Origin of the sequence: Effusibacillus pohliae DSM 22757 (genome assembly GCF_000376225.1) — a bacterium.
In the GTDB taxonomy this organism is placed as follows: domain Bacteria; phylum Bacillota; class Bacilli; order Tumebacillales; family Effusibacillaceae; genus Effusibacillus; species Effusibacillus pohliae.
In genome coordinates, this window is record NZ_AQXL01000131.1 from 57,445 (window position 1) to 112,648 (window position 55,204).

Sequence of the window (55,204 nt, forward strand, 5' to 3'; positions counted from 1 at the left end):
CCGAAAACATACGATGCACCATCCAAACGGCTGCCGTTTCGGGAGACCCGAATCGTTCGCCAACCGGACGCTCTAGCAGGAATCGAAAGTGTATACCAGTCTTCCTACATACTGATATACACTTTCTCGTTCACCACGTCTACCTGGAACGTCGTGACACATCCGTTGTCGGGGGCCTGCACATTCCCGTCTCGCAAACAGATTTTCCAGTCGTGCAGCGGGCAGAATACGTACTCCCCGCAGACGATTCCTTCCGCCAGCGGCCCGCCTTTATGCGGACAGCGGTTTTCCACCGCCCGCACCTCGCCTGTGCTCAGGCGAAACAATGCGATTTCGCGTCCGTCCACTTTCACCACCCTGCCCGTTTGCACGGTCAGTTCCTGTAATGTGGCCACTTGCAGCCTGACCGCCTGTACTCCTTTCATCGCAATCCCTCCTCGCGAGACTTGTGCATTTTGGGCCTCAATTCCGCCTGGCTGCCGCTCCCACGGGGTCGCCAAAACAGCTGTCACCCAACCGCGGAGAAGCGGGAAGCACCACCATCTATTGTCTGTCCCCCGCCAGCACCGACAGCTCCTCAAACAGCGAACGAGACTGTTGGTTGCGGACGATCTCCTGCCACGGATCTTTCAAGACCGACAGCGCCACGTCGATCCGTTCGTTCAACTGGCGGCGGGTTTCCGGATCGTCCAGCACCTGCCGGATCGCGTCCACGCCGACCCGTTCCACCCAATAGGACGTGCGTTCCCCGTAGTTGGCGTTTTCCCGGTAGTACTGCAGGAACGCGCCGATCCATTCCATCACTTCCGCTTCCGTCTTCACCTTGCACAGCAGATCGCCGGCCCGCACATGCACGCCGCCGTTGCCGCCGACGTAGAGTTCCCAGCCGCCGTCGATTCCCACGACGCCCACATCTTTGATTCCCGATTCCGCACAGTTGCGGGGACATCCGGACACCGCCATCTTCACCTTCGCCGGCGTGTTCAGCCGTTCAAATTTTTTCTCGATGTCGATACCCATCTGGATCGAATTTTGCGTTCCAAACCGGCAAAAATCGCTTCCGACGCACGTTTTGACGGTACGGATCGCCTTGCCGTAAGCAAATCCGGACGGCATGTCGAGTTCTTCCCAGATCTTCGGCAAATCTTCCTTTTTCACACCCAACAGATCGAGCCGCTGGCCGCCGGTGATTTTCACCATCGGCACCCGGTATTTCTCGGCCACTTCGGCAATCCGTTTCAGTTCTGCAGGCGAGGTGACGCCCCCATAGATGCGGGGGACCACCGAATAGGTGCCGTCCTTTTGGATGTTGGCGTGCATCCGTTCGTTGACGAAGCGGGACTCCGGCTCGTCCGCATGTGCGTCCGGCCAGAGCAGGTTGAGATAATAATTGAGCGCCGGCCTGCATTTGGAACATCCTTCCGGCTCATGCCATTCCAGCACGTGCATCACTTCCCGCACGCTCGTCAGACCCTTTTCCCTGATTTCCGCCAGCACTTCTTCCCGGCTCAGCGATGTGCAGGAACAAATCGGCTCTTTCTGCGCCGCCGCAACCGCGTCGCCCAGGACGTGCTCCAACAGTTGGGCCACCAGCGGTTTGCAGCCGCCGCAAGAGCGTGACGCCCCGGTGCAGCCCTTGATCTCTTCCACCGAGCACAGCCCTTTTTCGCGGATCGCTCGCACGATTCTGCCCTTCGACACCCCGTTGCAGCCGCACACGATCTCGTCGTCCGCCATCGCCGCAACGGCAGATGCGCCGCCCGCCCCCCTGGCTGCTCCGCCTGCCGTCGCAGCCGGATTTTCCAAAATCGACACGCGCCGAATCTGCATCACATCGGTACCGTTTCGCATCATCTGCAAAATGCGGGAACTGTCGCTTGTATCCCCGAACAGCACAGCGCCGACCACTTTGTTGTCGCGCACCAGAATTTTTTTGTAGATGCCGGCGAACTCGTCGTGCACGCGGATCGCTCGCGTGTCGGGACTGTCCAGAAACTCGCCGGCGGAAAATACATCCACCCCCGACACCTTCAGCTTCGTATAGACGATCGAACCTTCGTACGGCGCGGTTTCCACTCCGCAGAGCCGTTTGGCCAGGACCTGCCCCTGCTCAAACAAAGGCGCCACCAGTCCGTAGACCACCCCGCGGTGCTCCGCGCATTCCCCCACCGCGTACACATGCGGCACGTTCGTTTCCAGATAGTCGTTGACCACGATGCCGCGGTTGACCTCGATGCCGCTGTCCTTCGCCAGACTTACGTTCGGCTTGATGCCGACCGCCATCACGATCAGATCGGCTGCCTCCTCCGTGCCGTCCGCAAACCGCAGCCCGGTCGCCCGCTTGCCGCCGAGGATTTCGGCCGACTGCTTTTCCAGCAGGAACCGCATCCCCTGCTTTTCCAGCTCCCGCTGCAAGAGCTTCGACGCAACCGGGTCCAGCTGCCGCTCCATCAGATTGTCGAAAATGTGAACGACACTGACCTCCATCGACAGGTTGAGCAGCCCGCGCGCCGCTTCCAGCCCGAGCAATCCGCCGCCGATAACGATCGCTTTTTTGTATTTCTTCGAGGCTTCGATCATCGTCTCACAGTCCTTGATGTCCCGGAACGGATCACCCCTTCCTTGTCGGTGCCGGGAATCGGCAGCATGAACGGCAGCGAGCCGGTGGCGAGAATCAGATCGTCATACGGTTCCACGATCCCGCCATCGGTGTAGACCAAACGCTTCTCCGTATCGATTTTCGTCACCGTCTGACCGGCGTGCAGCATGATTCCGTTTTGCTCATACCAATCCCAGTCATTCAGCACGATGTCCCGGATGTCCGCATCGCCTGCCAGCACGGATGACAACAAAATCCGGTTGTAGTTCGGATGCGGCTCTTTGCCAAAAATGGTGATCGCAAACCGGTCCGGCGCCAGCTGCAGAATCTCCTCGACGCACCGGACGCCGGCCATTCCGTTACCGACCAGCACCAATTTTTGCTTGTTCATGTTCTTTCTCCCTTTCGCTTCCGGTTCTGATTTTCCTAAACGAGACGGCGCACAATTTAAACTCCGGCATCCGCGACTCCGGGTCCAGTTCCGGGCTGGTCAGCCGGTTGACGGACCGTTCCTCCTCCCAGTGCATCGGCACAAACAGGGTGTCCGGCCGGATGGATGGGGTGATTTTCACCCGGTATTGCACGGTTCCCCGGCGGCTCGCCAGTTCCACCCAATCGCCATCTTCGATCCCGTTGGCCGCCGCCGTCTCCGGATGCATCTCGACATACGGTTCGGGGCACCTCGCGTTCAATGACACCGTCCGCCGGGTCTGCACCCCCGTCAAATAGTGGTTGATCAGGCGGCCGGTCGTCAGCCGATAGGGATAGTCGCCGTCAGGCAGTTCGCCCGCTTCCCTGCATTCAACCGGATGAAACATCGCCTTGCCGTGCGGATGGGCAAACCGCTCGGCAAACAGCCGCTCCGTGCCCGGATGCTCCTCTGCCGGGCAGGGCCAAAAAACGCCCTTTTGCCGCTCGATCTTTTCGTAACTGATGCCGGAATAATCCGCCTTGCCGCCTTTGCTCGCCAACCGCAGCTCTTCGAAAATCGCTTGCGGCGAGTCGTACGCGAAAAACCGTCCTTTGCCCAGACGTTCCGCCAGATCGCACAAAATCCGCCAGTCCGCCCGCGCCTGCCCGGGCGGCCGCTGCGCCGCCCGGCGCAGAATCACGCGGCCTTCCAGATTCGTCATGGTTCCCTCGTCTTCCGTCCAGGCGGAACCGGGCAGCACGATATCGGCCATTTTCGCCGTTTCGCTTAAAAAGAGATCGACCACCACCAACGTATCCAGCGCCGCCACCGCCCGTTTCACCAGGTTGCTGTTCGGGCTGGAAGTGACCGGATTGGACGCGAGCACGAACAAGCCTTTGATTTCGCCGGCCGCCATCGCTTCAAACAGCTCATAGGCCGATTTTCCCTTGCCCGGCAGTTCCCGTTCGTCGATCCCCCAAACGGAAGCGATGTACCGGCGGTGTTCCGGATGCTCGATCGAACGGTAGCCGGGCAGCTGATCCGCTTTCTGGCCGTGTTCCCGCCCGCCCTGGCCGTTGGCCTGACCGGTCACCGCCCCGTAGCCGCAGCCAGGCCGGCCGATTTTGCCGGATGCCAGCACCAGATTGAGACAGCTCAGCACATTGTCGACACCGCGTGCGTGCTGCTCGATACCGCGCGCCGTGTACAGAATCGCCGTCTCCGCCTGCCCGTACCAACGCGCAATCTGGCGGATGTGTTCCACCGGCACGTCGGTGATCTGCGCCACCCTTTCCGGCGTATAAGAACGGACCGTCCGTTTCACCTGCTCGAATCCGATCGTGCGGTTCTCGATAAAATCGGAGTCGATCCAGTTCTCTTCGATCATCACGTGCAGAATGCCGTTCATCAGCGCCAGATCGGTTCCCGGCCGAATCGGGACGTGCAGATCGGCCAGCTTCGCCGTGCCGGTTGCCCGCGGATCGACAACCACGATCTTCGCCCCGTTTTTCTTCGCCTGCAGCAGGTAGGGAAGGATGGTCGGCTGGCAGTCGGCCAGATTCGCGCCGACGATCAAAATGAACCGGGCGAGCGGGATGTCATGCAACGGAACCGTCATTCCCCTGTCGATCCCGAACGCCTTGTTCATGGCGGCCGCCGCCGAGGACATGCAGTAACGCCCGTTGTAGTCGATGTTGCGGGTGCCAAGCGCCACCCGGGCGAATTTTCCGAGCAGATACGCCTTTTCGTTGGTCAACGACCCGCCGCCGTAAACGGCCACCGCGTCACGCCCGTGCCGCTTCTGGATCGAGGCGAATCGCTCTGCGATCTCATCGATCGCTTCCTCCCATGTGGCGAGTGAGAATTGCCCGTTTTTCCGGATCAGGGGCACCGTCAGCCGTTCCCGGTGGCGGACATGTTCATGCGCGGCGATTCCTTTCAGGCAGGCTCTGCCGGATGCGACCGGAAATTCTCTCACCGGCTGCACGCCCGTTATTTTGGATTGAACCGGATCGACGCGCAGTTCAAGCGCACACTGCATGCTGCAAAAGCAGCAGTGGCTGGCGACGCCGACTTCAGGTGCCGTCTGGTCGACCTTGGTTTGAAACGTATGCAGCAAGTTCTGCATGTGGACCGGACCTCCTTTGCATTTGCCAGTGGCTGCCTCGCCCGAGTACCGGCCCCGTTGCCCGCAACCGCATAAAGCGAAATAATCGAAGCCCTGACACGAACCTGTTGCCCGTCCGGGAGGACACTACGTCCCGGCGGACCGCACGCAGGTTGCTGCAGGGCTTCATTGCCGCAACACGATTTTGACAACATTGTCAAAACACGGTCTCTTGATATGTGTTATTTTTTCTAACATGTACCTTCATTATATACAGGAGGAGGGCGGTTAGCAAGAGGTTTGTGTTAGATTTTCTGACATACAATGATTAATCAGGGTTGAGGGATCAGGAGCTTGTTAGTCAGCAAATCACAAAACGGAAAACATCGGAGCAGGTTATCTGAAAATAGCCAACTGTTTGGAAGCAGGCAAACAGGAGGGTGCCAACAAGCAGATGGCGGCGTTTGAAAGACAGTTGGAAACGAACCAACAGCGAACCGGCCGCATAGACTAGATCGGGGTCGCCTCTCCGGCATCGTTCAGGGGATACAGCTCATGATGTCCGGGGAGGGGCCCCGCCTTCTTCTGCGGCGATTTCCTGCAGCCACCGGCGATCCTGCTCCGTCAGTTCCGCCCGCTCAAGCAGATCGGGACGCCGCAGGTAGGTGCGACGCAGGGATTCTCGCCGGCGCCACTGCTCGATTTTTTCATGATGGCCCGACAGCAGCACATCCGGCACTTTCCAGCCGCGAAACTCGTATGGGCGCGTGTAATGGGGATGTTCCAGCAGGCCGTTGCGGAACGAATCAAGTTCAGCCGACGCATCGTTCCCCAGCACCCCCGGCAGCAGGCGGACCACCGAGTCGATGATCGCCATCGCCGGGATCTCGCCGCCGGTCAGCACATAATCGCCGATCGAGATCTCATCGGTGATCAGATGCTGGCGAATCCGTTCATCGTACCCTTCATAATGGCCGCAAATCAAGATCAGATGCTGTTCCCGCGCCAACTCCAGCGCCCGTTCCTGCGTATACGGAACTCCCTGCGGGCAGGTGAGAATAATCCGCGGTTTGGTGTCAGATTGTTCGAGCAGCGATTCGACCGCCGCAAAAATCGGCTCCGGCTTCAGCACCATGCCGCCTCCGCCGCCATACGGAGTATCGTCCACCGTCTGGTGCTTGTTCGTCGAGAACTTGCGAAAATCGGTCACGCCGATCTGCACAGCGCCAGACGTCCGGGCACGGCCGATGATGCTTGCGGACAAAACGCCCTCGAACATCTCAGGAAACAAAGTCACAATGTCGATCTTCATCAATCGATCAAACCTTCCAGCAAATGGACGCGAACCAGTTTGTTTTCCACATCGACGTGTTTGATGCAGTCGGGAATTGCCGGCAACAGGATGTCCTTGCCTTTCGGCGGCCTGACGACATATACGTCATTGGCGCCCGGCTGCAGCACCTCGACCAATTCCCCCAACTCTTCGCCATCCTCCGTGATCACGCGGCAGCCGACCAATTCGAAAATGTAATTGCTGCCCTCCGGCAGCGGCTGCAAGTCCGATTCGCGGATCATCAGTTCGCCGCCCTTGTATTTTTCCACGTCGTTGATCGAAGGATGTCCCGCAAACTTCAACAAATAGAATTTTTTATGTACGCGCGCCGATTCGACGACCAGTTCGACCGGCTCCGGAAAATCGGGGTGCACCAACAGCAATCTGGACCCTTTTATAAACCGCTTGTCCGGAAAATCGGTATGGCTGATGACGCGCACTTCCCCCCGGATGCCTTGCGTATTGACAAGTGAACCGACACGGATCAGCCGTTCCTGCACAGCGATCACCCCCTTATCTCCAGCATGCCCTGTTCCGGTTGCTCCTACATAGGTTGGGCTTCATCGGGTTCCCAACAGAGCAAGCGGAATCCACTTCGGAGCTTCGCGTCACTTGGCTGGGAACAGTTCAGGGTCGAAAACCCTGAGATTTCCGACCCTGTTACAGGATATCCACGGTCGCCCGCTTGTCTTCCTGCAAGGCGGCCGCGGCCACGACGGTGCGGATCGCTTTCGCGATCCGTCCCTGTTTTCCGATAATCTTGCCGGCATCCCCCGGCGCCACGCTCAATTGATACACCACCGAATCGCCGTTCGCCGTTTCCGTGACCCGAACCTGATCGGGATGATCCACAAGCGCCTTGGCAATCAGTTCAACAAGTTGTTTCATCGCCAAGCCCTCCCGACATTGGAGTGGACTTACTTCATCTCGTGAACTTTCTTCAGGATGCCCGTCTTGCTGAACAGGTTGCGAACCGTATCGGACGGTTGCGCACCGGTTTTCAGCCACTTGATCGCTTTCTCTTCATCGATGTTGATCTGAGCCGGCTGCGTAACCGGATTGTAAGTACCGATCTCCTCGATGAAACGGCCGTCTCTCGGCGAACGCGAGTCGGCCACCACCACGCGGTAGAACGGAGCTTTTTTGGCCCCCATGCGCTTCAAACGGATTTTCACTGCCATCGTTTTCACCCCCTAGCTAAAGTCAGCTTGACTATTATATCAATTCACTCCCGGTAAGGGAATGAAAAATTGGCTAAAACGGAAAGCGGAAACCGCCGAATCCTTTTTTGCCTTTTTTCTTGCCCATTCGTTTGGCCAGTCCAGGCAGTTGCTTCATCATCTTCTGCATCTCGGCAAACTGGTTCAGCAAGCGGTTGACCTCCTGCACGGAAGTGCCGCTGCCCGCCGCGATCCGCCGCCGCCGGCTGGCGTTGATCAGCTTCGGCTGGCGCCGCTCTTCCGGCGTCATCGAGCGGATGATCGCTTCGATCCGGCCGATTTGCTTATCGTCAATGTTGACGTTTTTCAGTGCCTTGTGGTTGCCCAGTCCCGGTAGCATGGCGAGCAGATCCTGCAGCGGTCCCATTTTCTTGATTTGCTGCATCTGCTCAAGGAAATCTTCCAGCGTGAACTCGCCGCTGACCAGTTTCTTGCTCGCTTCCTCCGCCTTCGCCTGGTCAACGGTCGCCTGCGCTTTCTCGATGAGGGTCAGCACGTCCCCCATGCCGAGAATGCGGGAGGCCATCCGGTCCGGATGGAACGGTTCTAGTGCGTCCAGTTTCTCGCCCAGCGCCGCAAACTTGATCGGCGTGCCGGTCACCGAGCGAATCGACAGGGCCGCACCGCCCCGCGTGTCGCCGTCCAGTTTGGTGAGAATGGTGCCTGTGATGCCAAGTTCCCGGTGAAAATGCTCGGCCACGTTGACCGCATCCTGCCCGGTCATCGCGTCGACCACCAGCAGGATCTCATCCGGCTCGACCGCTTCTTTCATCCGCTTCAGTTCGTCCATCAACGCCTCGTCGATATGCAGGCGGCCGGCGGTGTCGATCAGCACGTAATCGAAACCGTGCAATTTTGCATGTTCGATCGCCTGTTTCGCGATTTCCACCGGGCTCACCTGATCGCCCAGCGAGAACACCTGGGTTTTCACCTGTTCCCCCAGCACCTGCAGCTGTTTGATCGCCGCCGGGCGGTAAATGTCGCACGCCACCAAGAGCGGGTAGCGGTGTTGCTTTTTCAGCAGATTGGCAAGTTTGCCGGCGGTCGTCGTTTTCCCCGCCCCTTGCAGGCCGACTATCATCACCACCGTCGGCGGCTTGGCCGCCTGTGCGATCCGGCTTTGGCTGCCGCCCATCAGCTCGGTCAGTTCCTCGTTGACGATCTTGATCACCTGCTGGCCGGGCGTCAAACTCTGCAGCACTTCATGCCCGACAGCCCGTTCACGGACTTTTTCCACAAACTCTTTCACGACTTTAAAATTGACGTCCGCTTCCAAGAGCGCCAAGCGAACCTCGCGCATCGCTTCCTTAACGTCGTCTTCCGTCAGCTTCCCCTTGCCGCGCAGACGCTGGAACGTCTCCTGCAATTTGCTTGACAGCCCTTCAAAAATCGTAGCCATACACAACCTCCTTTCCCTGGCGCAGGCGGACTCGCCTGCCCGTTTTCTCCCGTCACATTGTTGCGAGGGTTACGTCATCTCGCTCTCCCCGTCGTGCCGCAGCAGGCGAACCATCCGGAGCAAATCCTGTTTTTCTGCGTCGGTGATCGGCAAACGGCCGATCCTGTCCAGCAGTTCGCCGCACAAACGGACCCGCTGTTCGTGCCGCTCCAACAGCCTGAGCGTCTGTTCGTATTCTTCCAGTTGCGTTTCCGAGCGGCGGATGTTGTCGTGCACCGCCTGCCGGGAAACGTGATATTGTTCCGCGATCTCCGCAAGCGACAGATCGTCGTGATAATAGAGTTCCATAAAAAGGCGCTGCTTCTCTGTCAGCAACGCACCGTAAAAATCGTACAACAGGTTCATGCGTGTCGTTTTTTCCAGCATCGAGTACCACGCCTTCGTCCTGTCAAGATCAAAACCTTTACAGCACAACACTCATCTTACTGGAACCGGCGGAGGCTGTCAAGTGCCCGCGTTCCGCTGACGTTGTCCGCCCGCCTCCTCTGAACAAGATTTTGCGGGGCCCCGCCTGGCCCGACCTGGCACTTTTTTAGTGCGAAAGCGCGACTTGCGCCGGAAAGCGAGCGAACCGTCACTTTTGAGGAGCGTCAGTAAACAGGGCCGTCACAAACTGCTGCGGGTCGAACGCCTGCAGGTCGTCGATTTTTTCACCGAGGCCGACGAACTTGACCGGGATCTCCAGCTGATCGCGGATCGCGATCACGATGCCGCCTTTCGCCGTGCCGTCCAGCTTCGTCAGCACCAGCCCGGTGACGCCGGTCGCTTCACCGAAAATTTTCGCCTGCTGCAACGCATTCTGGCCGGTGGTCGCGTCCAGCACCAGCAGCACTTCGTGCGGCGCATCGGGAACTTCCCGTTTCAACACCCGGTAGACTTTGTTCAACTCGTCCATCAGGTTGGTCTTGTTGTGCAATCGGCCCGCCGTATCGACGATCAGCGCATCCGCCTTGCGCGCCTTCGCCGCTTGCACGCCGTCGAATACGACAGCAGCCGGATCGGCCCCCTGCTGGTGCTTGATCACATCGACACCGACGCGCTGTCCCCAGACTTCAAGCTGTTCGATCGCGGCCGCCCGGAACGTGTCGCCGGCAGCCAGAATCACTTTTTTTCCTTCCTGTTTCAGCTTGTGCGCCAGCTTGCCGATCGTCGTGGTTTTGCCGACACCGTTGACGCCGACAATCATGATCACCGTCAAGCCGGCGGGATTCAGGTTCAGCCCGACCGTCTCAGTGCCCATCAGCTCCACCAGTTTTTCCTGCAAAACGGGCTTTAACTCCGCTGCATCCTCGAGCTTGCGCCGCTTCGCTTCCACCCGCAGCTGCTCCATCAGCTTGATCGCCGTATTGACGCCGACGTCCGCCATGATCAACTGTTCTTCCAGTTCCTCGTAGAACTCCTCGTCGATCTTGCGGCGGCTGAAGACGGCCGTCATTTTGTCGAGAAACGAATCCCGCGTCTTGCTCAGCCCTTCTTTAAACTTGCTGAAAAATCCCATCTTCCATCCCTACCTTCTTGCAAGCAATCGGAAGCGGACCCGAATCGATCAGGTCCGCCGGCCATCACTTGTTGGTGCAATTTCATTATAGCCGATTTTGCGGGTAAAAGCAGGCCGATTTTGCGGTGTGGCCTAGTTCTGCCTTGTGCAGCAGTGCGACAGTCCCTGCAGGGCACGGTCCCCCCACGCAAGATGAACGTCTCGACGGGCCACCGGGATATCGTTTCGATGTCTCAAACATCGCCAGGCGTCCCCACTTGGCGTAGGCAGGTTGCGCCTGCAGAACAAGGTTGGCCCGCTACCATCCGCACCAGCGCTGCCGTTTTTTACGCCGTTTGCACTACATCTTCCTCCACCAGCTTGACGGAGACGATCTTCGAGATGCCCGATTCCTGCATCGTCACGCCGTACAGCACGTCCGCATATTCCATCGTGCCTTTCCGGTGGGTGATGCAGATAAACTGCGTTTGCGACGAAAATTCCCGCATGTATTCAGCGAACCGGGCGACATTTGCCTCATCCAGCGCCGCCTCCACCTCATCCAGCACGCAAAATGGCACCGGCTTCACATGCAGGATGGAAAACAAAAGCGCCATCGCCGTCAATGCCCGTTCTCCGCCCGACAACAGCCCCAGATTTTGCAGTTTTTTGCCGGGCGGTTGCGCCACGATGTCGATGCCGGTGGTCAACAGGTTGTCTGGATCGACCAAAATCAGGTCGGCCCGCCCGCCGCCAAACAAACGGCTGAACACGAGATGGAACTGGCCGCGGATCGCCTCAAACGTCTCTTTGAAGCGCTTCGACATTTCCTGGTCGATCTCGGCGATCACGTCGTTCAGCTTATCGCGCGCTTCCAGTAGGTCATCGTGCTGGCTGGTCAGGAAGCCTAGCCGTTCCTGCATGCGCTCGTATTCTTCGATCGCTCCCAGGTTCACGTCGCCGAGCGATTCGATTTGCCTGCGCAAACTCGCCACCTGCTGCTGCGCGCCGGCGATGTCCTGCGGCACCGGATAGCGCTGTTTCGCCAGTTCGAACGAGATGTGGTAGTCGGTCGCAAGCCTGGTCAGCATATTGTTCAGTTCGACATCAAGCCGGTTGACTCTTACCTCCACCTGGTGCAGCTGGTTCTCCAAATTTTTCAGGACCAGCCGCGCTTCCCGCGCTTTGTGCTCCTCGTCGGCGATTCGCTTCTGCAGTTCCTGCTTCCGCGAAAGCTCTGCCTGCAGCGCCTGTTGCGCGTCCACCCGCCTCCGCTCCAAAAGCGACAACTGCGCCGCCGCTTCCTCCAGCTCCCGGCTGGTCTCCTTGATCCGCTCGCCGACCGTTTGCAGCTCGCCCTGCTTTGCCGCGAGCTCGGCCGCGACCACCGCCAGTTCCTTCTCCAGCCGGTCGACGTTCGCTTTCGTCGCAGCGATCTCCTGGTCGAGTGCGGCAAGCCGCACCTTCAGCTCGGTCACCTCTTCCGAGATGTCCGCCTGCACGCTCTGCTGCTCTTTCAGTTTCGCCTGCATCCCGTCTACCTTCGCCGACAGTTCCTTCACCTGCTCGTCCAGTCCAGCCAGCTCCGCCCGGGTGACCTCTTCCTTTCGGTTCCACTCGGCCAGCTCTTTCTCGTACTGCTCCCGCTCCAGCAGCACCAGTTGCAGCCGCTCCTGCACCGCCTGCCGCTGCGCGCCCAGTTCTCGGATCTGTGCTTCGACCGAGTGGATCTGGGTCCGTTCCTGCTCGATTTGTTCAGCCAGCGTTTGCTGCTCTTGCTCCGCCTGGCGGGCGTTTGACTCAAACGCGTCCAGCTGCTGCTGCAGCTCGGACAGCTTGCCGTTCAGCGCTTTCAGCTTGTGCTCCAACTCCTCGATCTCGCGCTGGCGGCCCAGAATGCTGGTGCCCTTTTTCTGCTGGCTTCCCCCGGTCATCGCGCCGCCCGGATTGACCACATCCCCGTCGAGCGTGACGATCCGCACCCGGTACTGCAGCAAGCGGGCCAACGCGTTGGCGTGGCCGATCGTTTTCGCGATCACCACCTGCCCCAGCAGGTATTCGGTGATCGGCCGGTATTTTTCGGCAAAATCGACCATCTCCGCAGCGATCCCCACATAGCCGGAATGCCCCTCGATCACCATCCGCTCGCTTCTACCGAGCAGGCGTCCCTTCATCACATCGAGCGGCAGAAAGGTGGCACGGCCGCCGCCGCTCGCCTTCAGGTACAGAATCGCCTCGCGTCCCGCTTTTTCCGTTTCGACGACGACGTTTTGCAAGGCGCCGCCGAGCGCCGTCTCAATCGCCGTTTCGTACTGGGCCGGCACATGAATCAACTCGGCGACAGCACCGCAGATCCCGTGGACGCGCCCTTTGCCGGCCGCTTGCAAAATCGACCGCACCCCTTGCGAAAACCCGCCGTATTCCTGCTGCATGTCACACAGCAGTTCATAGCGGGACTGAAAAGACGCTTTTTCCGTCTGCAGTTGGCGCAGCGTGGCCAGCAGCCGCTCTTTCTCCGCCGTCCGGTTCGCCGTAAACCGGCGCAGTTCCTCCAGCCGCTTGAGCAGCGCCTGCTCCTGTTTGCGCATGTCCGCCAGCGTCAACTGCCCGGAAGCGAACGACTCATCCAACGCGCGGATGCGCTCCCGCAGTTCCGCCTCATCCTCCTGCAGCTTTTCGCTTCGCCGCTGCAAACCGCTTTTGTTCGTCTCGATGTGTTTCAGCTCGTTGCGTTTGCCGGCCGTTTCGTTCAGCAGTTCGATCAAGTCGGCTTTCAGCCGCTCCACTTCCGCTTCCAGTCGGGAGCGGTCGAGGAAGTCTTTGCTGACCGACAGTTTGGATTCCAGTTCACGTCGGGTTCCATCCCGCTTCGCAGCCAGCTCCGCAAGCTTTTCCTTTTCCTGCGCCACTTGCACCGTTTTGCTTTCCCGTTCGACAGCCAGCTTGGCGATCACCGCCTGCAGGTCATCGCGGCCGGTCAGCAGGTTGCGGTGGCGCTCCTGCAAGACCTCCCGCCGCCCTTCCGCTTTTTCATATTCGGCAACCACTTCGACATGCTGCCGGTTGCTCGCCTCCATCAGCTTGTCCAGCTGCTCCGCCTGCCAACGAGACTCCTCCAATTGGGATTCGAGACTCGCGACCAACGTCGACTGAGCCGCATGCTCGTCCTGCAACTGCATCTTTTTCGCCGTCTCCTGCTGCCACCGGTCGTGCAGTTCTTCGATGTCGTGCACGCACAGCGAAATTTCCAGATTTTGCATCTGTTCCTTCAATTGCTTGTACCGCTTGGCTGCTTCCGCCTGTTCAAACATCGGCCCGATCTGATTTTCCAATTCGCCGATAATATCGCCAATGCGGATCAGGTTTCCGGCCGTTTCCTCCAGCTTCTTCTCCGCTTCCCGTTTGCGCGCCTTGTATTTGACGATTCCCGCCGCTTCTTCAAAAATGCCGCGCCGGTCCTCCGCCTTGTTGGACAGAATCTCGTCGATCCGCCCTTGGCCGATGATCGAATACGCTTCTTTGCCGAGTCCGGTGTCCATGAACAGTTCCACGATATCTTTCAGCCTGCAGGGCTGCTTGTTGATGAAATATTCGCCTTCCCCCGACCGGTAGACCCGGCGCGTGACCGTCACCTCGTGGTAGTCCAGAGGGAGCGTATGGTCGCTGTTGTCCAGGGTGAGCGACACTTCGCAGTAATTGACCGGTTTCCGGCTGTCGCTGCCGGCGAAGATGACGTCCTCCATTTTCGCCCCGCGCAGGCTTTTCGCGCTCTGCTCGCCCAACACCCAGCGGATCGCATCGGAGATGTTGCTTTTCCCCGACCCGTTCGGTCCGACCACGGCTGTCACGCCCGGAACAAACTCCAATTCCGTCCGGTCGGCAAACGATTTGAAGCCGACCAGTTCCATACGTTTCAGGTACAAATCGAGTCTCCTCCCGTTCTTCCGGTTCATCCTCTAGCATAGCGGATTTGCCGGCAAATAGGAACTATGTCAAATTAGCTTTTTTGCATGTGGCCGCCGGATCGTTTCGCCGGCGCTGTCAGATGTCAATCGGATTGAGAGGTCAAAATCGTATGGGTTCCGATCAGCTCTCCACCATTATCGAAACGGCGATGCCGATTCTGGATGCGTTGCACGACGGCCTGGTGATCATCGATGCGAACGGTTTCGTCCGCTATGTGAACGAGGCGAACGAACGGATCACCGGCTTGAAGCGGGAAGAAGTCATGGGCCGCTACGTGACCGATGCGGTTCCTTATTCCCGCCTGCTGCAAACGCTCACCACCGGACAGGCGCAGACGGGAGTCCGCACCCGCGTTCGCGACCGGGAGGTGGTGTCGAACATCGTGCCGCTTACGATCGGGGGCCAATGTGCCGGCGCTCTGTCGGTCTTCCGCGATGTGACGGAGGTGCGTCGGCTGACGGAACAGCTTCAGGTGGCGACAGAAACGATCCGCACGATGCAGGTGCAAAGCCTGGAGCAGGCGGAGATTGTGGTGGGGCAGCACCCGCAAAGCCGCCATGTCTGGCGGCTGGCGAAAAAAGCGGCGTTGATCCCGTCGACCGTCCTGCTGACGGGGGAAAGCGGCACCGGCAAGGAAGTGCTGGCCCACTACATTCACGGGAACAGCGAACGGCGGGAGAAACCGTTTCTGGCGGTCAACTGCGCGGCGATCCCGGAATCGCTGCTGGAAAGCGAACTGTTCGGCTATGAAGAAGGGGCGTTCACCGGCGCCCGGAAAGGGGGCCGTCCCGGCTATTTTGAAATGGCGGAATGCGGGCAGCCGCAATTTTTATCATCTGCAGGAAGCGGAACCGAACATTTTGCGCCACTTTACCGCCCGGCTGGAACCGGTGCGGCAAACGTAGGGGGGCAGGTGCGAATAAAATAGCACCGTTCGAAAACGGTGCTGTCTCCCAATCTGGAGCCGTTCCCCGGCAGGAACGGCTGTTTCATTTGCGGTTCGGCCGTTCTGTTTCGGGCTCGTCCCTGCCGAGTCCATAGTCGGGATGGACGGCCTGGTTCAGCAGTTCCAGCACCGGATCGACTTTCATGCGGGACATGTCCCAATCGAACATTGCATCCTGTTCGTCGTCTCCCCAAGGCCGTTTTTTCTCTCGACGCTCCGCCATTTAACCGCCTCCTTGTTATCGCTTCCACATCTTAGCGTCCCAACATGGTCAGCGTTTCATGCGCCGCCCGCTGCTCCGCCTCTTTTTTCGAACGGCCGGTGCCGATGCCATAAGGAGTGTTGTTAATGAACACCTGCGACACGAATTCGCGGTTATGGGCGGGGCCGCGTTCTTCCAGGATGCGGTACGTCAGAGCGCCGAGATTTTCGCGCTGCACATGTTCCTGCAGCAGCGTCTTGAAATCAGAGAGCAACAGGCCGTGCACGTTTTCCAAGTCCGGAAACACATGCGTCTGCAAAAACGATCTCACCGCCTCCAGCCCCTGATCGAGATACAACGCTCCCATAAATGCTTCAAACACGTCCGCCAGCAGGGCCGGCCGTCTCCGGCCGCCGGACAATTCTTCCCCGCGTCCCAGCCGAATGTATTTGTTGAACTGCAGTTTCTCCGCAAACTTCACCAGTGACGGTTCGCAGACAATCGCCGCCCGCATCCGAGTCAGCTCCCCTTCAGGCAAAGTCGGATAGCGCGTATACAAAAATTCGCTGACCAACAGTTCGAGCACAGCGTCCCCCAGGAACTCCAGGCGTTCGTTGTCCTGTCCGTTCTCGCCGCGGTGCTCGTTCCGGTATGACGCATGGGTGAACGCCTGTTTCAGCAGAGAAAGATTGGTGAAACGGATTTGTAACGATTGCTGCAACATCTCAAATTTACCGGCCACAGTTTCTCACCCGTTCTGTTCAGCATAAGACCCCGGTGCGGGCTCCTTGCCGCACACCGGGGCAGACCAATGTTATACAATATGCGACTAGGCCCCTCAATTGGAACCGCTTGCCATTGTAGCGGCACAGCGGTCACTTTGCGGGGGTGTATTCCGGGGCCCCCGCAAAGTACTCGGAATTCACTGCGAAGCTCCGCATCACTTTGTGGGGTATTCTCACCCTTCATATTTTCGCAAGAGGATCGACGCATTATGCCCGCCGAAGCCGAACGAATTGGACATCACCACGTTCACCTTCGCCTTCCGCGCCTCGTTCGGGACATAGTCCAGATCGCAATCGGGATCCGGATTTTCCAGATTGATGGTCGGCGGCAAAATCTGCTCCTGCAGCGCTTTCACGCAAGCGATCGCCTCGACGCCGCCAGCCGCTCCCAGCAGGTGTCCGGTCATCGACTTGGTGGACGAGACGGCGAGTTTGTAGGCGTGTTCGCCAAACACTTTTTTGATTGCGATCGTTTCAAATTTGTCGTTGTAATCGGTCGAAGTCCCGTGTGCGTTGATATAATCCACTTCCTCCGGCCGGATCCCGGCGTCGAGCAGCGCTTCCCGCATCGCCCGGGCAGCGCCTTCCCCTTCCGGTGCCGGTTGCGTAATATGGTACGCATCCCCGCTCATGCCGTACCCGATGATCTCCGCGTAAATGGGCGCCCCCCGCCTTTTTGCATGTTCCAGTTCCTCGAGAATCAGGATGCCGGAACCTTCCCCCATGACGAACCCGTCGCGGTCCCGGTCAAACGGACGGCTCGCCTTTTCCGGCTGGTCGTTGAACTTGGTCGCCAGCGCTTTCGCCGCGGAAAATCCGGCCAGCGCCAACGGCAGAATGGTCGCTTCCGAACCACCGGTGATCATTACGTCAGCAGCGCCGCGTTCGATGATCTTGTAAGCGTCGCCGATCGCGTTGGTGCCGGTCGCGCAGGCGGAAATCGGCGAGGAGTTCGGCCCTTTTGCACCGAAGAAAATCGAAATCTGGCCGGTCGCCATATCCCCGATCATCATCGGAATAAAAAACGGCGAAACGCGGCGCGGCCCTTTTTCCAGCAGAATCTGATACTGCTCCATCAGCGTCTCCAGACCGCCGATGCCGGAACCGACGTAGACGCCGACGCGCTCCGCATTCTCTTCCGTGATCTGCAGTTTGCTGTCTTCCATCGCCATTTTGGCGGCCGCCACCGCGTACTGGGCGAACCGGTCCATGCGGCGGGCTTCTCTTTTGTCGATGTAGTCCTCAGGGTTGAAATCTTTCACTTCCGCCGCGATCTGACAGGGATATTCGGAAGCATCGAAGCGCGTGACTCGGCCGACGCCCGATTTTCCGGCAACAAGGCTCTCCCAGAAGGCGGAAACCGTATTTCCGACGGGAGAAATAACCCCCATTCCCGTCACAACCACTCGTCTTCTCATGTAGGAAATCACCCTACCTTTTCCAGATTGTATCGTCAAGTCCTCCCGCTGATGGAAACCAAGAGGAACGTGCTGTTCTTGGCAAAGAGAGTCCCGAGGAAGCCCGCGGGACTCTGCGTTCAATGAGAACGGACCGGAGTTATGCCTTGTGGGACTCTATGTATTGTACCACTTCCCCAACGGTGCTGATTTTCTCCGCGTCTTCGTCCGAAATCTCCAGGTCGAACTCATCTTCCAGTTCCATCACCAGTTCCACCACATCGAGCGAGTCTGCTCCCAAATCTTCTTTGAAAGAAGCTTCCATGGTGACAGCCGATTCATCGACGCCCAAACGGTCAACAATGATTTTCTTGACTCGATCAAAAGTTGACATGCCATTCACCTCCTCCTCCGAGTATACACGATTCTTTTATGCAAGTCAGCTTCCTACATCACCATGCCGCCGTCGACCGTCAGAACCTGACCCGTGATGTACGATGCGTCGTCGGAAGCAAGGAACAGGACAGCCTTGGCGACGTCTTCCGGTTCCCCGAGGCGGCCGAGCGGAATCTGCTTTTGCAGCGACTGTTTGACCTCATCGTTCAGCACGTCCGTCATATCGGTCTGGATATAGCCGGGCGCGACCGCGTTGACGGTGATGTTGCGGGAAGCCAGTTCCCGGGCGTTCGATTTGGTAAGACCAATGACGCCCGATTTTGCCGCCACATAGTTGGCCTGTCCCGGGTTGCCCATCAGCGCGACGACCGATGTGACGTTGATGATGCGCCCGTAGCGCTGTTTCATCATCACTTTCGCGGCCGCCTTGGTGCAGTTGAAGACGCCTTTCAGGTTGGTATCGATCACCGCGTCCCAGTCCTCTTCCTTCATCCGGATCAGCAGGTTGTCCCGCGTGATGCCGGCGTTGTTGACCAGGATATCGAGCCGGCCAAATGTTCCGGTGGCGGTGTCGACCATTTTTTCCGCCGCTTCCCGGTTCGCCACATCGCCTTGCACGGCCACCGCTTCGCCGCCCCGATCCCGAATCCTGGCAACTACTTCTTCAGCGGCTGCCTGGTTTCCTGCATAGTTGACGACAACTTTTGCGCCGCGCTCCGCCAATGCGAGAGCGATCGCGCGGCCGATGCCGCGGGAGGCGCCGGTTACGAGCGCCACTTTGCCAGCCAGCATCAAACTTCCCCCCTTAACGCGGAAACCGTCTTCTCAAAAGTGGCCGGATCCTGCACCGACAGCGTCGGAATCCGCCGGTTCACTTTCTTGATCAGGCCGGACAGCACCTGACCGGGTCCGATTTCCACAAATGTGTCGATTCCATTGTCCAGCATAAACCTTACCGAATCGTCCCAGAGAACAGAAGAGGCTACCTGCTCATACAGCGCGCCGCGGATCTCGTCGGCCGACAACACCGGCTTTGCCGATACGTTCGCCACTACCGGAATCTGCGCGTCGCGCACGGTGACCTGTTGCAGGACGCCGACCAATTTTTCGGCGGCAGGCTGCATTAGGGAACAGTGGAAAGGCCCCGACACGATGAGCGGGATCACGCGCAGCCCTTTTTCCTCCAGCTGTTCGCCCGCTTTTGCCACCGCCTCCGCCTGCCCGGAGATCACAACCTGCCCGGGGCAGTTGATATTCGCCAGTTCGACGACGCCAACCGTTTGCGACACCTGCTCGCAGACCGCCTGTATGTCAGCCCGGTCACCGCCGATGATCGCCGACATCGCCCCGCGTCCGGCAGGAACCGCTTCGTCCATGAACTTGCCGCGGGCGTGCACCACTCGCACCGCGTCGGCAAAATCGAGTGCACCCGCCACCACCAGCGCCGAATATTCGCCGAGCGAATGGCCGGCCACATAGGCGGGGGTAAACCCCTCTTTTGCGAATACACGGTACAGCGCGATGCTGGTTGTCAAAATCGCCGGCTGCGTATAATAAGTGAGCCGCAACTTGTCCTCCGGCCCGTCAAAAATGATGTCGCTCAGGGAGAAACCGAGCGCCTCGTCCGCTTCCTGAAAAACGGCCCGCGCTTCCGGGTACGCATCGGCCATCGCCTTGCCCATGCCCACTGTCTGGGCCCCTTGCCCCGGAAAAACAAATGCCAGTTTCGCCATACCTCTGCCTCCTTAGCCTAACTCCACCGCAGTGAGACCTAACGCCGCAGCCGGTGGGGCCCCGAAATTGCCCGCCCAATTTGCGCACGGCGCCACAGCTGCTTACCAACGCAGGGCGGCCGCACCCCAGGTCAGGCCTGCCCCAAAACCGACCAGCAGCAACAGATCGCCTTCCTTGAACTTACCCATGCGGTGAGCCTCGTCGAGCGCAACCGGAATCGACGCGGACGACATGTTGCCGTATCGGTCCAGATTGACGACCACCTTGTCCTCCGGCAGCCCGAGCCGCTCCCGCGCATAGTCGATAATCCGGATGTTCGCCTGGTGCGGCACCAGGAAATCGACGTCTGTTTTTTCCAAACCGACTTTTCGCAGCACTTCCTCGGTTGCCGTATTCATCACGCGAACGGCAAACTTAAACACTTCTTTTCCATTCATCGCGATCGTATGCTGCCGGTTGAGCACCGACTCCTGAGTGGCCGGATTGCGGGAACCCCCGGCAGCCATCATCAGTTGCTCGCCGCCGCTCCCGTCAGCCCCCAGATCGAAACCGAGAAAGCCGCGGCCTTCCGGAACCGGCCCCAACACTACCGCACCGGCACCGTCTCCGAATAACACACACGTGTTGCGGTCCGTATAGTCGGTAATTTTGGACAGCGTGTCGACTCCGATCACCAGCGCATATTTCGCCATGCCGCTTTGGATCATCGGGACGGCGCAGGCAAGCCCGTACAAAAATCCGCTGCAGCCGGCCGACAAGTCGAACGCGCCGGTTTTCTTGATGCCCAGACGCTCCTGCACCAGGCAGGCGGTCGCCGGAAACATATAATCGGGCGTCACCGTGGCACAGATCACCAGGCCGATGTCCTCGACCGAGATGCCCGCATCAATGATCGCTTTGCGGGCCGCTTCCACCGACAGGTCGGAAGAAGCGGTCTGCGCGTCGGCGATACGCCGCTCCCGGATGCCGGTTCTGGATACGATCCATTCATCTGACGTATCGACCATTTTTTCCAGGTCGGCGTTCGTCAGCACCCGTTCCGGCAGCGCGGAACCGGTTCCCAAAACCCCTACGTGCAATCGATTCATCTCGTCTCATCCCCTCCAACTCCCGCGCGTATCTGATCCAATACGCCGTGGAGCAAAAATTGCCGCGCCTGTTCGATCGCCATCTCAAACGCCCGGGCGTTCGACGATCCGTGGGCTTTGATGCACACACCGTTGACCCCCAAAAGCGGCGCACCGCCATACTCGGAGTAGTCGAATTTCTGCTTGAAGCGTTTCAATCCCGGTTTTAAAGCAAGTGCCGCCAGCTTCGACAGCGGACTCGCCAGAAACACTTCCTTCAATGCGTTAAACATGCCAAGGCCGACGCCTTCCACCAATTTCAGCATGACGTTGCCGACGAACCCGTCGCACACCACCACATCGCAGACTCCGTGCATGATGTCGCGGGCTTCCACATTTCCGACAAACGCAAACGTTTGCTGCGAAAACAGGGAATAGGCTTCCTTCGTCAGCGCATTGCCCTTGCCGGGTTCGGTGCCGACATTGAGCAGCCCGATGCGCGGCTTGTCGACAGCGAGCACATATTTGGCGTACAGATCGCCCATCACCGCGTATTGGAGCAGGTGTGCGGGTTCCGCATCCATATTGGCTCCTACATCGAGCACCAATACGCCGCGCCCGTCAAACGTGGGCCAAACGGACGCCAGAGCCGGCCGCTGAATGCCTTCCACGCGTCCGATCACCAGCAATCCGGCCGCCATCAACGCACCGGTGTTGCCGGCAGATACGAACCCGTCCACCCGGCCTTCCTTCACCATCCGGGCCGCCACCGTCAAGGAAGCGTCCTGTTTGCGGCGCACTGCGCGAACCGGTTCATCGTCCGCGGCGATCACTTCCGTAGTATGTACAATCTCGATGTTGGAGCGCGTTTCATCATCCAGTATCGCCCGAATTCGCGCCGCATCTCCCACCAGCACCAATTGCAGATCCGGAAAGCGTTCGGCCGCCCGCCAAGCTCCCTGGACGATCTGATCGGGCGCGTGGTCGCCGCCCATCGCATCGATTGCCAATCTCAAGATTCCATACCTCCAATAACCGATTCCAGCGGAAATTTGACCACAACAAATTCTCCGGAAAAAATCGTATCGTCGCCCACCCGGGTTACGACGTCCACATGCGCGCGGTCCGGCAGATTGGATGTGACAATCGCTTTGCAAACCAGCCGTTCGCCGAGCCTCCCCGGCCGCACGAAGCGAAGTTTTGCCGTCCGCGTCAACACCACATCCGCATCGATCACCGCCACGGCCAGGGAATTCGCCTGGGCGAACAGATGGTGTCCCCGCACGATTTTGGTTTTGCTGAAGACGTGGATCGGTTCGATATCGAAAATCGAGATCGCCATCTCGTTCAAATTCAGCTCGATGATTTGACCGATCACCTCGTCGCCTTCCAGCGACCGCAGTTCGCTTTGCTTCGTTTCGGCGACCGCCTTGATTCGCTCCCTCACTTCGGGGATGCCGAGCGCCATCCGGTCAAGCCGGATCGTCTGGATACTGACATTGAATTGTTTGGCCAAGTCCTCGTCCGTTACAAATGGGTGCTTTTCCAGCAATCGTAACAGCGCCGCCTGGCGTTCCTTTTTGCTCATACCCGCCACCGCAGCACCTCCACCATGCACGAGAGATTAGTACCAAGTGCTAATAACAGTATATAATGAATCGCCGCAACCTACAACCGCGAGTTGCAACTAGTTTCCCATAGCAAAAGCCCCCTGGCGGGGGCTTTTATAGAATATCAAGTTGGTTATTGACGGCCAGCCAGCGCCTGTTCCGCAAATGCGACCAAACGCTTCGTGATTTCTCCACCCACCGAACCGTTTTGACGGGAAGACGTTTCAGCACCCAGGTTCACGCCAAACTCTTGCGCGATTTCATACTTCATTTGGTCGAGAGCCCGTGCTGCACCAGAAACCAGCTTGTTGTTGTTGTTTGGCATCTTGATTTCCCTCCTTTCGAGTGGTGTACCCTTACGTTGTGCATTCGAAGATTCATTTATGAATAGTAATTTTTGGTCAGAAAAATAGCGAAGCCCGTGAGGACTTCGCTTCGCTTGTTGACACTCGATTATTCAACGTTTACCACTTCGCGGCCTTTGTAGTAGCCGCACTCCTTGCAAACACGGTGCGACAATTTCAACGCACCGCACTGCGGGCATTCGACCATGCCAGGAACGCTCAGCTTGTAGTGAGTGCGGCGCATGCGCTTGCGGGTCTTCGACGTACGTCGAAACGGTACTGCCATGTGTTCCACCTCCTCAAACCACTCAACAAACAAAAACTATTCTGGGTTGAATAACTTCGCCAAGTCTGCCAGGCGCGGATCGATCCGCTCCGCCTTGCATGTGCAGACCTGTTCGTTTCGGTTGATGCCGCATACCGGACACAATCCGGCACATGCTTCCTGACAAACGGGAGTGTACGGCAACGCCAGCAGGATCTCCTGTTCCAGGTAGGGATCGAGATCGATCGCATCGCCCGTCACCGGAATTCGCTCGTCTTCTGCATCCAGCTCGTCCGGCGGCACCCGGACAAACTGCTCTGAGAACGGCGCCGCGATCTCATCCTGAAAATCGGTCAGGCAACGGGAACACCGGTAGGTTATCGGGCCTTTCAGATTCCCGTTCACCGTCAGGGTATCGGATACTGCTTCGACATGCAACTGCACATCGATCGGCCCCAGCGAGATGATCTGCCGATTCTCTTTCAGTACGTTTGGAAACTCCAGCGAATCGTACAACTCAACACCATTCGGTTTGTCATGGACATCTCGCCACCGCAGTAACACGATATCACCTCATTGAGCAACGAGTTTCATTATATCGGCTTGCTGGTAAATTGTCAACGATCGACAGGATTGCTATAATAGCCAGGAATTCACAAACTCTGCGAGGGGATTCGCTATGCGCGTTGCAGGAGTTGTTGTCGAATACAACCCGATGCACAACGGCCACTGTTATCATTTGCAAAAAACCAAAGAAATAACGGGTGCCGATGCGGTCGTCGCGGTGATGAGCGGACATTTTTTGCAGCGCGGCGAACCGGCGATCGTCAACAAATGGGCCCGCACCGAAATGGCGCTGCGAAACGGTGTCGATCTGGTGCTGGAACTGCCTGTTGTATACAGCACGCAAAGCGCCCGTCTGTTTGCCTTCGGCGCAATCGCCACGCTGCACGCGCTCGGCATCGTCGATGCGCTTTGCTTCGGCAGCGAACAAGGCGATCTCCGCACGCTTTTGCAGCTTGCCGCGATTGTCGCGGAACCGCCGGCCGCAATGCGAACGGAACTGGAGAAAGCACTGAAGCGAGGCCTGTCGTACCCGGCCGCTTTTGCCCAGGCACTGTACAGCTATGTACAACAGGAAAAATCGCTCGACCCTGACCTGGTCAATCACCCGAACAACATGTTGGGAGTCGAATACCTGCACGCTCTGCAAAAACTGAACAGTCCCATCCGCCCGTACACGATCAAACGGATTGCGGCCGGCCATCACGAGACCGCGTTCCAGCATGCGGAGATCGCCAGCGCAACCGCAATCCGCCGGGCGATCGCCGAGCGGCGGCCGATGCATGCCTATCTCCCCGCTTCCAATCGCGCGATTCTGCAGCGCGAGTTCAGCGAAGGCCGCGGCCCTGTCACTTGGGATTCGTTCACGCGGCCGCTGTTCGCTTTGATCGCCCGTTCGTCAGCGGAGGAATTGCAGGCATTCACCCATTTTGACAAAGAGGGATTGGCGTCCCGCATCATCGAGGCACTGCCGTCGGCTTCAACTGTTTCCCAGTTGATTTATCAAGTCAAGACACGGCGGTACACCTGGACCCGCATTCAGCGTGCGCTGACAGCCCTGCTGTTGGGGATGACCAAGCAGCAACTGCAGGCGTTCGATCTGGAACAGGGACCCGATTCGATCCGCGTGCTCGGTTTCACAGAAAAGGGACGAGCCTTGTTGAAACAGAGCGCGTCCACTTGCCGGGTACCGATTTTTACAAAAATCAGGCGGGACATCCCCCGCATGCTGGAAGTCAACCTGCGAGCGACTGCCGTGTACGGTTTGGGATTGCCGCAAACGGAAGCGGCCAATCGGCTGCGGGAGCCGGACATTCCGGCCGTCTACATCACGGAAGACGATTTAGATAATCGACCGCATCCGCCAGCGTCCTGACCGGCACGATTGTCATCTTCGTGCCGATTTCCGCCGCTTTTGTTTTTGCCATCTTCGTGTTCGTGTCGTTCGGGCCTACATCCGCCGGGCAAAAGAAAATCTCCGCCCCTTTTTTATCTGCGGCGACGATCTTGTGTTCAATGCCGCCGATCTGACCCACGTTCCCGTCGCCGTCGATCGTGCCCGTGCCGGCGATTTTATGCCCTTTTGTCAAGTCGCCCGGCGTCAATTGCGAGACGATTTCCAGCGCGAACATCAAACCGGCCGACGGACCGCCGATCTGATCCGTGTGAAAATCCACTTTCGGCAGATTCTCCGCCTCCTGCTTGTCCATCAGGTCGATGCCGAGTCCAGCCCGGCTCGGCTGCAGCGGATCTCCATACAGATCGCGCAGCAGGACGAGTTCAATTTCGGCCGTTTTGGGCTGACTGTCACGAATCAACTGCAGCTTCACCTTATCGCCGACCTGTTTGTCATGCAAGTATTGAACCAAATCCTCCCGTTTAGCGACCGGCCGGTCATCCACTTTCACAATCAGGTCGCCGATCTGCAGGACATTTTTCGCTTTCGAATATGGCGCGATCCCGCTTACCAGCGCCCCCATGTAACGGATCGTCACCGGCCTGCCAAGGTAGCGCATCGCCGCCACCACGGCGCTCTCCTGCGAACTGTTCATCATGTGCCGCAGCAGTTTCTTGTAGTCCTCCTCCGCCAGTCCCCGGTCCGCTTCCTCTTTCGGAACGATCTGTCGGTTGGGCAGCAGCTTGCCGTACGCGTAGTAATAAATGTTTTCCACCGGCACGGTCAGGACAGTGGTCAGCATCAACGCCCCTTTTTCATCTTTCTGGCCGCCGGCCACCGTCAGAATCGACTGCAGTTCTTCCGCCGAACCCGGTTGGTAGATATAGTAAGGCAGCGGAATGAACCAGGAAAGGATCAGCAGGAGCGGAACGAGGAACCGAATCACCTTGCTTCTAGCTGTTAACCGAGTCGCCAACCGCTTGCTCTCCTTTCCAATCATCAATCGTTTGCCGGATCTGGTCGATCGCTTGCCGGGCTGCTTTCCGCCCTTGTTCGATGCACTCTTCCACCTGCACGAATGCGGCCGTCGAAATATGCCCCACATCCGGGCGGATCACCAGATTGGCGTCGAGGATGCGGGTTTTGAGAATCTCCCGTTCCATGATCTCGATCGACTGGAAAAACACGTCGAAGATGCTGCGAACCGGCAACTCCTTGTTGTACAGGCCGACATCGACAGCGATCACCAGGTCCACCCCCAATTCGCGGCAGGCGGTGACCGGCACGCGGTCGATGACGCCGCCGTCGATCAGCACCCGGTTGTCATAAAAACAGGGAACAAACACGCCCGGGATCGAAATGCTGGCGCGCACCGCCCTGTACATCGGACCTTGCCGAAACACCACCCGTTCCCCTTTCTCCACGTCGGTGGCAACAACCGCCAATGGGATTTTCCCGTCTTCAATATTCATGTCCTTGGTCAGCAGGCGGATCATCTCCGTGATCTTGTTGCCGGCCACAAACCCCAGCCTGGGAATCGTAAAATCGACAAAATGCTTGCGTTTCAAGTTCTTTGCTAGCATTTCCATATAGCGTGTTTCCATTCCGCTTGCGTAGAACGCGCCGATCAGGCTCCCCATCGAACTGCCCGCGATCGCGTCAATCGGGATACCCGCTTGTTCGAACACCTGCAGCACCCCGATATGGGCGAATCCGCGGGCTCCCCCGGCGCCAAGCGCCAATCCGATTTTCGGCATCGTCATTGGTTTCCTCCGCCGTTACTTGTTCCGCAATGATTCATAGGCGGCTCGCACCGCTTTTTCGACATGCAACGGGACAAATTCTTCGATCGGCCCGCCGTGCCGTGCGATTTCCTTGACCAGGCTGGAACTGATGTATGAATACTTGAAATTGGTCGGCATAAAAAACGTCTCGGCAGCCGGATACATCTTCCAGTTGATGGAGGCCATCGCCAATTCCGACTCAAAATCGGACACCGCCCGCAACCCTTTGACAATCACTTGCGCTCCCTTCGCCTGCAAATAGTGAACCAGCAGGCCAGGAAAACTGTCCACTTCGATGTTCGGAATATGGCGGACCGCTTCGCGGATCAGCTCCGTCCGTTCCTCGACAGTAAACAACGGGTTTTTGTGCGGGTTGACCATCACGGCAATGATTAATTTGTCAAAAATTTTGGCCGCCCGCTCGGCAATGTCCAGGTGACCGAGCGTGACGGGATCGAAACTGCCTGGATAGACTGCGATTTTCATGCGGAAAACGTTCCTTTCTTGTAAAAACTGACTGCTATGTCACCGTATGTAACAAATTTCCAGCGACCAAGCGATTCGATCCGGTCGGGAAGCTGGCGATCCTTGCCGTGCTCGGCGACGATCACGGCGGAGTCCTGCAGCAGATGCTGTTCCAGGAGCGATCTGGCCAGTTGCGGAATCACGTCCATCTGGTACGGCGGGTCCATGAACACGAGATCGAACCGCTGGCCTCGTTTCGCCAACGCGGCGATCGCCCTTCGTGCGTCGTTCCGGTAAATCTGGGCGCGGTCAGTCACTCCGCAAAGCTCCACATTTTTCCTGACCACCTGAATCGCTTTCGCATCATGATCGACAAACACGGCCCGGTCCATCCCCCGCGACAGCGCCTCGATGCCAAGCGCTCCCGTGCCGGCGAACAAATCCAACACGGCCCCTCCTGCAAAATACGGACCGATAATGTTGAACATCGACTCCTTCACCTTATCGGTTGTCGGCCGCGTCGTCTGGCCCGGCACCGCAGCCAGCCGTTTGCCTTTCAGTTCTCCTGCGATGACCCGCATCGGCGACTTCAACTCCTCGTGTTTACTGTACCACAAAATGGGTAACCCCGCCAAAGAATATCAGAATTCCTTCACACCCCGCGCTGGCATTTTGGATCCCCAACCAAGCGATCGGAATGAGCATGAATTGGGTCCCCTACAAAGTACTCGAAATATGCTGTGTTAGCTTTGCTTCACTTTGTTGGGGTTCGAAAATTTTTTCCTCCGCGATGTATATTTTGCCTGCGGCCGGCGCAAGATAGTATCAGCAACGGCGAAGAGCTGTTGCAGGCAACCGCGGAGAAGACTTAGGTTTCCCCATAAGCTCTTCCTCCGGTTTCTCCTCTCCCAGTCTCTGGAAACAGAGACAAAAACCCGCGTATACCCGGACGCGGGTTTTTGTTTTGTTCCGTCATGCATATTTTTATATGTTAATTAATATAACTTCACTATATATTTTTTATATTTGAAAAACACCGATCCTCTGCTATACTTGGGGTAGGAGCCGTGTCCCTCCGAATGGAACGAAAGGGGGTGCAAAGATGTTCAGCCTGGACCGGTGGTTGTGCGTCGTCAAGCTGGTCGGAGCGATTGTCTCCAGTTGCAGCGCCATCCTCGCATTCAGGCAACAGGTGATTCAACTATGCAGACGAAAACGCAAAAAGAAACAAAAAAGTCCCCACCGTGCGGCACGATAGAGACTTTTTGACCGATCGGGAAACCGGCATTTCCCGATCTTCTCTTATGTTACCACAAATTTTCCGCTTGTGAAGTGGCTTCCCGCTCAGCGAATTTCGTACATCCACGTGTTTTTTTCCGGTTCACTGCTATCCGTTTCATTCTGTTTCAGGAATTGAAAAAATTCGCCCGTCACCGATCCGGTGCCCGCCATCACGCTTTGTGACAATTTTTTCTGATGCTCGCTGCCAAGGGACGTACCCAGCAGCAGATGGTTGTCGGCGGTGATGTGAATCGTCGCCTGCGCCACAGGTACGCCAGAGCGGTAGACTGCGGCCGTATACTTGAGGGCGATTTCTCTCGCCAACTGGTGTTTGTCCGGTTCATTGCCGGAGCCGATTTCAGCCGTGGCGGCGACGATCAACTTGCCGTCTTTCGTCTCGTCAAACAATACATCGGTGATATAGGGAACTTGCCCCACCTGCCGCATCACCTGTTTTTCCCTGTCGTTTAACTGATAGGCCTCGTGTCGGGCGGTGACAGGCGTTTGCGGCGCCACGAAATTTGCTTGCAGCAAGGGCGATCCGGTTGTGAACAAGAGAACGGCCAATCCAAGCAAAAGAATCAGCATATACGCAGAACGGCGTTTCATCGCTTTCTCCCCCCGTATCTGTACAAGCCTATGCAACCCAGGGGAGAATGATGCCTATTCAGAATATGCCCGCATCCATTCCTATCCGTCAGCGGCATGCCCAGGCCTGCATAACATTGCAGGCCAATTGCCATTCTACGAATGAGGTGATGCGCTGTGGAATGGAACGCCGTCAATATGTCGATCGTCGCGTCTCTGATCTTTATCGTGGTGGTGCTGTTCAACTTCTTTATCGTGCTGGCCATGCCGAACAACAAGGAGAAGCGAAAACAGGGCCGCAAGTGAACCGGCAAACGAATGAACCGCGGCATCATTCTCCATCCGGACTCAATCCTGGATGGGGGCTTTCAGCACGTTCTCATTTTTCAGGTAGGCCAACAGTTCCTGATATTCCGGCAAAATCCAGAAGTCTGGCGAATCGATCAACTGCTGCGCCTCTTCCCGTGCAGCCTGCATCACATTCGCATCCGCCACCAGATCCCCCAACCGGAACTCCGGCATCCCGCTCTGCCGGATCCCGAAAAATTCCCCCGGTCCCCGCAACTCCAAATCTTTCTCCGCCAACTCAAACCCGTTTTGCGTCGAGATCATCGCCTGCATTCGCTCGATGCCCGTCTCGGTCAGGGGTTCGGCGATCAAAATGCAGGTCGAAGCATGTTCGCCGCGGCCGACCCGTCCCCGCAGCTGATGCAGTTGGGCGAGCCCGAACCGGTCCGCGTTGTAGATCACCATCACCGTCGCGTTCGGCACGTTGACCCCAACCTCGATCACCGTAGTGGACACCAACACCTGAATCTCATTCGCTTTAAACCGCCGCATGACCGCTTCTTTTTCCCGGGCCGGCAATTTGCCGTGCATAAGCCCCACCTGAAAACCGGCTAGCGGTTCGCACAACCGGCTGTAGAGATCGATCGCGTTTTCCACGCCTTCCATTTTTTCCGATTCCTCGATCAGCGGAGCGACGATGTATGCCTGCCGCCCTTTCGCCAATTCTTTGCGCAGGAAGCGAATCACCCGCTGTTCCTTGTCGGGCGTCACCCAATACGTTTGGATCGGCTTTCTGCCGGCCGGCATCTGATCCAGCACCGACACATCCAGATCACCGAACAGCGACATCGCCAGCGTCCGGGGGATCGGGGTGGCCGACATGAACAGCACGTCGGGATGATGCCCTTTTTGCCGAAAAATCGCCCTCTGCTCAACGCCAAACCGGTGCTGTTCATCCGTTACCACCAGGCTGAGGTTCGCAAACTCGACGCCTTCTTCCAGCAGCGCATGCGTGCCGATCACCGCATCGAGTTCCCCATTGGCGAGCTTATCCAGCAACTCTTTGCGCTCCGTCTCGCGGATGCTGCCGGTCAACAGCCCGATGCGCACTCCCAACTCTCCCAACAGCCTGCTTGCGGATTCGTAATGCTGTTCCGCCAAAATCTCGGTCGGTACCATCATCGCCGATTGGTATCCTGACAAATAGGCGGCGTACATCGCGCAAAACGCGATGATCGTCTTGCCGGAGCCAACGTCTCCCTGCAGCAGGCGGTTCATTGGGTGCGGCGCCCGCATGTCCAGCAGGATCTGGCGTACCGCTCGCTTTTGCCCATCCGTCAGCTCAAACGGCAGTGCCCGCAAAAATTCGCCCCACTGCTCCTTCGTAAAGCTGTGGGCGATCCCCGGTTGGTCCGTTTTATGCAAGTGGCGGAACGCCTGCAGCTTCAGTTGAAACAAAAAAAATTCCTCAAATACCAACCGCCGCTTCGCCTGCCGCAAACTTTCCCGATCCTGCGGCAGATGGATTTGCCACAGCGCATCCCGTTTCGACAGCAGTTTGTATTTGGCCAGCAGGCGGTGCGGGAGAATTTCGGGAATTTGCAACTCAAGCTGTTTCAACGCTTTCAGGAGGAGGGAACGCAACACTTTCGGGGTCAGGTCGCCGCGCACTTCGTAGATCGGCACCAGCCGGTTGCTGTGGATCGATTGGGTGTCCGGTTCAAAATCATAGTGGGACACCGTGAGGCTGCGCCTTCTGGCGTCATACTTGCCGGTTAACGAAACGGCAACCCCGGGCCGCAGCCGGTCGCGCAGGAACAGCTGGTTAAACCAGACGGCCGCCAGCGGCATCCCGTCGGTCGTTCTCACCTGCACGGTCATCACCGACCTGCGCCCTTTCTGTCGGACCGCCGGCGGCGTCTGAATTACCGCCTGCACCGTCACGCGGGAGTCATGCTGCAGCGACTGTCCGGCCTGTACGGTCCGGTCGTCGTAGCGGAACGGGTAATAGGTGATCAGATCTCCCACCGTATAAATGCCAAGGCGGGCCAGATCCCGCTCACGGGAAGGACCCACCCCGGCAAGATGGTTGACAGGGGATTGCAACGAAAGCATCGTTCCCACCCCCTATTCGACAGAGAGTATATAATCGTACAACGGCTGCCCGCCGTAATGCAGTTCGAATTCGCAGTGCCGGAACTTCTCCGCCAGCCGGTCCACCAACTGTTCCGCCCGCTCGCTGGTCACCGCTTGTCCGTAAAAGACAGTGATGATCTCGGAGTCCTTGTCCACCATTTTTTCAAGCAGTGATTGGGCCGTCTGATCCGGCTCGGGGCCGACCGCCACCACCTTGCCTTCGGCCAGTCCCATGCAATCACCCTGTTTAATGTCAAAATCCTGGAACTGCGAATCGCGCACAGCGCGGGTGACCTGGCCGGTTTTGATCCGCCCGGCCGCCGCCTGCATGCGATTTTCGTTAACGTCTGGGAGTTCTTCCGGATCAAACGCCAGTGCGGCGGCGATGCCTTGCGGAACCGTTTTCGTCGGGATGACGCGGATTTTGTCGCCCAACACCAATTTTGCCTGTTCCGCCGCCATGATGATGTTTGAGTTGTTCGGCAGCACAAACACTTGCTCCGCGTTCAGCCGTTCAACCGCCTTGACGATATCCTCCGTACTCGGATTCATCGTTTGACCGCCTTCCACCACTTCGACTCCGATGCTTTTGAAGATGTCGCGCAGACCGTCGCCCGCCGCGACAGCGACCAATCCGTAAGGCCGGACGGCTGCCGGTGCCGGATTTTCGTTCCCGTACTCATTTTTCAGGTTGTGGTGCTGCTCCGTCATGTTGTCGATTTTAATCCGGGTCAGCGGCCCGAACTGAATCGCTTCCTCAAGGACTTGTCCAGGACGGAGAGCGTGGATATGTACCTTTACCAGATTGTTGGCCGCCACGACAAGCATGGAATCGCCATATTCCTGCAAAGCGTTGCGCACCCGCTGTTCGATTTCCTGTTCGGAATCGGGGGCACGGTCCAACCGAATGATAAATTCCGTACAGTACCCATATTCCTCCGCATGTTCGACAAAAGCTCCTGCAGGTGCGGGCATCCCGTGCGGAATCGGACCGATCACGGGCTCGTCCGCCAATGGCGTTTGCTCCAGACGCTCGCCGCTTAAGGCGGTAAGGAATCCGCGATAAATAAAGACGAGACCTTGGCCGCCGGAATCGACCACGTTCGCCTGCTTCAGCACAGGCAGCAAATCGGGGGTCCGCCGCAAGGAACGTTCCGCTTCTTTCAGTGCCGCTTCCATCACCGAATACAGTGTCGCGTTTGCCGGTCGGGCTGCTTGCGCCGCCGCTTTTGCCGCATCTTTGGCAACCGTCAGGATCGTCCCTTCGACCGGTTTGGCCACCGCGTTATAGGCGGTCGTCACACCTGTTTGCAAACATTCGGCAAACGTTCGCACATCGATCGAATCCCGGTTTGACACCGCTTTCGCGAATCCGCGGAACAATTGAGACAAAATCACGCCCGAGTTGCCCCGCGCGCCCATTAATAAACCGGTGGCCAACGCCTCCGCCACTTCGCCCAGCGGTCGATTGGCTACCCGCCGCATCTCGGCCACCCCGGAAGCTAGCGACAGGCTCATGTTGGTGCCGGTGTCGCCGTCCGGAACCGGAAATACGTTCAATGCGTTGACCGCTTGTTTGTTGCTCTCAAGACTTTGCTGTCCGGCTAGCACCATTTGTACGAACAGCCCGCCGTCCAAACGCTTGTGGTTCATAATATCCCCCTTACTTCTCGCCGCTCACCCGGACGCCCTGAACGATCACGTTGATCTGGTCAACCTCCACGCCCAGGGTATTTTCCAGAGTATACTTCACCTTTTCCATGACATTATGGGCCACTACCGAAATTTTCGTGCCATAGCTGACAATAATGTGCAGATCAACGATCACCCGGTCGTCCTGCACGTGAACTTCCACTCCCCGACCGGGATTGTCGCGCCCCAGCAATTCGCTGATGCTGTCTTTCACTTTCTTTTGAGAGGCCATCCCTACCAAGCCGTAACAGTCGAGTGCCGCAAAACCGGCGATCGTTGCGATCACACTCTCCTCAATTGCAACTTTCCCCAATTCGTTGTGCAATACTTTCGGCATGTCCAGCACCTCCAAAACGCCATGACGGGCCTGGTATCGGCAAACCGCCCGCTGGCCTGTCAATCGCTCAAGCCCACCAAAAATTCTGGGAATGATGGGCGTAGTAAGCATCATTCTACTACAATTTCCGACAAAGGAAAAGCCATCTTGCAAGGGTTCTGTTTTCTATGGTAAGATAAGCAAGTCAGTCTTATGCAAGGAGGTGCCCAGCATGGCAAAACGTTGCGCGGTTTGTGGAAAGGATCCGAAAACGGGGAATCAGATCTCCCATTCCCATATTGTGACCAAACGTCGTTGGTTACCCAATCTTCAACGCGTTCGTGCGCTTGTGAACGGTTCGGTAAAACGGATTCATGTTTGCACCCGCTGTCTGAAAGCGGGCAAAGTGAAACGCGCGATCTGAGTGTCGCGCGTTTTTCCTTTCGCAGGCTCAGTCTTTCTTCAACACATTCAACATTGCTTTTACGATACCGCCGAGAAACTTAGGTAACTTGATGGTATAAAACCGCAATGTGACCCCTCCTCCAGTTTGATCAGTCCGCACCCCACTCGCACAAACCGCCTGAGACGGGTTGAAGGAGCATCCGCCCTTGGGCGGTTACCGTCGGTACTATATATATTCCCGTTCCCTCAAAATGTGCCAAACCAAACACAAAGGGCCAATCCCTCTTGTTCAGGGATATGACCCAAGTGTACGAATTATGCTGATCGATTCAAAAGGAAATAAGTGGAGATCTATTAATGAATTCCCAGTCGCCCCATATCCTTTTTGAAAAAATGGGGATTCGCTTGGAAGCTTCACGTCACTGTCGTGAGAGTTTTACCCGCGTATGAGTCGAATCGCTTCCACCGGGTCGGGTGCTCCGTAGACGGCGGAGCCGGCCACAAGCACGTTGGCGCCCGCCTCCCGCACGATCGCCGAAGTTTCCGGATTGATTCCTCCGTCCACTTCAATGTCAATGTGCCGCAGATCGCGGGCATCGAGCGATTGGCGCAACGAGCGGATTTTCGGCACGACGGAGCCGATGAATTTTTGCCCGCCAAACCCTGGATTGACGGTCATCAGCAGGACCATGTCCAGATCGTCGAGCACGTGCTCGATCATCGCCAAGGGGGTATGCGGATTCAGCGCGACGGACGCTCTGGCGCCGACCGATTTAATCAATTGGATCGTACGGTGCAGATGGGGGCACGCTTCCGCATGCACCGAGATGATGTCCGCCCCCGCTCTGGCAAAATCGGGAATGTAGCGATCCGGTTGTTCGATCATCAAATGCACATCCAGCGGCAACCGGGTATGCGGCCGGATCGCCTGCACAATCAACGGACCGATCGTTAGATTGGGGACAAAGTGGCCGTCCATCACATCGACGTGCACATAATCGGCCCCGCCTTGTTCAATCACCCGGATTTCGTCCCCCAACTTGGCAAAATCGGCCGATAAAATGGATGGGGCTATTTTGATCATCTACGAATACCTTCCTTCTTTCGTTTTCCGCACTTCCCACAGGAACTCCAAATAGTGCCGGTAGCGAATTTCGTCCAGTTTGCCTTCCGCAAGCGCCTTGCGTACGGCGCAATCGTGTTCCGATTCATGTTCGCATTCCCGGTAATAGCAATCCTGGCTCAAGCAGGCAATCTCGCGGAAATACTGATCCAGCTCGGCCGGTTCCAACTCGCCGAAATCGAGTTGGCTAAAGCCCGGCGTGTCGGCGATAAACGAACTGGAATCGACTGGGATCAGTTCCACATGCCGTGTCGTATGCCGGCCGCGCCCCAGCTTGTGCGAAACTTCGCCCATTTTCAGGTTGAGGGAAGGATACAGCGCATTGAGCAGCGACGATTTGCCGACTCCCGATTGTCCGGCCAGGACGGAAATTTTGCCAACGAACAACGAACGGACTTCCTCCAGCCCGACGCCTTGCTTCGCCGACACCCGATACACCGGGTAACCGATCGCACTATACGGAGCGATCTCGGCATCGAGCAGGTCCGGTTGTTCCAACAGGTCGATCTTAGTCAGTACCAAGACCGGTTCGATGCCCGCTTTTTCAATCAAAACCAGCATCCGATCCAACAGCCGCCGGTTTAAATCGGGCTCTTTCACGGAAAACACCAACACCGCCCGATCAACGTTGGCAATCGGCGGGCGCACCAATTCGACGGAGCGGGGCAGGATCTCCTCGACCACTCCTTCCTGCCCGCCGACCGGGGTGAACAGCACGCGATCGCCAACCAGCGGCGACACACCCCGCTTCTTGAAAATGCCCCGGGCCCGGCACTGGTAGAGCCGATCGCCCACCAGCACATAGTAAAAACCGGCCAGCGCCTTGACAATCATTCCTTCCGGCATCGCTTCCTCCCTTACTGCGGATAAGGTACCGTTTTCTTATCTTTCAACTGTCCGTTTTCGTACACTTCAATTTCGCCCGTGGTATTGGGGGCAAGAATCAGTTCCACCGGGTATTCTTTCGGCTGCGAGATTTTCTCGTTATCGACCACCGTTTGCGCTCCTCGCGCATCTTTCCGCCTGATCGTGATCGTTACGATAGCCCCAGGATCCGGTTCCGCCTTGACTTTATACGACAGCCGTTTCGCGTCGGGCGGCATGCCTTTTGACACCCACAGATTGACCTTCGATCCTTTCGGCTTTTCTCCGCCGAGCGGGTCTTGTTTCGTCACATAGCCGCTGTCGACCGTATAGCTGTAATCGGACGCGATGTCGCCGACCTGGAATCCTGCAGCCCGAATTTTCGCAGATGCGTCCGCAACGGACAAAGTGCGCACGTCAGGAACCGTTGCCAATTCCGGTCCAGACGATATGTACACTTCGATCTGCGTTTGTCCGGGGAGCACTTGCACCTGCTGGGGAGGAACTTGCTGGAAGACGGTTCCTTTTTCTGCATCGTTCGGTTTTGTGATAAATTTTACAGAGTTCAGATCGAGGTGCAGCCTGGCCAGTTCATCCCGCGCCCTTTGCTCGTCCATTCCCACCAAATTCGGCATGATCACCGCTTCCGGCCCCTGACTGACTTTGAGCGTCACGACCCGGCTGGTCTTGACCCGCACGTTTGATTTGGGGTCTTGCTCGAAAACAAAGCCGGCTTGCATCGGCGGCCGATTGGTGTCACCCGGATCTTTGGTGTCCACCCGCTTGATATTCTCTTCCTTGAAGCCGAATTTTTTCAACAGGTCGACCGCTTCTTCGTATCTCTTTCCCTCGACATTCGGCATCGTCACCTCGGGAACGTTCAGCAGCTTGTTGACGATCAGAAACCCGGCCGACACACCCAGCGCCCCGATCAGCAGCCACATCAGAACGAAAGCGACCGTTTTCCAGAGGCTCCTTTTCCGCTTCGGCTGTTCCGTGTTCTCCTGCCCTGCGTCCGCTTTGGCGGGTGAATGTTCCCGTAAAACGGCGGCCGGGATCTGAATCGTCGGCTGCGTAAAAGCGGTTGGATCCGGTACGGTAAATTTCGCTACGTTCGGGTTTTGCAACGCCTGGTCGAGATCGACGAACATTTCCTTGGCCGACTGGTAGCGGACTTCCGGATTTTTCGCCAGCGCTTTCAGAATAATGTTCTCGACGCTTTGCGGAATCTTCGGATTCAACTGGCGGGGTTCGACAAAATGTTCCTGCAAGTGTTTCAAGGCCACCGAGATCGGACTCTCGCCGGAAAACGGCAGCTCCCCGGTCAGCATCTCATACAGGACGACACCAAGCGAATAGATGTCCGATTTCACATCGGTGATCGCACCGCGCGCCTGTTCCGGTGAAAAATAATGCACCGATCCGATCACCGACCCGTTATGGGTGATCGTGCTGGAACTGACCGCCCGCGCGATGCCAAAATCGGTCACCTTCACGTGACCGTCCCTGCCGATCATGATGTTGTGCGGCTTGATGTCGCGGTGCACGATCTGACGTTCATGGGCGTGCTGCAGCGCCGAACAGATCTGTTTGGCGATCTCGACCGCTTCCGCCACGGGCAGCGGCGCTCGCTCCTGGATGATCTCTTTCAGCGTCTTGCCATTGATGTATTCCATCACGATAAAATACGTCTCGCCTTCCACCCCGACATCGTAAATGTTGACCACGTTCGGATGGGACAGGCTGGCTGCCGATTGCGCTTCCCGCCGAAACCGGCGGACAAAATCTTCGTCCGCCACAAACTCCGGACGCAGGACCTTGACCGATACATAGCGGTTCAAAACGGTGTCGAGCGCACGGTAGACGATGGCCATGCCGCCGCCGCCGATCCGCTCGAGAATCTCGTATCGATTGGCGAGTTTTTTTCTGATCACTGCGTCTCACCCCGTTTCCGCTTGCCCGTATTTTGCAGTGCCACAACGGTAATATTATCATTACCGCCTTCCTCCAGCGCCCGGTCAATCAGCCGGTTGATCTTGTCATCCAGGCTACCCGGTTGGCTCATTACCTCGGCGATCTCGCCGTTGCTTACCAGGTTAGTCAATCCGTCGGTGCACAGTAGCAGGATGTCCCCTTCCTGCCAGGTGGTCCGGATCAGATCCACTTCCACCTGCATATCGGTCCCCAAAGCGCGGGTCAAAATGTTTTTCTGCGGATGAGCATTCACTTCTTCCTCGGTTAACTGGCCGTTTTTGTATAATTCGTTCACCAGCGAATGATCATCCGTCAATTGGGTGATGCCCTTCGGCGTCACCAGATATCCCCGGCTGTCTCCGATATAGCCCAGGGTGATCGAACGGGGACTCACAATGCTGGCGACGATTGTCGTTCCCATCCCGGCATAGCCGCTGGAACTGCGTCCGCGCTGATAGATCTCTTCATTCGCCCGCAAGATCGATTCCACAATGTAATCGCTCAGTTCCGGCTCCGCTTCTTCCTCCGTTTTGCCGCTGAGCTTCTGGCGCAGTTCCTGTCCCGCCACCTCAACCGCGATCGAAGAAGCGATTTCGCCTGCCAGATGACCTCCCATGCCGTCTGCAACGAGTACCACCTGATACGGATCAAGGTCCATGTGCAGGGCAAACTCATCCTCATTGATTTGCCGAACCAGCCCGATATGGCTTTTCGCGGCGTACTCCATCTCACTCCCCCCCTAGCTTCTCCCCTGTTCCGCCCGCAGCTGGCCGCAAGCGGCCGCGATGTCGTGTCCCATTTCCCGGCGGATCGTTGCGTTCACTCCCAGTCGCTGCAGTTCGTTGACAAATGCTCGAATCTGCTCTTTTGGCGTACGTTGGTAATTTCGTTCCGGCACATAGTTGACCGGAATCAGATTGACGTGGCACGGCATGCCGCGCAACAAATCGGCGAGCGCCCGCGCGTGCCGCAGATCGTCGTTCACCCCGCCGATCAACGCGTATTCGAACGACAAGCGGCGCCCCGTCTTGTTCCAGTAATAGCGGCAGGCATCCATCAGTTTTTCAATGTTCCACGCCCGGTTGATCGGCATCATCGAGGAACGCAGTTCGTCAAACGGAGAATGCAGCGAGATCGCCAGCGTGATTTGCCGCTGTTCATCCGCCAGCCTGCGAATCGCCGGCACCAGACCGCTGGTGGATACGGTAATGTGACGGGCCCCGATGTGGACCGACTCGGGAGAGGTGATGATATCGACAAACTTCATCGCCGCATCGTAGTTCTCAAGCGGTTCTCCCGACCCCATCAGCACGACCGAGGAAACGCGTTCGCCCTCCGCATCCAGCATCCGTTGGAAAAACATCAGTTGCTCGACGATTTCGCCGGCCGACAGATTGCGAATCAGCCCGCCCAACGTCGAAGCGCAGAATGTGCAGCCCATGCGGCAGCCGACCTGCGTCGACACACACACCGAGTTCCCGTAATTGTGGCGCATCAAAACCGTTTCCACCGTGCTGCCGTCGTGCAGTTCAAGCAACAATTTGACCGTTCCGTCGCGCGAGGTCTGACGGGTCACTTCCTTCATCGTCCCGATGACCGCTTTTTCTTTCAACTGTTCGCGGAACGCGGCAGGCAAATCGGTCATCTCGTCGAACGTGGTCACCCTTTTTTTGTACAGCCAGTTGTAGATCTGCCTGGCGCGGAATTTCAGCTGGCCCAGCTCGCTCACCCATTGTTCCATCTCGTTCGGCAACAGGCCGTACAATTCCGTTTTTTGTCTCGTAAGCTGCAGCAGTGTCTCGATCTCGATCACCCCCTGTTGTCCATCAGTTTTCGCATTCGGCATATGAAAAATCCGTCCGTGCCAAAATGGTGCGGTAGCACCTGGGCCCACCCATCCGGCGAAACGGCGGTTTTCGCTACATCCTCCGGCAGGAGGGGGCTCAGCGGTGCGATTTGAAAATCGGTTCGTTCCCTTAAAAAATTCCTTATAATCTCCTGATTTTCCTGCCGCTCGATCGTACAAGTCGAGTAGACCAGGATACCACCCGGTTTCACCGAGTCGGCCAGCTTACGGATCAAATCCGTTTGCACGCCCCGGATCGCGATTGCATCCTGCTGCGTTTTCCGCCATTTGATGTCCGGTTTCCGGCGGATCACGCCGAATCCGGAGCAGGGGGCGTCCAACAAGACAGCATCAAACTGCCCCAGCGATCCTGCCAATTCCCGCACATCACCGGCAATCGGCTGCACCGATCGCAATCCGAGTCGGGCGGTCGCGTTTCGGATCAGACCGATTTTGTGTTCATGGATGTCGGCCGCCACGATCTCCCCGCGGTCCTCCATCCGCTCCGCCAGATGGGTCGTTTTGCCGCCAGGAGCGGCGCAAGCATCGAGAATTCGCATACCCGGCTGCGGATCGACACACAGTGCGACCAGCATCGAACTTTCATCCTGGACCGTACAGAGCCCTTCCTGGAAAGGGGGCAATTTTGTCACGTCCGTTCCGGTCGCCAGTACGATCCCGTCCGGAGAAACGGCCGACAGCCGGGCTGCCAGCCCTTCTTTCGCCAGCGCCGCGAGCACCTCTTCCCGCGTCGCACGCAACCGGTTTACCCGCAGAGATAGGGCGGGGCGCTGATTGTTCGCCTGGCAGATGCGAGCCGTCTCCTCGGCACCATACTGCCCGATCCACTCCCGCACCAGCCACTCCGGGTGGGAGTGCACGAGCGACAAATGGCGAACCGGGTCTTGTTCAAACGGAGGAAAATCTGGCTGTCCCGCCCGCAACAAGTTGCGCAGCACAGCGTTGACAAATCCGGACAAGCGGGGATTTTTCCGTTTGGCGATTTCAACCGCTTCATGAATCACCGCAAACGGCGGCACCCGCTCCAGATAGTCGAGCTGGTAGACGCTCAGCCGCAACAGATTGCGCACCCAATCGTCCAGCTTCGTCAGCGGTTGTTTCAAAAAGGGCAGCAGCCGGTAATCGATCGTGTTCAACCGTTGAACGGTTCCATATACGATTTCGGTGGCCAGCGCTTTTTCGTTGGCAGGCAGCGGATGCCTCGCCAACGCCGCCTGCAGCGCCAGATTGCTGTAGGCGGCCTGCTGTTCGACAGCCAGCAGCACCTGCAGGGCCATCTCCCTTGCGGTCAGTTGGTGCTTACGGTTCCCGGTTTGCATCGCCAAATCGATTCCCCGCTTCCACAGTTTGTCCCCGCAGCAGTTCCTCCGCACTCATCCGGCGTTTTCCTTCCGGTTGCAACTGCTTGATCGCCAAGATGCCTTTTCCCGTTTGCACTACAATCGCGTCTTTCGTCGTCCGCAGCACCGTGCCGGGCGGGTGGCCGGTCACGGCATGTGGATCGACGATTTCCGCCCACCAGATCTTGAAGATTTTATCGCCCAGTGTGGTGAACGCGACCGGCCACGGATTCAGGCCGCGCACCTGGTTGTAGATGGCCCGTGCGTCTTTTGCCCAGTCGATCCGTTCGTCTTCGCGCGTCAAATTCGGTGCGTATGTAACAAGCGATTCGTCCTGCGGGGTTTCCGTGATGGTGCCGTCGACGATTTTCGGGATGGTTTCCAAAAGCAGTTTCGCGCCGACTTCCGCCAGCTTGTCGTGCAGCGTGCCGACCGTGTCAGTCTCCTCGATCGGAACCCGGACTTGCGCCAGCATGTCCCCCGCATCCAGCGCCTGCACCATGCGCATGATCGTGACCCCCGTCTCCCGATCGCCGTTGAGGATGCTGCGGTGAATCGGGGCCCCTCCCCGGTAGCGGGGCAGCAGCGAAGCGTGCACATTGATGCAGCCGAGCCTTGGCATGTCCAGCAAACGGGCGGGCAAAAGCTGGCCGTAGGCGGCGGTCACCAGTAGATCCGGCCGCAAGCTTTCCAGATAGGCGAGCGCTTCTTCCGACCGAATTTTCTCCGGCTGGGACACCGGCAGCCCGTGTTCCAGCGCGGCCGTTTTGACCGGCGGCGGTGCCAACTGCCTGCCTCTGCCTTTCGGCCGATCGGGCTGCGTTACCACACAGGCGATCTCGTACCCGCCGGCGAGCAATGCACGCAAGCTGGGAACGGCAAAATCGGGAGTTCCCATGAAGAGTATCCGCATCCTCCCACCCCCTTGTCGCAACCTATTTGTTGACTTTCAGCAAGTCGAGCGGATTGACATAATCGGTAAACAGAATGCCGTTCAAATGGTCGATTTCGTGTTGAATACAGCGGGCCAGCAAGCCTTCCCCTTCGACAGTGATTTCCTGCCCGTGCCGGTTCAGCCCTTTCGCCACCACCCGGTTGGCCCGGCGCACCTCGGCCGTCACTCCGGGAATCGACAGGCAGCCTTCCGGCCCGATCTGTTCCCCTTCTTTGTCTATGATTTCCGGATTGATCATCTCAATCAGACCCTGGCCGCAGTCCATCACGATCACCCGTTTCGACACGCCGACCTGCGGCGCCGCAAGCCCGACGCCTTCCGCGTCATACATCGTCTCCGCCATATCGTCCAGCAGTTTCAGAATATTCTTCGTAATCTCCGGCACCGGCTTCGCCACCTGCCGCAGCACCGGATCACCTTCCAGCCGTATCATACGGATCGCCATTTCTATCACACCCCCCTTAAAATTCCCGTGAAAGTGACGATCAGCTTTACAGAATCATCTGGGCGTTCACGTCGACAGTCAGTGTCCCCTCTTGTTGCCGGGCGAGCCGGCTGTATTCCAGATATCCTTCCAATAAGGCCGGTCGTACAGTTGCAAAATCGGTACATTTCACGCACAGGTGGTAGCGGTATTTGCCGTTCAGCTTTGACAGCGGCGCCGGGCAGGCCGTCAGCACCTGCACGTTCGGCACCGATTGAAGCGCGGCACGCAGTTTTTTTTCCAGCCTGCGGATCAACCGCTCCGCTTTCTCCCGGTCCTGGTGCTGCATCGTAAACACGGTCAGCTCACAGAACGGGGGATTGGCGAGCGTCCGGCGGATTTGCACTTCCTGCCGGTAAAATTCTTCATAGTCCTGGGTTACCGCGTATTGTATCGCATAATGTTCCGGATGATACGTCTGGATCAGTACGCTTCCTGCCGTTTCATGCCGACCGGCTCGTCCCGCCACCTGCGTCAGCAGTTGGAACGTCCGCTCGGCCGCCCGAAAATCAGGCAGATGCAAAGACGTATCAGCCGTGATCACACCGACCAGCGACACCCGCGGAAAGTCGAGCCCTTTCGCGATCATCTGCGTGCCCAGGAGAATTTCCGCCTGCCCCTCCCGAAACTGCCGCAAGAGCCGTTCATGACTGCCTTTCGTGCCGGTTGTGTCAACATCCATGCGAATCACGCGGGCGGCCGGAAACACCTTGTGCAACTCCTCTTCCACCCGCTGCGTACCCGCTCCAAATGTGCGGATGTAAGGGCTTGTACAGGCGGGACATCTCGCCACGGACGGTTCCGAATGACCACAATAATGGCAGCGCAGCATCTCGAACCCTTTGGCCTGGTGGTAGGTCAGCGAAATGTCGCAGTTGGGACAACGCGCCACGTAACCGCAGTTGCGGCACAGAATGAACGTCGAATAGCCTCGCCGGTTCAAAAAGAGGATGATCTGTTCCCGTTTTTCCAGCCGGTCCAGAATCAGCCGGTGCAGCTCGCGGGAAAACATCGACCGGTTGCCCGCCTGCAGTTCCTGCCGCATGTCGACCAGCTTGACAGCGGGCAGCGGCCGCTGGTTATAGCGGGTGGGGAGCAGCAGCCGCCTGATTTTCCCCTGTTCTATCATATGCCGGGTTTCCAGCGATGGCGTCGCCGAACCGAGCAGCAACACCGCCCGATGATGCAGCGACCGCTGCCACGCCACCTCGCGCGCGTGATATTTCGGCTGTTCTTCCTGTTTGTAAGACAATTCGTGCTCTTCATCGATCACGATCAGGCCGATCTTTTCCAACGGGGCGAAAATCGCCGAACGGGCCCCCACGACGATCGAGACTTGACCGCGGCGGATGCGCTTCCATTCATCATACCGCTCCCCCTGCGACAAACGGCTGTGCAGCACCGCCACCTGACCGCCGAACCGCCGCTTGAACCGCTCGACCATCTGCGGCGTCAGCGAAATCTCCGGCACCAGCACGATCGCCTGCCGGCCCTGCGCCACCGTTGCGGCGATCGCCTGCAGATAGATTTCCGTTTTTCCGCTGCCGGTGACGCCTTGCAATAAAATCCGCTCCGGACTCCCCGCCTCAAGGGCCCCGACAATCGCGTTCAGCGCCCGGGCCTGCGCATCGGTCAGCTGCAACGGCCGCTCCAGCGGACCGTCGAACCGGTTGGCATAAGGATTGCGACGCTCTTCGATTTGCGACAGAGTGACGATGCCTCTTTGCGCCAGTGCCTTGATCGTCGAATAAGACGCTCCGGTGGCTCGAATCACATCCCGCACGGGAACCTCCGGGCCATGTTGGCGGATCCAGTGGGCGACTTCCTTCTGTTTGAACGCGCGCTCCGGGATTTGCCCGACCACCGCATAAAAATCGGCATCTGGCAGAAGGCAGCTCGCCACATTCAGATAGACCGTCCGGACCGCTTGCGAAACCTCGTGCTTCTCAACGATCACTCCGCGCTGAACCAGCCGCTGTAGCGCCGTTTTCCAGGCGGGATGCTGCTGCAGCAATTTTTCCTTATACACGGGAGTCCCCTGCCGGAGCCTTGCCAGAAGCTCGCGTTCCTGATGAGTGAAGGTGGCGGAACCGCCTTCGTTTGCCGGTTGGTCCGCAACGCCCTCGGACAGGATCAGCCGAACGGCCGCTTTCGCCCGCATTCCCGGCGGCAGCAGCGCCTGCACGGAAGCCGCTTTCGATGCCAGATACCGATGGGACATCCAGTCTGCCAGCTTGACCAGTTCTTCCGTCAGCGGCGGCTGTTCATCCAACACGTCCAAAATTTCCTTTACACGCTCCACATCCGGCTGTTCGGAAAATCCGATCACATACCCCTCAACCTGGCGCGGCCCAAACGGCACAATCACCCGGGCACCAATCTGCACGCTCGGCAAAAATCGGTCTGGAATCCGGTAATGAAACGGCCGGTCCAGATCGCGGGAATGGACGTCCACGATCACTTCCGCAAACCGAACCCCTGCACTCGCAGTCATAGCCGATCCTTCCGAATCGCCAGGATCTCATCGAGGATCGCTTCCGCCACATCCCGCTTGCTCATCTGCGGCAACTCCCGCACCGGCCGATCCGGCCGAACGAGCGACACAATGTTCGTATCTGAGCCAAAACCGGCCCCTTCCTGCGAAACATCGTTGGCGACGATCAAATCGGCGTTTTTGGCGCGCAGCTTGGCGGCTGCGTTGGTCACCACATCGTTCGTTTCGGCGGCAAACCCGACGATCACCTGGCGATCTGTTTTGCGCGTCCCGATGTCAGCCAGTATGTCCGGGTTGCGGACCAACTCGATCGTCAGCCGGTCTCCCGTTTTCTTGATCTTCCGCTCGGCCGCCAAAGCTGGCCGGTAATCGGCCACCGCCGCCGCCTTGATCACCACATCCTGCTGCGGCAGCAAGTCCAGCACCACCCGATGCATGTCAAGTGCCGATTCGACCGGCACCACGCGCACGTTGGCAGGAGGGGGCAGCGTCGTGTTTCCGGTCACAAGGGTTACGTCGGCCCCGCGGCGGGCGGCCGCCTCCGCCAGGGCAAAGCCCATTTTTCCGCTCGAATCGTTCGTCAGGTAGCGCACCGGGTCGATCCGCTCCCGCGTTCCGCCGGCTGTCACCAGCACCCGCAACCCCTGCATGTCCTTTTTTTGCCGAAAAATCGCCCGGATCACGTCGACCAACTCCTCCGGTTCCGGCAGCCGCCCTCTGCCTGTATAGCCGCAGGCAAGCGGCCCTTCCCCCGGCTCCGCAACCAGCCAGCCGCGGGCCCGCAGCCGTGCCAGATTGTCCTGCACGACCGGGTTGTGATACATGTTGACATTCATCGCCGGGGCAAACAGGACCGGCACCCGCGTCGCCAACAGGGTGGTGGTCAGCATATCGTCAGCCAATCCGTGTGCCGCTTTCGCAATCACATTGGCGGTCGCCGGCGCCACCACCACCAGATCCGCCTTGTCCGCCAGCGCGATGTGGCTGATTTCCCCCGGATCCGGCTCCGCAAAAATATCGGTGATCACCGCTGTCTTGGCCAGGCTTTGAAACGTCAGCGGTGCGATGAAGCGGGTCGCCGACTCGGTCATGATCACATGCACGACCGCTCCCTCTTTCACCAGCGCGGAACAGAGCCCAGCCGCCTTGTAAGCGGCTATCCCCCCGGACACCCCCAGCAAGATCACTTTGCCTTTCACGACGCTTCCACTCCTCTCGGCAACCGAACCGGTCGGTTATGAAACAAACAAAGAAACAACCCTATGCAGGTTGTTTCGGTCCTACTTGCTGCGGGTATACCGGATTTTATCCTGATAGATCTCATTCAGCGCAACTGTCACATGTTTGTTCGAATTGACGTTCACCCGCCGCTCGGCGCCCTCCTGCAGCTGACGGGCCCGTTTGGCGGCCGCCACAACCAGCAGGTATTTGCTGTCCGCCTTCTCCATCAGCTTGTCAATCGAAGGATACAGCATCGTTTTGTCCCTCCTGGATCAACCTCATATAATACTCGCGATTGCGTTTGACCGAACACAATTCGGCGTGGATGATGCAGCGGATCCGTTCAACCGCTTTTTCCACCTCATCATTGACCACTACATAATCATATTCATGGATATGCTTCATCTCTTCCGCGGCGGAGCCAAACCGCAGCTTGAACGATTCCTCCGTCTCCGTGCCGCGCCCGAGAATCCGCTTTTTCAATTCGGCAAGCGACGGCGGAATCAGGAAAATAAACACGCCGTTCGGATATTTTCGCTTCACCTGCAGCGCACCCTGGATGTCGATCTCAAGCAGGACGTTCCGCCCGGCCGCCAACTCCTCTTCCACGTAGCGGAGCGGCGTGCCGTAATAGTTGCCGTACACTTCCGCCCACTCGAGCAGTTCGTCATTGCGAATCATCTCCTCGAACTGTTCCCGCGTCTTGAAAAAATAGTTGACGCCTTCCTGCTCGCCCTCGCGCGGCTGGCGCGTCGTGCAGGAGATCGAGTACCCCAAGTCCGGCATCGTCGGCAACATCGCCTTGCAGACAGTCCCTTTTCCGGCACCGGACGGACCGGACAAGACGACCAGCAGCCCTTTCTTTACCATTCAAATACCCCTATTCTTCGTCGTCTTGCGGATTGTCTTTCGCCACCAGACGGTGGGCGACCGTCTCCGGTTGAACGGCAGATAAAATAATGTGATCGCTGTCCGTGATAATCACCGCCCGCGTGCGCCGTCCGTATGTTGCGTCGATCAGCATGCCCCTGTCGCGCGCCTCCTGAATGATTCGCTTGATCGGGGCGGATTCCGGCGAAACGATCGAGATGATCCGGTTCGCCGAGACGATATTGCCAAATCCGATGTTGATCAGTTTGATGCTCACAAGGATTCCTCCTACATTCGAATCTCTATTCCACGTTTTGCACCTGTTCCCGGATCTGTTCCAAAACGCTTTTCGCTTCCACCACATGCCGGGAGATGGCGAGATCGTTCGCTTTCGAACCGATCGTATTGACTTCCCGGTTCATTTCCTGCAGCAAAAAATCAAGCTTTCTGCCAAGCGGCTCCGCCAGCCGCAACGCGCTTCGAAACTGCTGGATGTGACTGCGCAGCCGGACCAGTTCTTCCTCGATGTTCGCCCGTTCGGCAAACAGCGCAATTTCTGTCAGCAGCCGGGATTCGTCCGGCTCCGCCATGCCGGCCAGCCATTCTTGCACCCGCTTGTGCACCCGTTCCCGGTACTCTTCCACCACCAGCGGACTCCGTTCCGCAATTCGCTCAACCAGCTCGGCCAAGCGGTCCAGCCGTTCCACAAAATCGGCCGCCAGCCGCTCCCCCTCACGGCTCCGCATCTGCCACAGCTTTTCGGCAGCTTCCGCCACGGCCTGCGACAGCACCCGTGCAACCTGTTCGGGATCGGCCTCCGCCTCTTTCACCTGCATGACACCTTCGAACTGAAGCAATTGCGCAACCGACAGGTCGGACCGCACGCCCAGTTCGTCCGCCAGGTGGTCGCCGGCCCGTTTGATCTCGCGGGCCAATGGCCGATTGATTTCGATCTCCGGTTCGCCGCCGGACAACCGCTCAAACGTTATGTACACCTCAACCCGCCCACGCCTGATTTTTTTCAGAATCAGCCGTTTGATCGAATCTTCATGGGCGAGCAGATCGCGGGGCATGCGCAGGTTAATTTCGGCGTATCGGTGGTTGACCGCTTTCAGTTCGGCCACAGCGCGATAGCCTTCCTGAACAGCTTCTCCACGACCATAACCGGTCATGCTTCGAATCAATGGAACCCCCTTCTTTCCGTGCTTCTTATTTTACTGCAAATCGCTGCCGTCAGACAAGTTTTTCGCATGTTTTCTTATAATTTCTCAATTTTGCATCTGCACGAACCGCTTACCGGTCCCGCCGGGTCGTTATACAATGGTTTCGAGCTTGTTGGAGGAGGCTTCTCAACGATGAAAATAACCGTAACCAAAACGGCCGTCGACTGGTTCAAGCGGGAAATGGACGCAAAACCGGGGGAGGCGATCCGGTTTTTCGCCCGTCTTGGCGGCTGCAGCACCGTGCAGAGCGGGTTTTCGCTGGGCATGGCAAAGGAGTCGCCGCGAACGGCCGGGATCAGCACAACGGAAGATGGCATCACGTTTTTTATGGAAGAGGAAGATGTTTGGTATCTGAACGGCGGGAACCTGATTGTCGATTACGATCAAGAGACGGACGAATTGAAATTTGTCAGCACATGAACCTGTTAAAAACACAGACTATCTCAAGAGAGTTTGTTCGCAAAAAAGAAGGGCTGTTTCTCAATCGATAGAGTTTTGAGAACAGCCCTGCTTCTACGTCGTTTCTTTCGGCAAACTAGTCTTTTTTCTCCAAAGAAGAGAAAACCCGCCGCCAAAGTATCCGGTGAGGCGGGTGATGAGCTTCTACCTGCTTGCAATCGGCCATCGCGCCGACTCAGCGGTTGTACGCGACGCGCGAACGCCTCGCCATCCGGTTCGTCGCGCGGCGGGCAGCCAACGAGAAGGTCGGAATGGCGGCCGCCGCCATGACGGCAATCCAATCCCACACGTTCAGCGGAACCGTTTTGAAAATCGGCTGCATCGGTTCAACGTAGATGACGGAAATCAACAGCAGCGCCGAGATGGCGACCGCCACAATCAGCCACGGATTCTCCAGAATGTTGCGGGAGAAAATGCCTCCCTCCACGCTGCGGCAGTCAAACACCTGGATCAGCTGCGCCATCACCAATGTGGCGAACGCCATCGTCTGCGCTTTCACCAGGTGGTTTGGTTCGGCCGAATAGGTCAACCAGAACACAGCCAGCGTGACAAACCCGATCAGAATGCCTCTGGTCAGAATCTTTTGCCCCACCCCTCGCGCAAAAATGCTCTCCTTCGGGTTGCGCGGCCGCTTCTGCATGATGTTTTTTTCCGCCGGATCGACGCCCAATGCGATCGCCGGCAAGCCGTCCGTCACCAGGTTCACCCAGAGGATCTGGATCGGCAGCAAGGGCAGCGGCAGACCAGCCAGCATCGCCAGAAACATCACCAGAATCTCACCGACGTTAGAAGCGAGCAAATAGCGGACAAACTTGCGGATGTTGTCGTAGATCCCCCGGCCTTCTTCAATCGCCGCGACGATCGTGGCAAAATTGTCGTCCGCCAGCACGAGAGCGGACGCCTCTTTCGCCACATCGGTGCCGGTGCGGCCCATCGCAATGCCGATATCGGCCGCCTTAATCGCCGGCGCATCGTTGACGCCGTCCCCCGTCATCGCCACGACATGCCCGTTTTTTTGCAGCGCCTTGACGATCCGCAGCTTGTGCTCGGGCGAGACGCGGGCGTAGACATAAATGTCTTCCACCTTTTTTTGCAATTCCTTGTCTGACATCGCTTCCAACTTGGCTCCGTTGACAACCAGACCGCCAGGCGGCAGTATCCCGATCTGCCGCGCGATCGCCTCGGCCGTTACCTGATGGTCGCCGGTGATCATCACCGTCTTGATCCCCGCCCGCTTGCATTTGGCGATCGCCTGGTACACTTCCGGCCGCGGCGGATCGATCATGCCGACCAGCCCCATGAAAATCAGGCCGCGTTCCGGATCGGCCGCTTTCAGCTCTGCCGGGTCCTTGACCGGGCGATAGGCGATAGCCAGGTTGCGCAGCGCGCCGACCGCCATCGTTTCGTTCGCCTGCATCACCGCTTTGCGCAGGGAAGCGCTCATCGGGACCACTTTTCCATCAATCAGTATGTGCGTGCAGCGGTCGAGCAGTATGTCCGGCGCTCCTTTGACCAGCAAGCGGACTTGCCCGGCCTGATTTTTCGTGATCACCGACATCATCTTGCGGGTCGAGTCAAACGGCAGCTCATCCAAACGCTGTTCCGCCTCCGCCAACTGCTGCGGCGTGATTCCCGCTTTGGCAGCCAGCACCAGCAATGCTCCTTCCGTCGGATCGCCGTAGACGGTCCATCGCCCGCCGCTTTTCCCCGCCTTCTCCTGTATAAGCTCCGCGTTGTTGCACAATGCGCCGATTTCCAGCAGGCGGCGCAGGTCGTCCCGTTTGCGGGGATCCACTTTTTTTCCCGCCAGCTGAAATTCGCCTTCCGGCTCAAATCCGCTGCCCGTCACGTCGTAAAACCGGCCGCTCACCCACACCTGTTGAACGGTCATCATGTTCTGTGTCAATGTACCCGTCTTGTCGGAGCAGATAACGGACGCACAGCCGAGCGTCTCGACGGACGGAAGTTTGCGCACGATCGCCCGCCGTTTGATCATCCGCTGCACGCCAAGCGCCAGCGCAATCGTCACGATCGCCGGCAGCCCTTCCGGAATCGCCGCCACCGCCAAAGACACACCAGCGAGGAACATCTCATAAATCCCGTGTCCGTGCAAAATTCCCGTAATCACCACAACGGCTGTAATCGCCAGCGCCACATAGACGAGCACCTTGCCCAGCTGTTCGAGCCTGCGCTGCAGCGGCGTATCCATATCTTCCGCCGTCTGGATCAGGTCGGCAATCAGCCCCATCTCGGTGTCCATCCCCGTGGCAACCACCACGCCAACGCCCTTGCCCCGCGTCACCATCGTGCCCATGTAGGCCATATTCCGGCGATCGCCGACACCGGCGAGCGGATCTTCGATCGGGTCGACCGATTTGGTGACCGGAAGCGATTCCCCGGTCAGGGACGATTCTTCGATTTCCAGTGACTGGCAGCGAATCAGTCGCAGGTCGGCCGGCACCCGGTCACCGCTTTCCAGCAATACAATATCGCCCGGCACCAGTTCGGCTGCCGGTACCGTCACTTTTTTCCCGTCGCGAATCGTGTGGGCGGTCGGGGCGGCCAGCTGCTTCAGCGAAGCGAGTGAGCGTTCGGCGCGCACTTCCTGCAAAAATCCGAGAATCCCGTTCACGATAATGATCGCTATAATCGTAATCGCATCCGTATACTCGCCAAGCAGTCCGGAAATCAGCGTGGCTGCCAGCAACACGAGGACCATAAAATCCCGAAACTGGTTCAAAAAAAGCGACAAGAGCGAGACATGTTCCCCTTCGGACAAACGGTTTTCACCATACCGCAGCCGTCGTTCTTCCACCTCTTTTGAAGTCAGGCCGTTCACGGTTGTCTCTGTCAGTTGCAGGCATTCCGCAACACCCAGAGAATGCCAGTTGGTCTTCTGCACCGAGTGCCACCCCTTTGTCGTATCGTTTGTCCCTAGTCATGTCTATGCTTGACCAAGCGTGAAAATAACCTGTCCGCAATGGGGTGGCATACAGTCCGGCGATGAACATCACCACTGGCAGCAGTTTGCTCTGCCCGACCCGGTCGCCAAGGCGGCCGAGATAAGGGGAACCGATGATATTGGCGATGCCTGTGATCGATGCGGCAAGTCCCGACAGAAGGCGATGTTCGATACGTTGCCGACAAGCGACTTGACAAAGATCGTCATCATCGAGTTGGTGCTCAGAATGTTTCGGATCGTGGATCCCAAGTTCCCCGAGAAACAGAGCCAAAAACGGCAGCACTATGCTCATCGAACCAAACAAACTTTTTTCAACATTCAATTCTAGTCCTGCAGGCGCCTGTCTGACAAAGACAACGGCCGTTTGACGAACACCGCCGCTGCCCGTATACTTGGAGTGACTTGAGGAGGTGAGAGGAATGGCGTTTGATGGAATTGTGCTGCGCGCCGTCGCGCATGAACTGCAGCAAACGATCGCCGGCGGCCGCGTGGACAAAATCTATCAGCCGTTGGCTCGCGACCTTCTGCTGATCGTCCGGAACCAGGGGCGCAACTACCGGTTGCTGATCTCGGCCAACCCGACCTTTCCCCGCATCCACCTGGCCGAACGGTACAAAGGACAAAATCCGGTCGAACCGCCGATGTTCTGCATGCTGCTGCGGAAACATCTTGAAGGCGGCCGGATTACAAAAATCGAACAGGTGGACAATGAGCGGATCCTGCTGATCAATGTCGAGAACCGGGACGAACTGGGCGATCTCGGCGAAAAGCAACTGGTGGTGGAAATCATGGGCCGCCACTCGAACATCATCCTGGTCGACCCGCAGACCGGCCGCATCCTGGACGGAATCGTGCACGTAAACCTGTCCACCAGCCGGCACCGGGAAGTGCTGCCCGGACGCACGTATGTAGCGCCGCCCGAACAGGACAAAATCTCCCCGTTCGCGGAAACAAAAACCGGCTTTCTGGCGAAACGGCAAACTCATGATGGCCCGTTTGACAAATTTTTGGTCAATCATTACAGCGGAATCTCTCCCCTGCTCGGGCGGGAGCTGGCCCATCGGTTTGCGGCGACCGAGACCGGGTCGGAACCAGCAAATACCCGAGTGGAAACTGGTGAGCGGTCCGCTTCTCCAGCGGCGGAACAGCCGGACGCCAGTCAATTGGGTGCCTCTCAGCAGGATACTGCTCAGCCGGACGCCGAGCAGGAATGGCGGATTTTCGAAAGCTTCCTCGAACCGCTCCTCCACCATCGATACTCCCCGACGCTGGTGATCGACCGGTCGGGAAAGCCGAAGGCGTTTTCGGCGGTCAGGCTGACGCATGTGCCGGGCGATGTGCAGGAGTGGGACAGCATTTCCGCCTGCCTGGAGCAATTTTTTGAAGAAAAATCGTGGCGCGACACGCTCCGCCAAAAAGCGGGCGACATGGAACGGATTCTGCTGGCGGAACTGGAGAAAGACCGTAGCAAAATCGCCAAGTTCGAGGAAGCGATCACCGAAGCGGCGGAGGCCGACCGCTACCGCATCTGGGGAGAATTGCTGACGGCAAGCCTCTTCCAATTGGAGAAAGGGCAGACGGAGGCGAACGTGGTCAATTATTTTGAAGAGGATCTGCCGGAGATCACGATCCCGCTCGATCCCCAGTTGTCGCCGCAGGAGAACGCGCAAGCCTATTTTAAAAAGTACAACAAAGTGAAAAAATCGATTCCGATCCTCGAGCAACAGATCGCGCAAACGCGCGAACGAATCGCCTACCTGGAAAGCGTCCTGCAATCGCTGTCAACGGCCGATTTGGGCGACCTCGAAGAGATTCGGGAAGAGTTGGAACAAGTTGGGGTGCTGAAAGCCGCACGCAAGCCGGGCGGCAAGAAAAAACCGGCCGCCAGCCAGCCGGAACGGTTCCGCTCGAGCGACGGCATCGACATCTATGTCGGCAAGAACAACAAACAAAACGACTACCTGACGATGAAACTGGCCCATTCGTCAGACACATGGCTACATACGAAAGACATCCCCGGTTCGCACGTGGTGATCCGCGCCAAAGACGTGCCGGAAACCACGTTGCGGGAAGCCGCCCAACTGGCCGCCTATTTTTCAAAAGCGCGCGACTCCAGCCATGTGCCGGTCGATTACACGCTGGTCAAAAACGTCTGGAAGCCGAACGGCGCCAAACCGGGCATGGTCTTGTACGAAGGGCAGAAAACATTGTACGTCACACCCGATGCGGCACTGGTCGCGAAACTGAAAACCACCTGACCAGCCCGCCCAGCCCACTCCCCAGTGCATAGGGCCGCACGATCCACCCGGGCTCAACCGGAGCAACCACCAGTTTCTGGCCAAGGTTGGATAAGAAACAGCCCCGTCGCCATCTCCGCGAAAACCCGGCACCCTTATGAGTGCCGGGCTCCCGTATGGGATCAGTGCTTGCGGCGGGCGATGATCGTAAAGCCGTCATAATGCCCGCCCTTCGGGTAATGGTCAAACTCTTCCCTGTCCAGCAGCACGGTCAGCGCATCCGCCTGAACCGAATCGGACGCCTCCATCACGATGGTGAGCGTTTCATGCCCGTCAATCTCCGGCAACACCCGCTCCAACCGGCGCAAGTCATGTCCCGTGATCGTACCGCCAACATGAAAATACAAATCTCCCATCGTCCGCGGCCTCCTTCACAAGGATTCCCATACGGGTCATTCTGATTGTTCCCCGGACCGGTCGCTTTCATCCGCTGGCGGCCTGCCTCGATACGTTTGCTTCTCCAGGCACCACCCGCTGCATCCTGTGGTAGAATCAGCATGAGGGAGGAAGTCTGAGGTTCCGAGCTCCTGCAGCGCTATCACGGCCTGTGATAGAATCAGTATGAAAGGAGCTATTCCTGTGATGAATTAAAATGCGGTTTGCAAAACAAAAAGCGCCTCCTGTATGCTGGGTCTCGGAATGGTTGACATTCACTGCCCTAATTAGAGGAGGACGCTCACTATGAAGTTTAACCAATCGAACAAACAAAATCAACGGATTTCGAGAATTTCTGAAACGACTCTGGTCATTGGAACCGACATCGCGAAACACAATCACGTCGCTCGTGCCTTTAATTACCGAGGCATCGAGCTCGGCAAGCGTTGCCTGTTCCAGAAC

The 55,204-nt window shown here is 57.8% G+C and carries 56 protein-coding genes and 2 pseudogenes (1 of these 58 cut by a window edge); 7 read left to right on the forward strand and 51 right to left on the reverse strand.

Annotated features, from left to right (window positions below):
• The 13 genes and pseudogenes from C230_RS20660 to smc all read right to left on the reverse strand — a co-directional run.
• Window positions 1-10, reverse strand: the start of a protein-coding gene (locus C230_RS20660) for an anthranilate phosphoribosyltransferase (protein ID WP_018132872.1). The gene continues 1,067 nt to the left of window position 1, outside the view; the window shows 10 of its 1,077 coding nt (coding positions 1-10); its start codon is at window positions 8-10; its stop codon lies beyond the left edge, outside the window.
• A gap of 94 nt (window positions 11-104) precedes the next feature.
• A complete protein-coding gene (gene nirD / locus C230_RS0115015) occupies window positions 105-425 on the reverse strand; it encodes a nitrite reductase small subunit NirD (RefSeq protein ID WP_018132873.1) in 321 nt (106 codons plus the stop codon).
• A gap of 118 nt (window positions 426-543) precedes the next feature.
• Window positions 544-2,990: pseudogene (gene nirB / locus C230_RS20665) on the reverse strand (nitrite reductase large subunit NirB).
• Window positions 2,959-5,139, reverse strand: coding sequence for a formate dehydrogenase subunit alpha (gene fdhF / locus C230_RS0115025; RefSeq protein ID WP_018132874.1), 2,181 nt, complete (start codon window positions 5,137-5,139; stop codon window positions 2,959-2,961). The pseudogene nirB and the gene fdhF overlap by 32 nt, the downstream one beginning before the upstream one ends.
• A 532-nt stretch (window positions 5,140-5,671) precedes the next feature.
• Window positions 5,672-6,430, reverse strand: a complete 759-nt coding sequence (trmD, locus tag C230_RS0115030) for a tRNA (guanosine(37)-N1)-methyltransferase TrmD (RefSeq protein WP_018132875.1) — start codon at window positions 6,428-6,430, stop codon at window positions 5,672-5,674.
• Entirely contained in the window at window positions 6,430-6,960 is a 531-nt protein-coding gene (rimM, locus tag C230_RS0115035) for a ribosome maturation factor RimM (protein ID WP_018132876.1), read from the reverse strand. Before rimM ends, trmD begins: the two co-directional genes overlap by 1 nt.
• 151 nt (window positions 6,961-7,111) lie before the next feature.
• Window positions 7,112-7,339 carry a KH domain-containing protein gene (locus C230_RS0115040; protein WP_018132877.1) on the reverse strand — a complete coding sequence of 76 codons (228 nt, stop codon included), beginning with the start codon at window positions 7,337-7,339 and terminating at the stop codon, window positions 7,112-7,114.
• Window positions 7,340-7,368: 29 nt separating this feature from the next.
• Complete coding sequence (gene rpsP, locus C230_RS0115045) at window positions 7,369-7,632, reverse strand: 30S ribosomal protein S16 (protein WP_018132878.1); 264 nt, start codon at window positions 7,630-7,632, stop codon at window positions 7,369-7,371.
• A gap of 73 nt (window positions 7,633-7,705) precedes the next feature.
• Complete coding sequence (gene ffh, locus C230_RS0115050) at window positions 7,706-9,070, reverse strand: signal recognition particle protein (RefSeq protein ID WP_018132879.1); 1,365 nt, start codon at window positions 9,068-9,070, stop codon at window positions 7,706-7,708.
• Window positions 9,071-9,139: 69 nt separating this feature from the next.
• Window positions 9,140-9,496, reverse strand: a complete 357-nt coding sequence (locus C230_RS0115055) for a putative DNA-binding protein (protein ID WP_018132880.1) — start codon at window positions 9,494-9,496, stop codon at window positions 9,140-9,142.
• Window positions 9,497-9,704: 208 nt separating this feature from the next.
• A complete protein-coding gene (gene ftsY / locus C230_RS0115060; protein WP_018132881.1) occupies window positions 9,705-10,628 on the reverse strand; it encodes a signal recognition particle-docking protein FtsY in 924 nt (307 codons plus the stop codon).
• An 85-nt stretch (window positions 10,629-10,713) separates the two neighbouring features.
• Window positions 10,714-10,911, reverse strand: coding sequence for a DUF3889 domain-containing protein (locus C230_RS23935; RefSeq protein ID WP_156807479.1), 198 nt, complete (start codon window positions 10,909-10,911; stop codon window positions 10,714-10,716).
• A 43-nt stretch (window positions 10,912-10,954) separates the two neighbouring features.
• Window positions 10,955-14,530 (reverse strand): chromosome segregation protein SMC, encoded by a 3,576-nt coding sequence (smc, locus tag C230_RS0115065; RefSeq protein ID WP_018132882.1) that lies wholly within the window; start codon window positions 14,528-14,530, stop codon window positions 10,955-10,957.
• Between the two features lie 152 nt (window positions 14,531-14,682).
• On the opposite strand from smc, the gene C230_RS23650 reads away from it, so the two are divergent.
• Window positions 14,683-15,501, forward strand: a complete 819-nt coding sequence (locus tag C230_RS23650) for a sigma 54-interacting transcriptional regulator (RefSeq protein ID WP_018132883.1) — start codon at window positions 14,683-14,685, stop codon at window positions 15,499-15,501.
• A 61-nt stretch (window positions 15,502-15,562) separates the two neighbouring features.
• Here the strand turns inward: C230_RS23650 and C230_RS0115075 are convergent, their stop codons facing one another.
• The 12 genes from C230_RS0115075 to C230_RS0115130 form a co-directional block, all read right to left on the reverse strand.
• Window positions 15,563-15,742 (reverse strand): hypothetical protein, encoded by a 180-nt coding sequence (locus C230_RS0115075; protein ID WP_018132884.1) that lies wholly within the window; start codon window positions 15,740-15,742, stop codon window positions 15,563-15,565.
• A gap of 31 nt (window positions 15,743-15,773) precedes the next feature.
• Entirely contained in the window at window positions 15,774-16,463 is a 690-nt protein-coding gene (gene rnc, locus C230_RS0115080; RefSeq protein ID WP_018132885.1) for a ribonuclease III, read from the reverse strand.
• A gap of 216 nt (window positions 16,464-16,679) precedes the next feature.
• Window positions 16,680-17,924: a beta-ketoacyl-ACP synthase II gene (gene fabF, locus C230_RS0115085; protein WP_026174345.1), complete on the reverse strand. Its 1,245-nt coding sequence runs from the start codon at window positions 17,922-17,924 to the stop codon at window positions 16,680-16,682.
• Window positions 17,925-18,063: 139 nt separating this feature from the next.
• Window positions 18,064-18,297 (reverse strand): acyl carrier protein, encoded by a 234-nt coding sequence (gene acpP / locus C230_RS0115090; RefSeq protein ID WP_018132887.1) that lies wholly within the window; start codon window positions 18,295-18,297, stop codon window positions 18,064-18,066.
• A gap of 53 nt (window positions 18,298-18,350) precedes the next feature.
• Window positions 18,351-19,091 carry a 3-oxoacyl-[acyl-carrier-protein] reductase gene (gene fabG / locus C230_RS0115095; protein WP_018132888.1) on the reverse strand — a complete coding sequence of 247 codons (741 nt, stop codon included), beginning with the start codon at window positions 19,089-19,091 and terminating at the stop codon, window positions 18,351-18,353.
• Entirely contained in the window at window positions 19,091-20,032 is a 942-nt protein-coding gene (gene fabD / locus C230_RS0115100; RefSeq protein WP_018132889.1) for an ACP S-malonyltransferase, read from the reverse strand. The genes fabG and fabD overlap by 1 nt, the downstream gene beginning before the upstream one ends.
• A 102-nt stretch (window positions 20,033-20,134) precedes the next feature.
• Complete coding sequence (locus C230_RS0115105; protein ID WP_018132890.1) at window positions 20,135-21,121, reverse strand: beta-ketoacyl-ACP synthase III; 987 nt, start codon at window positions 21,119-21,121, stop codon at window positions 20,135-20,137.
• Entirely contained in the window at window positions 21,118-22,116 is a 999-nt protein-coding gene (plsX, locus tag C230_RS0115110) for a phosphate acyltransferase PlsX (RefSeq protein WP_018132891.1), read from the reverse strand. The genes C230_RS0115105 and plsX overlap by 4 nt, the downstream gene beginning before the upstream one ends.
• Window positions 22,113-22,697: a transcription factor FapR gene (fapR, locus tag C230_RS0115115; RefSeq protein ID WP_018132892.1), complete on the reverse strand. Its 585-nt coding sequence runs from the start codon at window positions 22,695-22,697 to the stop codon at window positions 22,113-22,115. Before fapR ends, plsX begins: the two co-directional genes overlap by 4 nt.
• Window positions 22,698-22,843: 146 nt before the next feature.
• Window positions 22,844-23,035 (reverse strand): alpha/beta-type small acid-soluble spore protein, encoded by a 192-nt coding sequence (locus tag C230_RS0115120; protein WP_018132893.1) that lies wholly within the window; start codon window positions 23,033-23,035, stop codon window positions 22,844-22,846.
• Window positions 23,036-23,163: 128 nt separating this feature from the next.
• The gene (rpmF, locus tag C230_RS0115125; protein WP_018132894.1) at window positions 23,164-23,340 is read right to left on the reverse strand and encodes a 50S ribosomal protein L32; all 177 of its coding nucleotides are present in this window, start codon (window positions 23,338-23,340) and stop codon (window positions 23,164-23,166) included.
• Between the two features lie 36 nt (window positions 23,341-23,376).
• Window positions 23,377-23,883: a YceD family protein gene (locus C230_RS0115130; RefSeq protein WP_018132895.1), complete on the reverse strand. Its 507-nt coding sequence runs from the start codon at window positions 23,881-23,883 to the stop codon at window positions 23,377-23,379.
• Between the two features lie 115 nt (window positions 23,884-23,998).
• On the opposite strand from C230_RS0115130, the gene C230_RS20675 reads away from it, so the two are divergent.
• A complete protein-coding gene (locus C230_RS20675; RefSeq protein WP_018132896.1) occupies window positions 23,999-25,258 on the forward strand; it encodes a nucleotidyltransferase in 1,260 nt (419 codons plus the stop codon).
• Here C230_RS20675 and C230_RS0115140 read toward each other — a convergent pair.
• The 5 genes from C230_RS0115140 to C230_RS0115170 form a co-directional block, all read right to left on the reverse strand.
• Window positions 25,212-26,255, reverse strand: coding sequence for a SepM family pheromone-processing serine protease (locus tag C230_RS0115140; RefSeq protein ID WP_018132897.1), 1,044 nt, complete (start codon window positions 26,253-26,255; stop codon window positions 25,212-25,214). The two genes, C230_RS20675 and C230_RS0115140, sit on opposite strands and share 47 nt — an antisense overlap.
• Window positions 26,233-27,042, reverse strand: coding sequence for a patatin-like phospholipase family protein (locus C230_RS0115145; protein ID WP_018132898.1), 810 nt, complete (start codon window positions 27,040-27,042; stop codon window positions 26,233-26,235). Before C230_RS0115145 ends, C230_RS0115140 begins: the two co-directional genes overlap by 23 nt.
• Window positions 27,043-27,057: 15 nt before the next feature.
• On the reverse strand, window positions 27,058-27,549 hold the full coding sequence (gene coaD, locus C230_RS0115150) for a pantetheine-phosphate adenylyltransferase (protein ID WP_018132899.1): 492 nt from the start codon (window positions 27,547-27,549) through the stop codon (window positions 27,058-27,060).
• On the reverse strand, window positions 27,546-28,109 hold the full coding sequence (rsmD, locus tag C230_RS0115155) for a 16S rRNA (guanine(966)-N(2))-methyltransferase RsmD (RefSeq protein WP_018132900.1): 564 nt from the start codon (window positions 28,107-28,109) through the stop codon (window positions 27,546-27,548). Before rsmD ends, coaD begins: the two co-directional genes overlap by 4 nt.
• A gap of 763 nt (window positions 28,110-28,872) precedes the next feature.
• Window positions 28,873-29,418: a hypothetical protein gene (locus C230_RS0115170; protein WP_018132903.1), complete on the reverse strand. Its 546-nt coding sequence runs from the start codon at window positions 29,416-29,418 to the stop codon at window positions 28,873-28,875.
• Window positions 29,419-29,574: 156 nt separating this feature from the next.
• Here C230_RS0115170 and C230_RS23655 point away from each other — a divergent pair, with 156 nt between their 5' ends.
• The gene (locus C230_RS23655; protein WP_018132904.1) at window positions 29,575-29,703 is read left to right on the forward strand and encodes a hypothetical protein; all 129 of its coding nucleotides are present in this window, start codon (window positions 29,575-29,577) and stop codon (window positions 29,701-29,703) included.
• Window positions 29,704-29,745: 42 nt separating this feature from the next.
• Here C230_RS23655 and recG read toward each other — a convergent pair whose 3' ends face one another.
• Genes recG through C230_RS0115190 form a run of 3 tightly spaced genes read right to left on the reverse strand, consistent with a single transcriptional unit; the run spans window position 29,746 to window position 33,850 of the window.
• Complete coding sequence (recG, locus tag C230_RS0115180; protein ID WP_018132905.1) at window positions 29,746-31,800, reverse strand: ATP-dependent DNA helicase RecG; 2,055 nt, start codon at window positions 31,798-31,800, stop codon at window positions 29,746-29,748.
• Between the two features lie 12 nt (window positions 31,801-31,812).
• Window positions 31,813-33,474: a DAK2 domain-containing protein gene (locus C230_RS0115185; protein WP_018132906.1), complete on the reverse strand. Its 1,662-nt coding sequence runs from the start codon at window positions 33,472-33,474 to the stop codon at window positions 31,813-31,815.
• Between the two features lie 10 nt (window positions 33,475-33,484).
• Window positions 33,485-33,850, reverse strand: coding sequence for an Asp23/Gls24 family envelope stress response protein (locus C230_RS0115190; protein ID WP_018132907.1), 366 nt, complete (start codon window positions 33,848-33,850; stop codon window positions 33,485-33,487).
• 211 nt (window positions 33,851-34,061) lie between these two features.
• Between C230_RS0115190 and rpmB the strand changes: the two genes are divergently transcribed.
• Entirely contained in the window at window positions 34,062-34,253 is a 192-nt protein-coding gene (rpmB, locus tag C230_RS0115195) for a 50S ribosomal protein L28 (protein WP_018132908.1), read from the forward strand.
• Window positions 34,254-34,280: 27 nt separating this feature from the next.
• On the opposite strand, the gene spoVM is transcribed toward rpmB, so the two are convergent.
• From spoVM to C230_RS0115270, 15 genes are all read right to left on the reverse strand, one after another.
• Window positions 34,281-34,361, reverse strand: coding sequence for a stage V sporulation protein SpoVM (gene spoVM / locus C230_RS20680; RefSeq protein WP_018132909.1), 81 nt, complete (start codon window positions 34,359-34,361; stop codon window positions 34,281-34,283).
• Window positions 34,362-34,670: 309 nt separating this feature from the next.
• A complete protein-coding gene (gene rpe, locus C230_RS0115205; protein ID WP_018132910.1) occupies window positions 34,671-35,318 on the reverse strand; it encodes a ribulose-phosphate 3-epimerase in 648 nt (215 codons plus the stop codon).
• Window positions 35,319-36,203: a ribosome small subunit-dependent GTPase A gene (rsgA, locus tag C230_RS0115210; protein WP_018132911.1), complete on the reverse strand. Its 885-nt coding sequence runs from the start codon at window positions 36,201-36,203 to the stop codon at window positions 35,319-35,321. It lies immediately after the preceding gene.
• Between the two features lie 11 nt (window positions 36,204-36,214).
• Window positions 36,215-38,095: a Stk1 family PASTA domain-containing Ser/Thr kinase gene (pknB, locus tag C230_RS20685; RefSeq protein ID WP_083910616.1), complete on the reverse strand. Its 1,881-nt coding sequence runs from the start codon at window positions 38,093-38,095 to the stop codon at window positions 36,215-36,217.
• Window positions 38,096-38,151: 56 nt separating this feature from the next.
• On the reverse strand, window positions 38,152-38,922 hold the full coding sequence (locus tag C230_RS0115220) for a Stp1/IreP family PP2C-type Ser/Thr phosphatase (RefSeq protein ID WP_018132913.1): 771 nt from the start codon (window positions 38,920-38,922) through the stop codon (window positions 38,152-38,154).
• A gap of 12 nt (window positions 38,923-38,934) precedes the next feature.
• Window positions 38,935-40,041 carry a 23S rRNA (adenine(2503)-C(2))-methyltransferase RlmN gene (gene rlmN / locus C230_RS0115225; protein ID WP_018132914.1) on the reverse strand — a complete coding sequence of 369 codons (1,107 nt, stop codon included), beginning with the start codon at window positions 40,039-40,041 and terminating at the stop codon, window positions 38,935-38,937.
• Window positions 40,005-41,381, reverse strand: coding sequence for a 16S rRNA (cytosine(967)-C(5))-methyltransferase RsmB (gene rsmB / locus C230_RS0115230; RefSeq protein ID WP_026174348.1), 1,377 nt, complete (start codon window positions 41,379-41,381; stop codon window positions 40,005-40,007). The genes rlmN and rsmB overlap by 37 nt, the downstream gene beginning before the upstream one ends.
• Window positions 41,362-42,315 carry a methionyl-tRNA formyltransferase gene (gene fmt / locus C230_RS0115235; RefSeq protein WP_018132916.1) on the reverse strand — a complete coding sequence of 318 codons (954 nt, stop codon included), beginning with the start codon at window positions 42,313-42,315 and terminating at the stop codon, window positions 41,362-41,364. Before fmt ends, rsmB begins: the two co-directional genes overlap by 20 nt.
• A gap of 22 nt (window positions 42,316-42,337) precedes the next feature.
• A complete protein-coding gene (gene def / locus C230_RS0115240) occupies window positions 42,338-42,802 on the reverse strand; it encodes a peptide deformylase (RefSeq protein WP_018132917.1) in 465 nt (154 codons plus the stop codon).
• Window positions 42,803-42,848: 46 nt separating this feature from the next.
• Window positions 42,849-45,335, reverse strand: coding sequence for a primosomal protein N' (priA, locus tag C230_RS0115245; protein WP_018132918.1), 2,487 nt, complete (start codon window positions 45,333-45,335; stop codon window positions 42,849-42,851).
• On the reverse strand, window positions 45,332-46,534 hold the full coding sequence (gene coaBC / locus C230_RS0115250; RefSeq protein ID WP_018132919.1) for a bifunctional phosphopantothenoylcysteine decarboxylase/phosphopantothenate--cysteine ligase CoaBC: 1,203 nt from the start codon (window positions 46,532-46,534) through the stop codon (window positions 45,332-45,334). The genes priA and coaBC overlap by 4 nt, the downstream gene beginning before the upstream one ends.
• An 81-nt stretch (window positions 46,535-46,615) precedes the next feature.
• Window positions 46,616-46,810 carry a DNA-directed RNA polymerase subunit omega gene (gene rpoZ / locus C230_RS0115255; RefSeq protein WP_018132920.1) on the reverse strand — a complete coding sequence of 65 codons (195 nt, stop codon included), beginning with the start codon at window positions 46,808-46,810 and terminating at the stop codon, window positions 46,616-46,618.
• Window positions 46,791-47,426 carry a guanylate kinase gene (gene gmk, locus C230_RS0115260; protein WP_018132921.1) on the reverse strand — a complete coding sequence of 212 codons (636 nt, stop codon included), beginning with the start codon at window positions 47,424-47,426 and terminating at the stop codon, window positions 46,791-46,793. Before gmk ends, rpoZ begins: the two co-directional genes overlap by 20 nt.
• A 10-nt stretch (window positions 47,427-47,436) precedes the next feature.
• Entirely contained in the window at window positions 47,437-47,703 is a 267-nt protein-coding gene (gene remA, locus C230_RS0115265; protein WP_018132922.1) for an extracellular matrix/biofilm regulator RemA, read from the reverse strand.
• Window positions 47,704-47,728: 25 nt separating this feature from the next.
• Window positions 47,729-48,610, reverse strand: a complete 882-nt coding sequence (locus tag C230_RS0115270; protein WP_026174349.1) for a YicC/YloC family endoribonuclease — start codon at window positions 48,608-48,610, stop codon at window positions 47,729-47,731.
• Between the two features lie 171 nt (window positions 48,611-48,781).
• On the opposite strand from C230_RS0115270, the gene C230_RS0115275 reads away from it, so the two are divergent.
• Window positions 48,782-49,069, forward strand: coding sequence for a HesB/YadR/YfhF family protein (locus tag C230_RS0115275; protein ID WP_018132924.1), 288 nt, complete (start codon window positions 48,782-48,784; stop codon window positions 49,067-49,069).
• 214 nt (window positions 49,070-49,283) lie between these two features.
• Here C230_RS0115275 and C230_RS0115280 read toward each other — a convergent pair whose 3' ends face one another.
• Entirely contained in the window at window positions 49,284-52,010 is a 2,727-nt protein-coding gene (locus C230_RS0115280) for a calcium-transporting P-type ATPase, PMR1-type (protein WP_018132925.1), read from the reverse strand.
• A complete protein-coding gene (locus C230_RS23030; RefSeq protein ID WP_169332857.1) occupies window positions 51,895-52,392 on the reverse strand; it encodes a hypothetical protein in 498 nt (165 codons plus the stop codon). The genes C230_RS0115280 and C230_RS23030 overlap by 116 nt, the downstream gene beginning before the upstream one ends.
• Before the next feature lie 97 nt (window positions 52,393-52,489).
• Here C230_RS23030 and C230_RS0115290 point away from each other — a divergent pair, with 97 nt between their 5' ends.
• Entirely contained in the window at window positions 52,490-54,328 is a 1,839-nt protein-coding gene (locus C230_RS0115290) for an Rqc2 family fibronectin-binding protein (protein WP_018132927.1), read from the forward strand.
• A 161-nt stretch (window positions 54,329-54,489) separates the two neighbouring features.
• Here C230_RS0115290 and C230_RS20690 read toward each other — a convergent pair whose 3' ends face one another.
• Window positions 54,490-54,723, reverse strand: coding sequence for a hypothetical protein (locus C230_RS20690; RefSeq protein ID WP_018132928.1), 234 nt, complete (start codon window positions 54,721-54,723; stop codon window positions 54,490-54,492).
• 325 nt (window positions 54,724-55,048) lie between these two features.
• Between C230_RS20690 and C230_RS23455 the strand changes: the two are divergent.
• Window positions 55,049-55,204: pseudogene (locus C230_RS23455) on the forward strand (IS110 family transposase); the annotation flags it as partial.

What these genes read in the sequence shown, in the direction of transcription:
- nirD (WP_018132873.1), bottom strand. Translation starts at nt 425, where the DNA reads ATGAAAGGAGTACAGGCGGTCAGGCTGCAAGTGGCCACATTACAGGAA.
- fdhF (WP_018132874.1), bottom strand. Translation starts at nt 5,139, where the DNA reads ATGCAGAACTTGCTGCATACGTTTCAAACCAAGGTCGACCAGACGGCA.
- trmD (WP_018132875.1), bottom strand. Translation starts at nt 6,430, where the DNA reads ATGAAGATCGACATTGTGACTTTGTTTCCTGAGATGTTCGAGGGCGTT.
- C230_RS0115040 (WP_018132877.1), bottom strand. Translation starts at nt 7,339, where the DNA reads ATGAAACAACTTGTTGAACTGATTGCCAAGGCGCTTGTGGATCATCCC.
- rpsP (WP_018132878.1), bottom strand. Translation starts at nt 7,632, where the DNA reads ATGGCAGTGAAAATCCGTTTGAAGCGCATGGGGGCCAAAAAAGCTCCG.
- ffh (WP_018132879.1), bottom strand. Translation starts at nt 9,070, where the DNA reads ATGGCTACGATTTTTGAAGGGCTGTCAAGCAAATTGCAGGAGACGTTC.
- C230_RS0115055 (WP_018132880.1), bottom strand. Translation starts at nt 9,496, where the DNA reads ATGCTGGAAAAAACGACACGCATGAACCTGTTGTACGATTTTTACGGT.
- ftsY (WP_018132881.1), bottom strand. Translation starts at nt 10,628, where the DNA reads ATGGGATTTTTCAGCAAGTTTAAAGAAGGGCTGAGCAAGACGCGGGAT.
- C230_RS23650 (WP_018132883.1), top strand. Translation starts at nt 14,683, where the DNA reads ATGGGTTCCGATCAGCTCTCCACCATTATCGAAACGGCGATGCCGATT.
- C230_RS0115075 (WP_018132884.1), bottom strand. Translation starts at nt 15,742, where the DNA reads ATGGCGGAGCGTCGAGAGAAAAAACGGCCTTGGGGAGACGACGAACAG.
- fabF (WP_026174345.1), bottom strand. Translation starts at nt 17,924, where the DNA reads ATGAGAAGACGAGTGGTTGTGACGGGAATGGGGGTTATTTCTCCCGTC.
- acpP (WP_018132887.1), bottom strand. Translation starts at nt 18,297, where the DNA reads ATGTCAACTTTTGATCGAGTCAAGAAAATCATTGTTGACCGTTTGGGC.
- fabG (WP_018132888.1), bottom strand. Translation starts at nt 19,091, where the DNA reads ATGCTGGCTGGCAAAGTGGCGCTCGTAACCGGCGCCTCCCGCGGCATC.
- fabD (WP_018132889.1), bottom strand. Translation starts at nt 20,032, where the DNA reads ATGGCGAAACTGGCATTTGTTTTTCCGGGGCAAGGGGCCCAGACAGTG.
- C230_RS0115105 (WP_018132890.1), bottom strand. Translation starts at nt 21,121, where the DNA reads ATGAATCGATTGCACGTAGGGGTTTTGGGAACCGGTTCCGCGCTGCCG.
- C230_RS0115120 (WP_018132893.1), bottom strand. Translation starts at nt 23,035, where the DNA reads ATGCCAAACAACAACAACAAGCTGGTTTCTGGTGCAGCACGGGCTCTC.
- rpmF (WP_018132894.1), bottom strand. Translation starts at nt 23,340, where the DNA reads ATGGCAGTACCGTTTCGACGTACGTCGAAGACCCGCAAGCGCATGCGC.
- C230_RS20675 (WP_018132896.1), top strand. Translation starts at nt 23,999, where the DNA reads ATGCGCGTTGCAGGAGTTGTTGTCGAATACAACCCGATGCACAACGGC.
- C230_RS0115145 (WP_018132898.1), bottom strand. Translation starts at nt 27,042, where the DNA reads ATGACGATGCCGAAAATCGGATTGGCGCTTGGCGCCGGGGGAGCCCGC.
- coaD (WP_018132899.1), bottom strand. Translation starts at nt 27,549, where the DNA reads ATGAAAATCGCAGTCTATCCAGGCAGTTTCGATCCCGTCACGCTCGGT.
- rsmD (WP_018132900.1), bottom strand. Translation starts at nt 28,109, where the DNA reads ATGCGGGTCATCGCAGGAGAACTGAAAGGCAAACGGCTGGCTGCGGTG.
- C230_RS0115170 (WP_018132903.1), bottom strand. Translation starts at nt 29,418, where the DNA reads ATGAAACGCCGTTCTGCGTATATGCTGATTCTTTTGCTTGGATTGGCC.
- recG (WP_018132905.1), bottom strand. Translation starts at nt 31,800, where the DNA reads ATGCTTTCGTTGCAATCCCCTGTCAACCATCTTGCCGGGGTGGGTCCT.
- C230_RS0115185 (WP_018132906.1), bottom strand. Translation starts at nt 33,474, where the DNA reads ATGAACCACAAGCGTTTGGACGGCGGGCTGTTCGTACAAATGGTGCTA.
- C230_RS0115190 (WP_018132907.1), bottom strand. Translation starts at nt 33,850, where the DNA reads ATGCCGAAAGTATTGCACAACGAATTGGGGAAAGTTGCAATTGAGGAG.
- rpmB (WP_018132908.1), top strand. Translation starts at nt 34,062, where the DNA reads ATGGCAAAACGTTGCGCGGTTTGTGGAAAGGATCCGAAAACGGGGAAT.
- rpe (WP_018132910.1), bottom strand. Translation starts at nt 35,318, where the DNA reads ATGATCAAAATAGCCCCATCCATTTTATCGGCCGATTTTGCCAAGTTG.
- rsgA (WP_018132911.1), bottom strand. Translation starts at nt 36,203, where the DNA reads ATGCCGGAAGGAATGATTGTCAAGGCGCTGGCCGGTTTTTACTATGTG.
- pknB (WP_083910616.1), bottom strand. Translation starts at nt 38,095, where the DNA reads ATGGCCATCGTCTACCGTGCGCTCGACACCGTTTTGAACCGCTATGTA.
- C230_RS0115220 (WP_018132913.1), bottom strand. Translation starts at nt 38,922, where the DNA reads ATGGAGTACGCCGCGAAAAGCCATATCGGGCTGGTTCGGCAAATCAAT.
- rlmN (WP_018132914.1), bottom strand. Translation starts at nt 40,041, where the DNA reads ATGCCGAATGCGAAAACTGATGGACAACAGGGGGTGATCGAGATCGAG.
- rsmB (WP_026174348.1), bottom strand. Translation starts at nt 41,381, where the DNA reads ATGCAAACCGGGAACCGTAAGCACCAACTGACCGCAAGGGAGATGGCC.
- fmt (WP_018132916.1), bottom strand. Translation starts at nt 42,315, where the DNA reads ATGCGGATACTCTTCATGGGAACTCCCGATTTTGCCGTTCCCAGCTTG.
- def (WP_018132917.1), bottom strand. Translation starts at nt 42,802, where the DNA reads ATGGCGATCCGTATGATACGGCTGGAAGGTGATCCGGTGCTGCGGCAG.
- priA (WP_018132918.1), bottom strand. Translation starts at nt 45,335, where the DNA reads ATGACTGCGAGTGCAGGGGTTCGGTTTGCGGAAGTGATCGTGGACGTC.
- rpoZ (WP_018132920.1), bottom strand. Translation starts at nt 46,810, where the DNA reads ATGCTGTATCCTTCGATTGACAAGCTGATGGAGAAGGCGGACAGCAAA.
- gmk (WP_018132921.1), bottom strand. Translation starts at nt 47,426, where the DNA reads ATGGTAAAGAAAGGGCTGCTGGTCGTCTTGTCCGGTCCGTCCGGTGCC.
- C230_RS0115275 (WP_018132924.1), top strand. Translation starts at nt 48,782, where the DNA reads ATGAAAATAACCGTAACCAAAACGGCCGTCGACTGGTTCAAGCGGGAA.
- C230_RS0115290 (WP_018132927.1), top strand. Translation starts at nt 52,490, where the DNA reads ATGGCGTTTGATGGAATTGTGCTGCGCGCCGTCGCGCATGAACTGCAG.
- C230_RS20690 (WP_018132928.1), bottom strand. Translation starts at nt 54,723, where the DNA reads ATGGGAGATTTGTATTTTCATGTTGGCGGTACGATCACGGGACATGAC.